Origin of the sequence: uncultured Stenotrophomonas sp., assembly GCF_963519125.1 — a bacterium.
In the GTDB taxonomy this organism is placed as follows: Bacteria; Pseudomonadota; Gammaproteobacteria; order Xanthomonadales; family Xanthomonadaceae; genus Stenotrophomonas.
In genome coordinates this window covers 1-49933 of the sequence record NZ_CAUQLJ010000026.1, presented here as the reverse complement: position 1 = coordinate 49933, position 49933 = coordinate 1, and the positions used below count along the sequence as shown (strand labels likewise).

Sequence of the window (49933 nt, the reverse complement as noted above, 5' to 3'; positions counted from 1 at the left end):
CGGGCCAGATCAAGTCGATCACCGACTTCGGCATCTTCATCGGCCTGGACGGCGGTATCGACGGCCTGGTGCACCTGTCCGACATCAGCTGGAACACCACCGGCGAAGACGTGGTCCGCAACTTCAAGAAGGGCGACAACCTGGACGCCGTCGTCCTGGCCGTCGATCCGGAGCGCGAGCGCATCAGCCTGGGCGTCAAGCAGCTGGAGCAGGATCCGTTCGGTCAGTACATGGCTGCCAACCCGAAGGGTTCGAAGGTCGAAGGCGTGGTCAAGGAAGTGGACGCCAAGGGCGCTACCATCGAACTGGCTGACGGCATCGAAGGCTACGTCTCGGCACGTGACGTCGCCAACGAGCGCGTCGACGACGCGACCCAGTTCCTGAAGGTCGGCGACAAGGTTGAAGCGAAGTTCGTGGGCATGGATCGCAAGGGTCGTACCCTGCAGCTGTCGATCAAGGCCAAGGACGACGCCGAAATGCGCGAAGTGCTGGAGGAATACCAGTCCGGCTCCGCGTCGGCTGGCACCACCCAGCTCGGTGCGCTGCTGCGCGCCCAGCTGAACGCCAACAAGTCCGAGTAATCGGCCTTAGGCAGTAGCTGTAGTTTCCTGGACGGCCCGGACGATAGTCCGGGCCGTTTCAGGGTTTGAGACCCTCGACGCGAGTCCGCAATGACCAAATCCGAGTTGATCGAAATCCTGGCGCGCCGACAGGCGCATCTGAAGTCGGACGATGTCGATCTGGCGGTAAAGTCGTTGCTGGAAATGATGGGCGGGGCGCTGGCCGGCGGGGATCGCATCGAGATCCGCGGGTTCGGCAGTTTTTCGTTGCACTACCGGCCACCCAGGCTGGGTCGCAACCCCAAGACCGGGGAATCGGTCGCACTGCCGGGCAAGCATGTCCCGCACTTCAAGCCGGGCAAGGAATTGCGTGAGCGCGTCAGCGCCGTGGTGCCGCTGGAAAGCGATCCGGCCTGAGCCAAGTCGTCCGCAACGGCGGATGCACCCTTTACATCCATTCGGCTACTCTTTGACCGAACGCATGCCTTCTTCTCCTTTCGACGGACAATAAGCGCCGATGGAATTCGTCTCCGAGTGGTTCTGGTTTTTCCTGTTCCTGCCGCTGGCAGCGGTGTCTGGCTGGGTGATCGGCCGGCGTGGCGGGCAGCGTCACGGCGACAACCAGGTCAGCCGGCTCTCCAGTACCTATTTCCGCGGCCTGAACTACCTTCTGAACGAGCAGCCGGACAAAGCCATCGAGCTGTTCCTGCATATCGCGGAGCTGGACAAGGAAACCTTTGAAACCCAGGTCGCGCTGGGGCACCTGTTCCGCCGCCGGGGCGAGGTCGACCGCGCCATCCGCCTGCACCAGGGGCTGGTCAACCGGACCGACCTGAGCGACGCCCAGCGCGTCCAGGCGCTGCTGGCGCTCGGCGAGGACTACATGAAGTCCGGCCTGCTCGACCGCGCCGAAACCGTGTTCTCCGAGCTGGCCCAGATCGACCAGCGCGCACCACAGGCGCTCAAGCACCTGATCGGCATCTACCAGGCCGAGCGCGACTGGGAAAAGGCGATCGACAACGCCACCCGCTATGAGGAAGTCACCGGCGAGCCGATGGGCAAGCTGGTAGGGCAGTTCGAGTGCGAGCTTGCCGAGCGCTTCCGCGGCGCAGGCAGGATCGACGAGGCGCGCGCGGCGATTGCCCGTGCCTACCAGGCCGACGCCATGTCGGTCCGCGCCGGCATCATCGAAGGTCGCCTGGAAACCGATGCGGGCAATGCCGAGGCGGCGGTGCGCGCCTTTGAACGTGCGGCCCGCAACGACCCGGAATACCTGCCCGAAGTGCTGCAGCCGCTGATGCAGAACTACCGCAAGGTGGGCGACCTCGGGGGCGCGCGCGCATTCCTGTCGGAAATGACCGAGCACTACCGCGGCATCGCCCCGGTACTGGCGTTGACCCAGCTGATGGAAGAGCAGGAGGGCGTTGCCCCCGCGCGTGCCTACCTGGGTCGGCAGCTCAAGGACCGTCCGTCGGTCCGCGGTGAGTCCGCGCTGATCGATCTGACACTGGCCGAGGGCGCTGATTCCACCGCGACCCTGCACGACCTGAAGCACATCACCGACCAGCTGCTGGTCCGCAATCCGGCCTACCGTTGCACCCGTTGCGGTTTCGGCGCGCGCACCCACCACTGGCAATGTCCGAGCTGCAAGGAGTGGGGAACGGTCAAGCCGCTGCTGAACTACGCGGTGCTCTGACCCATGTTGCCGTGGGGATGGATCGGGCTGCTGGCGGTGCTGGCAGTCGCGGCGGTGCTCACCGGGTGTGCCCGCTATTACGCGCTGCGGCGCAATCTGCTGGATCAGCCCGGCGAACGCCGCAGCCACGGCGTGGCGACGCCGCGCGGCGGCGGTATCGCCATCGTGGTGACCCTGCTGCTGGCGGTCGGGGCGGGCGCGGTTTACTGGCCGCAGGTGCGCATCCCCCTGCTGGTGTTCGGGCTGGGCCTGGCCCTGGTCGCCGGGATCGGCTGGTGGGATGACCATCGGCCGCTGCCGGCGGTGCGCCGGCTGCTGGTCCATGTCGTGGCCGCCACTCTGCTGGCCGGACTGGTCTGGAACGCCACCGGGAATCTGTGGCAGGCCGTGCTGGCCTTGTTGTTTACGACATCCCTGATCAACATCTGGAACTTCATGGATGGGATCAACGGGATCGCCACCACCCAGGCGATCTTGGCCGGCGCCGCCTTCGCGCTGGTGCTGCCCGGGCCGCTGGCCCTGGCGGGCGTGGTCCTTGCCCTGGCGTGCCTGGGCTTCCTGCCGTTCAACTTCCCCCGGGCCCGGATTTTCATGGGAGACGTCGGCAGCGGGGCGCTGGGTTATGCGGTGGCCGCCCTGGTCTGCCTGGCCAGCGTGGCAACGACGGTGTCCTGGCTGCTGCTGCTGGTGCCGCTGACCGCCTTCCTCGTGGACGCAGGCTTCACACTGTTGGCGCGCATGCTCTCCGGGCAGAGGTGGATGGAGCCCCACACCCAACATCTGTACCAGCGCGCCATCAAAGGTGGAGCAACGCACACTTCGGTTACAGGGATGTACTTTGTTTTTGGTTTGTTCAGTATTACAGTGTTTAATGCTTGCACGTATTTGCAGCCGAGGTGGGAGGCTGCCGTGGCCGTAACGTGGATAATCTCCGCGACCGGTCTTTGGCTACTCCTGCGCAAGGGAATGCGCTACTAGAAGGATTGCTTGGTTTATGACGCCTTGGCTGGACCGCTTTACGAGTCTGCTCCCCCGCGCCGCCATCGTGGCCCACGACCTCTTCATGGTATGGGCCTGCTGGCAGCTGCTGCATGCGGGCCGCTATTCGATGCTGGCCGACGCCCCTTCGCTTCCGCTCTGGAACATCGACACCACGCTGGTGCTCGCCATCCAGGCGGTGGTGTTCTGGCGGGTGGGCCTGTACCGGGGCCTGTGGCGGTTCGCCAGCGTGGCCGACCTGCTGCACATCTTCAAATCCAGCTTCATCGGGTTGCTGGCCATCGTCGTGGTGCTGGCCTACAAGCGCTTCAACGGCGTGCCGATGTCGGTGCTGGTGATCTATCCGTTCGCGCTGTCGGCCCTGCTGGGCGCGCCGCGCCTGCTGTATCGGGCGTGGAAGGACTACCAGGCCCTGCAGTCCGACGCGAGCGCGCGCCGGGTGCTGATCCTGGGCGCCGGCCAGGCGGCCGAAGCCCTGGTTCGCGACCTGCGTCGTTCGGGTGATTTCGAGCCGGTCGGCCTGCTCGACGACGCCCCGCACCTGCAGGGCGCCAAGCTCCAGGGCCTGCCCATACTGGGGACGCTGGACGATGCCGCCGCCGTGGCCCGCGAAACCGCGGCCAAACTGCTGGTGATCGCCATTCCTTCGCTGGATGCGGCGGGCATGCAGCGGGTGGTTGCCCTGTGCGAGAGCACCGGGGTGCCGTTCCGGATGGTGCCCAAACTCAATGACGTGCTGCTTGGCCATTCGCTTCCGGGCGAACTGAAGGAAGTGGCGATCGAGGACCTGCTCGGGCGCAAGCCGATCCTGCCCGACTGGTCGCTGATCCGTGGCTGGCTCGGCGGCCGCACCGTGCTGGTCACCGGCGCCGGTGGCTCCATCGGGTCCGAGCTCTGCCGCCAGTGCGCGCGGCACGGGGCAGGGCGGGTCGTGCTGCTGGAGATGAGCGAGCTGCTGCTGCTGACCATCGAGGCCGAGCTCAAGCGCAGCTTCCCGGACCTGGTGGTGGAAGCGGTACTGGGCGACTGCGGCGACCCGGCCGTGATCCGTCATGCGCTGTCGCTGTCCAGTGTGGACGCGGTATTCCATGCGGCAGCCTACAAACAGGTACCGGTGCTGGAGCGCCAGCTGCGCGAAGCGGTCCGCAACAACATCCTGTCCACCGAGACGGTGGCGCGCGCCTGCGTGGAAGCGCGCATCGAGCATTTCGTGTTCATCTCCACCGACAAGGCGGTCGACCCGGTCAACGCGCTCGGCGCCAGCAAGCGCTACGCGGAGATGATCTGCCAGAGCCTGGACCAGAAGACCAGCCACACCCGCTTCGTCACGGTGCGCTTTGGCAACGTGCTGGCCTCGGCCGGCAGCGTGGTGCCGGTGTTCCGCGAACAGATCCTCAAGGGCGGCCCGGTCACGGTCACCGACCCGGAAGTGACCCGTTACTTCATGACCATCCCCGAGGCCTGCCAGCTGATCCTGCAGGCGGCGGCGTCGGCCTCGCATGGTGCGATCTACACCCTGGACATGGGCGAGCCGGTGCCGATCCGCGTGCTGGCCGAGCAGATGATCCGCCTGGCCGGCAAGCAGCCGTACAAGGACATCGCGATTGTCTATACAGGCCTGCGTCCCGGTGAGAAGCTGCACGAAACCCTGTTCTATTCGGACGAGGATTACCGGCCGACCGCGCATCCGAAAATCCTGGAAGCCGGTGTGCGGACCTTCGCGCGCGACCAGGTGCTGGGCAACGTGCCGCGCCTGCGCGAGGCGATTGCCAATTACGATACCGATGCGATCAACAGCATTCTGTTCGCGACCATGCCGGAATTCTCGCCGTTGCAACAGGAATCTCACGTCGAGTCGGCTAACGTGGTTCCCTTTCCGGCACGAGAGGCCAACAGGCTGTGACGAGCAAGCGCATTCGCAAGGCGGTTTTCCCGGTGGCAGGACTGGGTACCCGGTTCCTCCCCGCCACCAAGACGGTTCCCAAGGAAATGCTGCCGATCATCGATCGGCCGCTGATCCAGTACGCCGTCGATGAAGCGATCGAAGCAGGGTGCGACACCCTGATCTTCATCACCAACCGCTACAAGCACGCGGTGGCCGACTATTTCGACAAGGCCTACGAACTGGAGCAGAAGCTCGAGCGTGCCGGCAAGACCGAGCAGCTCGAACTGGTCCGGCACGTGCTGCCCAATGGCGTGCGCGCGATCTTCGTCACCCAGGCCGAGGCACTGGGCCTGGGCCATGCGGTGCTGTGCGCCAAGGCCGTGATCGGCGATGAGCCCTTTGCGGTGCTGCTGCCGGACGATCTGATCTGGAACCGCGGCGACGGCGCGCTCAAGCAGATGGCCGACCTCAACCAGGCCACCGGTGCCAGCGTGATCGCGGTGGAAGACGTCCCGCACGAGAACACGGCCAGCTACGGCATCGTCGCCACCGAGGCGTTCGACGGTCGCAAGGGCCGCATTTCGCAGATCGTCGAGAAGCCCAAGCCGGCCGACGCACCGAGCGACCTGGCGGTGGTAGGTCGTTACGTGCTCAGCCCGAAGATCTTCGAGCTGCTGGAGTCCACCGGCACCGGTGCCGGCGGCGAGATCCAGCTGACCGATGCCATTGCCGAACTGCTCAAGACCGAGGAAGTGGATGCGTTCCGCTTCGAAGGCACCCGTTTCGACTGCGGCACCCACCTGGGCCTGGTGGAGGCGACCATCCGCTTCGCGCTGGAAAGCCACAAGCTGGGCAAGCCGGCACGCGAGAAGCTGGCGCAGATGCTGGCCGACGACGAAGGCTAAGGTGTTCCGGCCGCCGGCCGGACGCGCACAAAAAAAGGGCGACCCGAGGGTCGCCCTTTTTCATGGTTCGCTTACAGCGATTCGAAAATACCCGCAGCGCCCATGCCGGTGCCGATGCACATGGTGACCATGCCGTACTTCTGCTGGCGGCGGCGCAGGCCGTGCAGCAGGGTGGCGGTACGGATCGCGCCGGTGGCTCCCAGCGGGTGGCCCAGGGCGATGGCGCCGCCCAGCGGGTTGACCTTGGACGGGTCCAGGCCGCAGTCGCGGATCACCGCCAGCGACTGTGCGGCGAAGGCTTCATTGAGCTCGATCCAGTCCAGCTGGTCCTGGGTCAGGCCCGCCTGCTTGAGTGCCTTCGGAATGGCGGCGATCGGGCCGATGCCCATCACTTCCGGGCGCACGCCGGCGACCGAGAAGCTGACGAAGCGGGCCAGCGGCTTCAGGCCGTAGTCCTTCACTGCCTGCTCGGAGGCCAGCAGTACCGCGCCGGCACCATCGCTCATCTGCGAGGAGTTGCCGGCGGTCACGGTGCCGCCGAACTGGCCGTTGCGGAACACCGGGCGCAACTTGGCCAGGCCTTCGGCGGACGAATCCAGGCGCGGGCCTTCGTCGGTGTCGACGATGCGGTCGCGGGTGATGATGCGGCGGCCGTCGGCCAGGTCCGGCTGGCGGGTGCGCACGTCGTACGGGCTGATTTCATCCTTGAACTCGCCATTCTGGATCGCGGCGATGGCCTTCTGGTGCGAGGCCAGGGCGAAGGCGTCCTGCTCCTCGCGCGAGACCTTCCATTCCTCGGCGACCTTCTCGGCGGTGATGCCCATGCCGTAGGCAATGGCCACGTGGTCGTTGTCGAACACGCTCGGCGCCATGGCGATCTTGTTGCCCATCATCGGCACCATCGACATCGACTCGGTACCGCCGGCCAGCATCAGGTCGGCGTTGCCCAGGCGGATCTGGTCGGCGGCCATGGCCACGGCCTGCAGGCCGGAGGAGCAGAAGCGGTTGACCGTCTGCGCGGCGATGGTGTCCGGCAGGCCGGCCAGCAGCACGCCGATGCGGGCTACGTTCATGCCCTGCTCGGCTTCCGGCATGGCGCAGCCGATGATGGCGTCGTCGATGCGGTTGACGTCGATGCCCGGGGCCTGCGCGACCACGGACTTGAGCACGTGCGCGAGCATGTCGTCGGGACGGGTATTGCGGAATACGCCCTTGGGCGCCTTGCCAACCGGGGTGCGGGTGGCGGCGACGATGTAGGCGTCCTGGATCTGCTTGGTCATTGTGGCGATCTCTTGAATGTGGTTCGGGCCGATCAGTTACGCAGCGGCTTGCCGGTCTTGAGCATGTGCGCGATGCGGGCCTGGGTCTTTTCCTGCTGGGCCAGTTCGACGAAGTGCTTGCGCTCCAGGGTCAGCAGCCACTCTTCGTCCACCAGGGTGCCGCGGTCGACCTTGCCGCCGCACAGCACGGTGGCGATGCGCTCGGCGATCTCGTAGTCGTACGGGCTGATGAAGCGGCCTTCCAGCATGTTGACCAGCATCATCTTGAAGGTGGCGATACCCACGTCACCGGCCACCTGGATGCGGCGTGCCGGCAGCGGCGGACGGTAGCCCGCTTCAGCCAGGGCGCGAGCTTCGGCCTTGGCGATGTGCAGCGCTTCGTAGCTGTTGAACACCACCTTGTCGGTGCTGCGCAGCAGGCCCAGTTCCTTGGCGTTGACCGCGGAGTTGGACACCTTGGCCATCGCCACGGTCTCGAAGGTCTTCTTCAGTTCGGCGAACACGTCACCGCCCGGGCCTGCGGCCTGCGAGGCGCGCACGGCCAGTTCCTTCAGGCCACCACCGGCCGGCAGCAGGCCGACGCCGGCCTCGACCAGGCCGATGTAGCTTTCCAGGAAGGCCACGGTCTTGGCGCTGTGCATCTGGAACTCGCAGCCACCACCCAGCGCCAGGCCACGCACGGCGGCAACCACCGGCACCAGCGAGTACTTGATGCGCTGGCTGGTGCGCTGGAAGTTGGCAACCATTTCTTCGAACTGGTCGACCTTGCCGGCCTGCAGCAGGCCCAGTGCACCGGCCAGATCGGCACCGGCAGAGAAGGGCTCCTTCTGCTGCCAGATCACCAGGCCCTGGAAGTCCTTCTCGGCGCGCGTGACGCACTCCTGCAGGCCGTCCAGCACGTGGTCGGACACGGTGTTCATCTTGGTCTTGAAGCTGACCACGGCGATGCCATCACCGTCGTGCCACATGCGCAGGCCGTCGTTCTCGAACACGGTCTCGCCCGGCGCGAACGTCTCGCCCAGCAGCGGATCGGGGAAGCGCTGGCGCTGGTACACCGGCAGCGACGAGCGCGGCAGCTTGGCATTGCGCGACGGGCTGTAGCTGCCTTCGGCGGCATGCACGCCGTCGCGGCCATCGAACACCCAGTCCGGCAGCGGGGCGTTGCTCATGCTCTTGCCGGCCACGATGTCATCGGCGATCCACTGTGCCACCTGCTTCCAGCCGGCGGCCTGCCAGGTTTCGAACGGGCCCAGCGACCAGCCGTAGCCCCAGCGGATGGCCAGGTCGACGTCGCGCGCGGTTTCGGCGATGTCGGCCAGGTGGTAGGCGCTGTAGTGGAACAGGTCGCGGAAGGTCGCCCACAGGAACTGCGCCTGCGGGTGCTGGCTTTCGCGCAGCTTGGCGAACTTCTCGGCGGGGTTTTTGATCTTCAGGATCTCGACCACTTCCGGCGCGGCGGTGCGATCGGCCGGGCGGTAGTCCTGCTTTTCCAGGTCGAGAACCATGATGTCCTTGCCGACCTTGCGGAAGATGCCGGCGCCGGTCTTCTGGCCCAGCGCGCCCTTGGAAATCAGCGCATCCAGCCACTTCGGCGACTTGAAGAATTCATGCCACGGGTCGTTCGGCAGGGTATCGCCCATGGTCTTGATGACGTGGGCCATGGTGTCCAGGCCGACCACGTCGGAGGTGCGGTAGGTGGCCGACTTCGGGCGGCCGACCAGCGGGCCGGTCAGGCCGTCCACTTCATCGAAGCCCAGGCCGAACTGCTGGGTGTGGTGGATGGTGGACAGGATCGAGAACACGCCGATGCGGTTGCCGATGAAGTTCGGGGTGTCCTTGGCGTACACCACGCCCTTGCCCAGAGTGGTGACCAGGAATGCTTCCAGGCCTTCCAGCACGCTGGCGTCGGTGGTGGTGGCCGGAATCAGCTCGGCCAGGTGCATGTAGCGCGGCGGGTTGAAGAAGTGCACGCCGCAGAAGCGGTGGCGCAGCTGCTCGGGCAGCACGTCGGCCAGCTTGTTGATGCCCAGGCCCGAGGTGTTGGAGGCCAGCACGGCGTGGTCGGCCACGAACGGCGCGATCTTCTTGTACAGGTCCTGCTTCCAGTCCATGCGCTCGGCGATGGCCTCGATGATCAGGTCGCAGTCCTTCAGCTGCTCCAGGCCGGACTCGTAGTTGGCCGGGGTGATGGCTTCGGCCAGCGACTTGCTGGCCAGCGGCGCCGGGCTCAGCTTGCCCAGGTTGGCGATCGCTTTCAGCACGATGCCGTCGGCCGGACCTTCCTTGGCGGGCAGGTCGAACAGCACGGTGTCGACGCCAGCGTTGGTGAGGTGGGCGGCGATCTGGGCACCCATGACGCCGGCACCCAGCACGGCGGCGCGGCGGACTAGCAGGGAATTGGACATGTCGATAAGCCTTTTGGCGTTACGGGGTGGAAAGGGGGGCGTGAGTGGCCGCGCTGGCGCGGAAGCCAGCCTCGGCGAAATGGATCAGTTCCTGGGCTGCATGGGCACGATGCGCCGCTTCGGTGACACCGGCGGGACGCTTGATCAGGCCGAAGTCGGCCATCGCGTAGGTCAGCGCGCCGGCGAGGAAGTCCAGCCGCCAGTACAGCTCTTCCTTGCTCAGGCCCGGCACGCAGGCGGCGATGGCCTTGCCGAACTCGCGCAGGACGTGGCCGTAGTGGTCGGAGAGGAACTTGCGCAGGTTGTCGTTCTTTTCCGCGTAGGCGCGGGCGATGACCCGCACGAAGGCGCCGCCGGTCTGGCGGTCCTGGGCCATGGCCAGGGCCGGCTCGACGAAGGCGGCCAGCACCGGGCGCAGCTGGCCCGGGTGCTCGTGACGGGCAGCCTCCAGCTGGGACAGGCGCGCGGCGGTCATTTCGTCCATGCGGCGGCGGAACACCTCGTTGACCAGGTTTTCCTTGGAGCCGAAGTGGTAGTTGACCGCCGCGATGTTCACGTCGGCCTGGCTGGTGACCTGGCGCAGGGAGGTCCCGGCGAACCCGTGCAGGGCAAACAGCTCCTCGGCGGCGCCGAGAATGCGGTCCTTGGTGGAGAAGTGGGCGGGCTTGGCCATGGTCGGGACAGGGTTCAATCAAACGATTGTTTGATATTAGACCTGCCAGGCTGCGGCCGCATTGTGCAGCGCAGCAGAACGGTTGCCGGGCGGTCATCCACATGAATGCGGCACGTTGTATCCGGCTGCGTGGACGCTGTAGAATTGACGCACGTATATCAGGCTAAGCCCGCGTTTTGACGCGGGTTTTTTTCATGTTACTCTCGGGCCGATCAGTGGCCCGCCCAACGGAGAACTTCCCATGGCGCTGGAGCGCACCCTTTCCATCATCAAGCCGGACGCCGTCGCCAAGAACGTCATCGGTGAAATCTACGCCCGCTTCGAAAAGGCTGGCCTGAAGGTCGTGGCTGCCAAGTACAAGCAGCTGTCGCGCCGCGAAGCCGAAGGCTTCTACGCCGTGCACCGCGAGCGTCCGTTCTTCAACGCGCTGGTCGAGTTCATGATCTCCGGCCCGGTGATGATCCAGGCCCTGGAAGGCGAGAACGCCGTCCTGGCCCACCGCGACCTGCTGGGCGCCACCAACCCGAAGGAAGCCGCTGCGGGCACCATCCGCGCCGACTTCGCCGAATCCATCGATGCCAACGCCGCCCACGGCTCGGACTCGGTCGAGAATGCCGCGATTGAAATCGCCTACTTCTTCGCCGCCACCGAAGTCGTCTCGCGCTGAGAGTAATGCCGTGAACGAGGTCGTACAGTCCCCCGCCATCCAGCCGCTGCCGAAGTCGGCACCCACGGCTGGCAAGCAGAACCTGCTCGACCTCGATCGCGCGGGCCTGGAGAAGTTTTTCGTCGAGGTGCTTGGCGAAAAGAAGTTCCGTGCCCATCAGGTGATGAAGTGGATCCACCATCGCTACGTCACCGACTTCGATGAAATGACCGACCTCGGCAAGGTCCTGCGTGCCAAGCTGCAGGCCCATGCCGAGGTACTGGTTCCCAACATCGTGTTCGACAAGCCCTCCGCCGACGGCACCCACAAGTGGCTGCTGGCGATGGGCGTGGATGGCAAGAACGCCATCGAGACCGTGTACATCCCGGACAAGACCCGCGGCACGCTGTGCGTGTCTTCGCAGGTCGGTTGCGGCCTGAACTGCACGTTCTGCTCCACCGCCACCCAGGGCTTCAACCGCAACCTGACCACCGCCGAGATCATCGGCCAGGTGTGGGTTGCCGCACGCCACCTGGGCAACGTGCCGCACCAGATGCGCCGCCTCACCAACGTGGTGATGATGGGCATGGGCGAGCCACTGATGAATTTCGACAACGTCGTGCGCGCCATGAGCGTGATGCGCGACGACCTGGGCTACGGCCTGGCCAACAAGCGCGTGACCCTGTCGACCTCCGGCCTGGTGCCGCAGATCGACCGCCTTTCGGCCGAAAGCGATGTGTCGCTCGCGGTGTCGCTGCACGCACCCAACGATGCGCTGCGCGAAACGCTGGTACCGCTCAACAAGAAGTACCCGATCGTCGATCTGATGGCCTCGTGCGCGCGTTACCTGCGCGCCAACAAGCGCCGCGAATCGGTGACCTTCGAATACACGCTGATGAAGGGCATCAACGACCAGCCCGAACATGCCCGCCAGCTGGCGCGACTGATGCGCCAGTTCGACAACGCGGTGCAGGCGTCGCACTCGGGCAAGGTCAACCTGATCCCGTTCAATCCGTTCCCGGGTACGCGCTACGAGCGCTCCGGAGATGCTGAAATCCGTGCCTTCCAGAAGATCCTGCTCGACCAGCAGGTGCTGACCATGGTGCGGCGTACCCGTGGCGATGACATCGACGCTGCCTGTGGCCAGCTCAAGGGCCAGGTGATGGACCGCACGCGTCGCCAGGCCGAGTTCAACAAGACGCTCCAGGACGGGAAAAACCGGGATGCCGCTGCCTGACCTCCGATTGCCAGCCGTTGTTTTCGTCGCGCTGGCATTCGCCGGCTGTGGCAGCAAAGGCGTCAAACCCCCCAGTGCGCCACTGGGCATCGCGCCGGAGTACGTGGCCCGCGACAGCGCCGATACCCGTCGCCGGTTCAACTACCAGGACCAGCTGACGCTGGCCGCCGAGGCCTTCCGCGCCGGGCAGCCGGAAATGGCCGAAAAGCGCGCACGCAGCGCGCTCAAGCTCGACCCGGGTCAACCCGACGCCTACATCCTGCTCGCCGCCCTGGCCAACCAGCGCGGTGCCGTGGCCGAGGCCGGCCCGCTGTTCCAGAAGGCCGCCGAGCTGGCGCCGCAGAGCGGGGACGTGCTGAACAACTACGGCGCATGGCTGTGCGGGCAGGGGCGTGCTGCCGAGGCGCTGCCGCTGTTCGACCGCGCCGTGGTCGCGCCGGGCTACCGCACCCCGGCTGCCGCTCTGGCAAACGCGGGTGGCTGCGCGCTGGAGGCCGGGCAGCCGGAACGCGCCGTGCGTGACCTGCGCAAGGCGCTGGTGCTGGAACCCGGCAACGCCTACGCGCTGGAATCGATGGCCCGCAACGAGTATGCGCAGTCGCGTTATTTCGAGGCCCGGGCCTTCGTGCAACGGCGTCTCGCGGCTGCACCGGCCACACGTTCCGTGTTACAACTTGCCTCTCAAATCGAGGCGCAGCTTGGTGACACAGTGGCATCCGGTCGCTATCTGCAGCGAATTCGCGACGAATTTCCGCAGGATGCGGCTCCTAATTCCCGGGGTTGAAGCATTGTGATTGATGACCAGACTGTGAACGCGCTTGATACCGCTGCCGGCTGTGGGGCTCGCCTCCGCCAGGCGCGGGAAGCGGCAGGGATGACGCTTGAGGACGTAGGTCCGAAGCTGCGCATGCCGGTCCAGGTGGTGAAGTCGCTGGAAGCCGAGCAGTGGGATCGCCTCGGTGCACCGGTGTTCGTACGCGGCCAGCTCAAGAGCTACGCCCGCCTGCTGAATGTCGACCTGGGCGATGTCCTGGACCAGGCCCGGATCGGGCCGGTGGTGCCGCCGCAGCTGGTCAGCCATACGCATACCCCCCGGGCCCGGCGCATCGCCGAGAACCTCGGTCGCCGTGCCCTGTACGTGGGTATCACCGCAGTACTGGCGGTGCCGGTCTGGTTCGCCACGCGAGGCCACTTCGACAGTGCCTCCACTGCGCCGGCGACCGCGTCGCTGGACGTGATTCCAGCCGCCGTTCCGGTGGCTGGCTCAGCCACGCCGGACGCCCCGGCGCCGGCCGCTGCGACGCCTTCGTCTGCGCCGGCCACGCCTTCGGCACCGTACCTTGCCTCGCTGACGCCCGTGCCGCGACCGGCCACGGCGGCCCCGGCCCCGGCCGGCGCGCTGACCCTGCAGTTCAAGGGCGACAGCTGGGTCGACATTGCCGGTCCCGACGGCGCGACCGTCGAGAAAGCCCTGATCAAATCCGGCGAAACCCGCACCTTCAGCCCCGGCCAGGTGGCGCGCATGGTGCTGGGCAATGCCTCGGCGGTCGAGGTTCAGCAGGCCGGCACTATCGTCGACCTTTCGCCGTACCAGCGAGCCAACGTGGCGCGCTTTACGGTATCCTCTGACGGCTCCGTGGCTCCGGTTTCACACTGAGCCGCGTTTCCGCTGTTTCGACAGTCCAATTCAAACAGTCCCTCCTGACCGGCAGGGGCGAGAGTACGCATGGCGATCGACGACCTGCTCGACGAGCACGAACAAAGTGAACGCGTCCGCAGCTGGCTGCGGAACAATGGTGTGAGCATCATCGCCGGCGTGGCGATCGCCATCGGCGGCATCGCCGGCTGGCAGTGGTGGCAGAAGGAACAGGGCAACCACCTGTCCATGGCCAACGCCGAGTACCAGGTGGTGCTCAAGCAGCTGCAGGACAACAAGCTGGATGAGGCGGCCAAGGGCATCAAGGCCCTGGACGGCGGCAAGGCCAGTGTCTATGCCGACCTGGCAGCGCTGCAGCTGGCCAAGGCCCAGGTCGACGCCGGCAAGAACGAAGAGGCCCTGGCCACGTTGCGTGCGATCCAGGCCAGCCCCGAAATCAAGCCCGTGATCGACCAGCGCATCGCGCGCCTGTTGATCGCCACCGGCAAGCAGGATGAAGCCATCAAGCTGCTCGGCGATGCGACCGACAGTGCCAGCCTGGAAATCCATGGCGACGCGCTGATCGCATCGGGCAAGCGCGACGAAGCCCGCGGGCTGTATGAGAAGGCGCTCAAGACGCTTGACGTTGCAGCGCCGCAGCGGCGTGTTCTGGAAACCAAGGTGATGGATGCCGGTGGCACCGTCGCCGAGCCCGCGGAGTCGGTGTAATGAAGCAGATGGTCATGATCAAGCGCGTTGCCACCCTGGTCCTGATGGGCGTGGCGCTGTCCGGCTGCAGCACCGTCAAGGGCTGGTTTGCGGGCAAGGACGCAGAGGCCAAGAAGGCGCTGGAACCGGCCGAGCTGGTCAAGTTCGAGCCGACCGTGAGGGTCGACAAGGTCTGGAGCACCAACCTGGGCAAGGGCGAGAAGCGCATTGGCGTCCGCCAGGGTCCGGTCGTGGCCGACGGCCGCGTGTACGCGGCGGCCATCACCGGTGGCGTGCATGCGCTGGACCTGCAGACCGGCAAGACCGTGTGGACCTATGAGCCGGCCAAGGTCAAGAAGCAGCCCAAGCTGCGTCTGTCCGGTGGCCCGGGCGTGGGTGAAGGCCTGGTGGTGATCGGCACGCTGGACGGCCAGGTGATCGCGCTGGACGCCAACGACGGCACCGAAAAGTGGCGCGCCAAGGTCCCCGGCGAAGTAATTTCCGCTCCGGCTGTGGGCCAGGGCATCGTGTTCGTGCGCAGCAACGATGGCCGGGTGACCGCCTTCGATGCCGGCAATGGCACCCAGAAGTGGTTCAACCCGCGCGAACTGCCCGCGCTGACCGTGCGCGGCAACGCGCCGGTGGTGGCGGGCCCGGGCGTACTGTTCATCGGCAACGACGACGGCAGCGTTGCGGCGCTGGCCATGCAGGACGGCCGCACCGTGTGGGACCAGATGGTCGCCAACGGCGAAGGCCGTACCGAGCTGGAGCGCATGTCCGACGTGGACGGTGCTCCGGTGCTGGAAGGCAACACGCTCTTCGTGAGCAGCTTCAAGAACCAGACCATGGCGATCGAAGGCCCGACCGGCCGTCCGCTGTGGGCACGCGACCATGGTGGCGCCGGTGGCGTGGCGCTGACCTCGGGCAATGTGTTCGTCACCGACAACAAGGGTGGCGTGTTCGGTTTGGACAAGGCGAGTGGTTCGGCCATGTGGTCGCAGACCGGGCTGGCCCGGCGCTCGCTGACCGGGCCGGTGGTGCAGGGCGATTACGTTGTAGTCGGTGACTACAAGGGCTACCTGCACTGGTTGCGTACGGATAATGGCGAGTTCGCCGGGCGCGCCAAGAGTGGCGGCGATGCCCTGCTGGCGCAGCCGGTGGTCGCCGATGGGATTCTGCTGGTGCAGAACGTTGATGGAAAGCTGACCGCGTTCCGGTTGGCACAATAAGGAGTTACCGCGATGCTGCCCTTGGTCGCCCTGGTTGGACGGCCGAATGTCGGCAAGTCCACCATTTTCAATGCGCTTACCCGTACCCGTGACGCCCTGGTCCATGACCAGCCCGGCGTCACCCGGGATCGCAACTATGGTGTCTGCCGTCTGGACGAGGACAATCATTTCCTCGTCGTCGACACGGGTGGTATCGCGGAAGACGAAGAGGGCCTGGCCGGTGCCACCGCACGCCAGGCCCGCGCCGCTGCTGCCGAAGCCGACCTGATCCTGTTCGTGGTCGATGCCCGTGAAGGCACCTCCGCGCTGGATGACGAGATCCTGGCGTGGCTGCGCAAGCTGTCGCGGCCGACCCTGCTGCTGATCAACAAGATCGACGGCACCAACGAAGACAACGTCCGTTCCGAGTTCGCACGCTACGGCTTCAGCGAAATGCTGACCGTGTCGGCCGCGCACCGCCAGGGCCTGGACGACCTGCTCGAAGAAGTGATCGAGCGTCTGCCGGAAGAAGGCAGCGCCGAGGAAATGGACAACGACCCGGGTCGCATGCGCATTGCCTTCGTCGGCCGCCCCAACGTGGGCAAGTCGACCCTGGTCAACCGCATTCTCGGCGAGGAGCGGATGATCGCCTCCGAAGTGCCGGGCACTACCCGCGATTCGATCTCGGTGGATCTGGAACGTGACGGCCGCGACTACCGCTTGATCGACACCGCCGGCCTGCGTCGCAAGGGTCGCGTCGAAGAGGTGGTCGAGAAGTTCAGCGTGATCAAGACCCTGCAGGCCATCGAGCAGTGCCAGGTGGCCGTGCTGATGCTCGACGCCGGCGAAGGCGTGACCGACCAGGACGCCAGCGTGCTGGGTGCGGTGCTCGATGCCGGCCGTGCGCTGGTGGTGGCGATCAACAAGTGGGATGGCCTGACCGACTACCAGCGCGAGCAGGCCGAAACCCTGGTGTCGCGCAAGCTCGGCTTCGTGCCGTGGGCCGAGACCGTCCGCATCTCGGCCAAGCATGGTTCGGGCCTGCGCGAGCTGTTCCGTGCGATCCACCAGGCGCATGCCTCGGCCACGCACGAGTTCAGCACCAGCGAAGTGAACAAGGCGCTGGAAATCGCCTACGAGACCAACCCGCCGCCGGCGGTGCGTGGCCACGTGTCCAAGCTGCGTTACGTGCACCCGGGCGGTTCCAACCCGCCGACCTTCATCGTGCACGGCACGCGTCTGAAGGAGCTGCCGGAGTCGTACAAGCGCTACCTGGAGAACTTCTTCCGCAAGCGCTTCAAGCTGATCGGCACCCCGGTGCAGTTCATCTTCCGCGAGGGTACCAACCCGTACGAAGGCAAGAAGAACCAGCTGACCGAGCGCCAGATCGCCAAGAAGAAGCGCCTGATCCGGCACGTAAAGGGCCGCTGACGGCCTTGGCGTCCCGGAACACCGGGACGCCATCCGCGGTAGCGACACGCCACGCGTGTCCCAAGCGGTCCTAACCCGCTCATAATGCCGGCATGACCGCGGTACCCGAACTCCCCCCCGAACACGCCCACCAGCGCGCCCTCCACGGCGCGCTGCTGATCGACGTGCGCGAAGCGCACGAGCGCGCCACCGGCATGGCCGAAGGTGCGCGCGGCATCACCCAGGGCGATCTGCAGTCGGAACCCGCCACGCAGCTCCCGGCCCTCGACCGCGAGATCCTGCTGATCTGCCAGAGCGGCAAACGCTCGCTCGACACCGCCGCGTTCCTGCACGACCTCGGCTACACCCACGTCGCCTCCGTCCACGGCGGCACCACCGCCTGGCGTGCCGCCGGCCTGCCGTTGGTGCAACCGCTGCAGAGCGATGACGAACGCGACTTCAACGAGCGCTACTCGCGGCACCTGCTGCTGCCGCAGGTCGGCGTGGCCGGACAGCAGACGCTGCTCGGTGCGCGCGTGCTGCTGCTCGGCGCCGGCGGGCTCGGTTCGCCTGCCGCCTTCTATCTGGCTGCAGCCGGGGTAGGGCACCTGCGCATCGCCGACGATGACGTGGTCGACCGCAGCAACCTGCACCGGCAGATCCTGCATACCGACGCCAGCGTGGGCCAGCCCAAGGTGCTGTCGGCGCGCGAACGACTGCTGGCGCTCAATCCACGCCTGGACGTGGACGCCGTGCAGGCGCGGGTCACCTCGGACAACATCGACGCCCTGCTGGAAGGCGTGGACGTGGTGCTGGACGGCTCGGACAACTTCCCGCTGCGCTACCTGCTCAACGATGCCTGCATCAAGCACGGCATTCCGCTGGTCTACGGTGCGGTGGAACGCTTCACCGGCCAGGTCTCCGTATTCGACGCCGGTCGCCAGCGCGGTCATGCCCCGTGCTACCGCTGCCTGTTCCCGGAGCCGCCACCGCCGGAGTTCGCGCCCAACTGCGCCGAGGCCGGCGTGCTCGGCGTGCTGCCGGGCATGGTCGGCCTGCTGCAGGCCACCGAAGTGCTGAAGCTGCTGCTGGGAATCGGCGAGCCGCTTGCCGGCCGGCTGCTGACGTTCGATGCGCTGGCGATGCGCTTCCGCGAGATCCGGCTGGCGCCGGACGCGGCCTGCCCGGTCTGTGCGCCGGGGCAGGCGTTCCCCGGATACATCGACTACGCGGCGTTTTGCAGCAGCAGCTAGTGGAATGAACTGGCGCTTTTATTGCCTATCGTTCCATTCCCGGCACGATCATGCGCACCTGCGTGCTATGTCCCTGCGTCAACTTGTCCTATCGTGACGGCTGATCGGAGTTTCAGGGAAAAGCCGCATGTCGGTGGAAGCAGGTGCCAGTGAACTGGTGAAAGTAGTCGCGCTGCTGGGCGCGGCGGTGGTGATGGTGCCGTTGTTCCGCCGGCTGGGGCTGGGCTCGGTGCTGGGCTACTTCGCGGCCGGCCTGGCGATCGGACCGTTCGGGTTCGGCTGGTTCTCCGATCCGCAGGCGATCCTGCACACCGCCGAACTCGGCGTGGTGATGTTCCTGTTCGTGATCGGGCTGGAAATGCGTCCCTCGCACCTGTGGAGCCTGCGCACCGAAATCTTCGGCCTGGGCACGTTGCAGATCGTGGTGTGCGGCGCGGTGCTGACCGGAGTGTGCATGCTGTTCGGCTTCCCACTGCCGGTCGCCTTCATCGGCGCGGCCGGTTTCGTACTGACCTCCACCGCGGTGGTGATGCAGCTGCTGGCCGAGCGCGGCGACATCGCGCTGCCCTCGGGGCAGAAGATCGTCTCGATCCTGTTGTTCGAAGATCTGCTGATCGTGCCGCTGCTGGCCGTCGTGGCGTTCATGGCGCCGGTGCAGGCCGATGCCGGCGCCGGCTCGCGCTGGCTCAGCGTGGCCATTGCCGCCGGCGCGATCATCGGCCTGGTGCTGGTCGGGCGCTTCCTGCTCAACCCGCTGTTCCGGATACTGGCGGCCGCCAAGGCGCGCGAGGTGATGACCGCCGCCGCACTGCTGGTGGTGCTGGGTGCGGCGCTGCTGATGCAGCTGGGCGGCCTGTCGATGGCGATGGGTGCATTCCTGGCCGGCGTGCTGCTCAGCGAGTCGACCTTCCGCCACCAGATCGAAGCGGACATCGAGCCGTTCCGCGGCATCCTGCTCGGCCTGTTCTTCCTCAGCGTGGGCATGGCGCTGGACCTGGGCGTGGTGGCTGGCAACTGGCAGCTGATCCTTGGCCTGGTGCTGGCGTTGATGGCGGCCAAGGCGCTGTGCATCTACGTGGTCGCGCGCATCATGGGCAGCGACCACGCGCAGGCGCTGGACCGTGGCGTGCTGATGGCGCAGGGCGGCGAGTTCGCTTTCGTGCTGTTCTCCGCCGCGGCATCGGCCGGCGTGATCAACCTGGAGATCAATGCCAACTTCACTGCCGTGGTGGTGCTGTCGATGGCGCTGACGCCGCTGGTGGTGCTGCTCTACAAGCGCATCTCGCCGAAGCCGACGGTAAACATGGACGGCGTGGACGAGGCCGAGGGCCTGTCCGGCAGCGTGCTGCTGATCGGCTTCGGCCGCTTCGGCCAGGTTGCCAGCCAGTCGCTGCTGGCGCGCGACGTGGACGTGACCATCATCGACAACGATGTGGAGATGATCCAGAGCGCCGCGCGGTTCGGCTTCAAGATCTATTACGGCGACGGCACGCGGTTGGATGTGCTGCACGCTTCGGGCGCGGCCACCGCACGTGCGATTGCGGTGTGCGTGGACAAGGCCGAGGCCGCCGACCGCATCGTCGAACTGGTGTCGCACGAGTTCCCGCAGGCCAAGCTGATGGTGCGCTCGTTCGACCGCGAGCATTCGCTGCGGCTGATCCATGCCGGTGTCGATTTCCAGATCCGCGAGACGTTCGAGTCGGCGGTGCTGTTCGGCCAGGCCGCGCTGGTGGAGCTGGGTGCGGACGAAGACGATGCGGTGGAGATTGCCGAGCAGATCCGTCGCCGCGATGCCGAGCGCTTTGAGCTGGAAATTGCCGGTGGTGGTCTGAATGCCGGTGCGCGGATGATCTACGGCAACAGCCCGCAGGGCGTGCCGACGCCGACGCCGTTCACCGCGCCGAAGCGCGAGAGCAAGACGCTGAACCCGCAGGATGTGCCGGAAGAGGAAGAGTAGAGCCGAGCCGATGCTCGGCTGCTCTTCGGCCAGATTGCGATGGCCCCCCGCTGCGCGCGTGAGCCGAGCGTAGGCTCGGCTCTACAGGGGCGGGTCGGTCGGCGTCGCGGCGGTGGGCGAGGGGGCCTGAATCGGGGACAATAGCGTCCCCGCCGCCCCACGCCTGCCCCCGATGACCGATTCCGCCCCCCAGCATCCTGCCCGCATCCTTGATGGCCGCCGCATCGCCGAGGACCTGCTCGACAGCCTGAAGGTGCGCGTCGACGCCCGCGTGGCCGCCGGCGGCAGCCGCCCGGGCCTGGCCGTGGTGCTGGTCGGTGGCGACCCGGCCTCGACCGTCTACGTGCGCAACAAGCGCCGTGCCGCCGAGAAGGTCGGCATCGAGGCGCACGACTACGACCTGCCGGCCGGGACCACCGAAGCCGAGCTGCTCGACCTGATCGACCAGCTCAATGCCGATCCGAAGATCAATGGCATCCTGATCCAGCTCCCGCTGCCGGGCATCCCCGACGCGCGCCGGCTGATCCAGCGCATCGACCCGCGCAAGGACGTGGACGGCTTCCACCCGGAAAACGTCGGCCACCTGGCCCTGCGCGAGTTCGGCCTGCGGCCGTGCACCCCGCGCGGCATCACCACGCTGCTGGGCCACACCGACCAGCCGGTGCGCGGCCGCAACGCCACCATCGTCGGGGTGAGCAACCACGTGGGCCGGCCGATGGGCCTGGAGCTGCTGATCGCCGGCTGCACCGTGACCAGCTGCCACAAGTTCACCCCCAAGGACGTGCTGGAGCAGTCGGTGCGCAACGCCGACATCCTAGTGGTGGCCGTGGGCCGCCCGGGCATCGTGCCGGGCGAGTGGGTCAAGCCGGGCGCGGTGGTGATCGACGTGGGCATCAACCGCCTGGACGACGGCCGCCTGGTCGGCGACGTGGGCTTCGAAGCGGCCGCACAGCGCGCCAGCTGGATCACCCCGGTGCCGGGCGGGGTAGGGCCGATGACGGTGGCCACGCTCATGCAGAACACCATCGAAGCTGCCGAAGCGTCCTGAATGGCGACACGCGGCGCGACACAGCGTCGCATCTGGCCCCTGCCCATCGGGGCCAAATCAGGGTAAAATGTCGCGCTTCCCCACATCTCGGGTATGCCGATGCTGCGCATCCAGGCTGAAGCACTCACTTACGACGACGTCTCGCTCGTCCCCGCCCACTCGACCATCCTGCCCAAGGACGTCAACCTCGAAACGCGGTTGACCCGAGACCTGAAGCTCAAGCTTCCGATCCTGTCTGCAGCCATGGATACCGTCACCGAAGCCCGCCTGGCCATCGCCATGGCCCAGCTCGGCGGCATGGGCATCATCCACAAGAATCTCAGCCTGGAACAGCAGGCCGCGGAAGTGGCCAAGGTCAAGAAGTTCGAGGCCGGTGTCATCCGCGACCCGATCACCGTCGGCCCGGAAACCACCATCCGCGACGTGCTGGCCCTGACCCAGGCGCACAACATCTCCGGCGTGCCGGTGGTGGGCAGCGACGGCCAGCTGGCCGGCATCGTGACCCACCGCGATATGCGCTTCGAGACCGAGCTGGACGATCCGGTCCGCCACATCATGACCAAGAAGGATCGCCTGATCACGGTCAAGGAAGGCGCCGCGTCCGACGAAGTCCTGCAGCTGCTGCACCGCAACCGCATCGAAAAGATCCTGGTGGTCAACGATGATTTCGCCCTGCGTGGCCTGATCACCGTCAAGGACATCCAGAAGAACACCGATTACCCGAACGCCGCCAAGGACATCGCCACCCGCCTGCTGGTCGGTGCGGCCGTGGGCGTGGGCGGCGACACCGACCGCCGCGTCGAAGCGCTGGTCGCGGCCGGCGTGGACGTGCTGGTGGTGGACACCGCGCACGGCCACTCGCAGGGCGTGCTCGACCGCGTCAGCTGGGTCAAGAAGCACTTCCCGCAGGTGCAGGTCGTCGGCGGCAACATCTGCACCGGCGAAGCTGCGCTGGCGCTGCTGGACAGCGGCGCGGACGCGGTCAAGGTCGGCATCGGCCCGGGCTCGATCTGCACCACCCGCGTGGTCGCCGGTGTCGGCGTGCCGCAGGTCACCGCGATCGACCTGGTCGCCGAAGCGCTGCAGGACCGCATCCCGCTGATCGCCGACGGTGGCATCCGTTACTCCGGCGACATCGGCAAGGCGCTGGCCGCCGGTGCTTCGACCATCATGATCGGTGGCCTGCTGGCCGGTACCGAGGAATCGCCGGGTGAAACCGAGCTGTTCCAGGGTCGCTCGTACAAGAGCTACCGCGGCATGGGCTCGCTGGCGGCGATGGAGAAGGGGTCCAAGGACCGCTACTTCCAGGACGCGTCCAGCGCCGACAAGCTGGTTCCCGAAGGCATCGAAGGCCGCGTGCCGTATCGCGGTCCGGTCGGCGGCATCATCCACCAGCTGATGGGCGGCCTGCGCGCCACCATGGGCTACGTGGGCTGCGGCACCATCGAAGACATGCGCAGCAAGCCGAAGTTCGTCAAGATCAGCGGCGCCGGCCAGCGTGAGAGCCACGTCCACGACGTGCAGATCACCAAAGAGCCGCCGAACTACCGCGCTTGATGCCGGTGAGCAGAGAGGAACGAGGAAGCTGATTCCCGTTCCTCTTTCTCTATCTGCCTTCCGTTTCCGTCATTCCGATTTCCATCCTGCTTTGCCTGGGCGCCATGACCAACATCCATAACGATAAGATCCTCATCCTCGATTTCGGCGCGCAGTACACCCAGCTGATCGCGCGCCGCATCCGCGAGCTCGGCGTGTACTGCGAGATCTGGGCGTGGGACCACAACCCGGCCGAGATCGCCGCGTTCGGTGCCAAGGGCATCATCCTGTCCGGCGGCCCGGAATCCACCACCCTGCCGGACGCGCCCGCCGCGCCGCAGGAAGTGTTCGACAGCGGCCTGCCGATCTTCGGCATCTGCTACGGCATGCAAACCCTGGCTGCGCAGCTCGGTGGCGCCACCGAAGCGGCCGACCAGCGCGAGTTCGGCCATGCCGAAGTCAACGTGGTCAACCCGGATGCGCTGTTCAAGGGCCTCAGCGACCACGGCGGCGAGCCGCGTCTCAATGTGTGGATGAGCCATGGCGACCACGTCTCCAAGGCACCGCCGGGCTTCACCATCACCGCCACCACCGACCGCATTCCGGTGGCCGCGATGGCCAATGAAGAGAAGCGCTGGTACGGCGTGCAGTTCCACCCGGAAGTGACCCACACCCTGCAGGGCCAGGCGCTGCTGCGCCGCTTCGTGGTGGACGTGTGCGGCTGCCAGACCCTATGGACCGCCGCCAACATCATCGACGACCAGATCGCCCGTGTGCGCGAACAGGTGGGCGATGACGAAGTGATCCTGGGCCTGTCCGGTGGCGTCGATTCGTCTGTCGTGGCTGCGCTGCTGCACAAGGCCATCGGCGAGAAGCTGACCTGCGTGTTCGTGGATACCGGCCTGCTGCGCTGGCAGGAAGGCGACCAGGTGATGGCGATGTTCGCCGAGCACATGGGCGTCAAGGTGATCCGCGTCAACGCCGCCGACCGTTATTTCGCCAAGCTGGAAGGCGTGAGCGACCCGGAAGCCAAGCGCAAGATCATCGGCAACCTGTTCGTGGACATCTTCGACGAAGAGTCCAACAAGCTGAGCAACGCCAAGTGGCTGGCGCAGGGCACCATCTACCCCGACGTGATCGAGTCGGCCGGCAGCAAGACCGGCAAGGCCCACGTGATCAAGAGCCACCACAACGTGGGCGGCCTGCCCGAGCACATGAAGCTGGGCCTCGTCGAGCCGCTGCGCGAGCTGTTCAAGGACGAAGTGCGCCGCCTCGGCGTCGAACTCGGCCTGCCGCGCAGCATGGTCTACCGCCATCCGTTCCCGGGTCCGGGCCTGGGCGTGCGCATCCTCGGCGAAGTAAAGCGCGAATACGCCGAACTGCTGGCCAAGGCCGATGCGATCTTCATCGACGAACTGCGCAAGGCTGACCTGTACGACAAGACCAGCCAGGCCTTCGCGGTGTTCCTGCCGGTCAAGTCGGTGGGCGTGGTCGGCGACGCGCGGGCCTACGAGTGGGTGATCGCGCTGCGCGCGGTGGAAACCATCGACTTCATGACCGCGCACTGGGCGCACCTGCCGTACGATTTCCTCGGCACGGTGAGCAACCGCATCATCAACGAGCTGCGCGGCGTGTCGCGCGTGGTCTACGACATCTCCGGCAAGCCGCCGGCGACGATCGAGTGGGAGTGAATTGACGTCCTTCGAGGACTATCGCCAGCTATCGAAAAACTGACGTAACGTGTTGATTTAGAAGAAAATACGTCGCACCAGCTATCGGTAGCTATCGCCGGCCAGCAGAAAAAGTTGACGGTAGAGCTGACGGTAAAAATCGAGGCCGGATTAAGACACTCTCGTTCACTATTCAGACTTTTACCGTCTTTGACGGTAAAAGCCTTCTCGGGAAAGCTTGTTTTATGGGGCTTTCCGGGCATCAGCAGGTCTCCAAGTCCCTGACGGTAAAACCTGACGGTAAATCCGTCACATGCCGGAGGAAACCTCGATGCTGACCGACGCTGCACTACGCAATTTCAAACCTAAGTCCAAGATTTATAAGGCTTCTGACCGAGACGGGATGTACGTGACGGTATCGCCTGGCGGAACGATCACGTTCCGCTACGACTACCGGCTCCACGGCCGCCGCGAGACGCTGACCCTCGGACGCTATGGCCCTGGTGGCATCTCGCTGGCAATGGCGCGCGAACTGCTGCTGGACGCGCGCAAAGCCGTTCTCAAGGGTGTCTCGCCCGCGCTGGAGAAGCAGCGTGAGAAACGCCGGGTGGTCGCCATCAAGACCTTCGGCGCGGCGATGGAGACGTGGCTGGCCAACGCAAGGCTGGCCGACAGCACCCGCGCCATGCGCAAGCACATCATCGACCGGGACATCCTGCCGGTCTTCCAGAATCGCCTGCTGACCGAAATCCAGGCCGAAGACCTGCGGGCCTTGTGCAACAAGGTCAAGGATCGTGGGGCGCCGGCCACGGCGGTACAGATTCGGGACATCGTGAAGCAGGTCTACATCTACGCCATCGCCCACGGTGAGAAGGTGGACAACCCCGCCGACAGCGTGGGCGCGGCCTCGATCGCCACCTTTGTGCCGAAAGATCGCGCCTTGTCGCCGCTGGAGATTCGGCTGTTCATGCAGCAGATGGAATCGGTGGCGACCTATCCGACCATCAAGCTGGCGCTGCGCTTGATCCTGCTGACGCTGGTACGCAAGAGCGAACTGATCCACGCCACCTGGGATGAGGTCGATTTCGAGAGCAAGACCTGGACGATTCCTAAGCAGCGGATGAAGGGGCGCAACCCGCACGTGGTCTATCTATCGCGCCAGACGCTCGACATCTTCGTGACGTTGCACGCCTGCGCGGCGGGATCAAGGTTCGTTTTTCCGTCTCGCTATGACGCAGAACGGTGCATGTCCAACGCTACTTTGAATCGCGTCACAGGGCTAGTAGTGGAGGCGGCAAAGACCAAGGGGCTGCCGCTGAAACCCTTCACCGTCCATGACCTGCGCCGGACCGGCTCGACACTGTTGAACGAAATCGGCTTCAACCGCGACTGGATCGAGAAGTGCCTGGCGCACGAGGACGGGCGTTCCTCGCGCTCGGTTTACAACAAGGCCGAGTACGCCGAGCAGCGGCGCCACATGCTGCAAGAGTGGGCCAACCTAGTCGATGCCTGGGGCGGTGGGCAGACCTACGTGCCGAAGCTGTTACCGGCGAACGTGGTGGTGCCGGCGTTGAGCGCGATAGCCTGAAACAGTGGCTTGGTTGTCACTTGACAACCAAGCCAATCATCCCCATACTGGAGATCATTGATGGCTCGTTCCCCTCATCCGAAGAAAGATGTCGAGGAAGCTCTCAGGCACGCCGAAGGGCAGGGCTGGCGCGTCGAAGTCGGCGGCAGCCACGCTTGGGGGCGGATGTATTGCCCTTACAACGATGAAGAATGTCGCTGCGGCGAGTTCTGCATCACCAGTGTATGGAGCACGCCGAAAAATCCCGGCAACCACGCGCGCTCCTTGCGGCGCGTCGTGGACAACTGCACCACGCACCGGCCGCAGCGCGACGCTGATGATGGTGCCAAGGAGTAGCGCGATGGAATACACCTTCACTCTGAAATATCAGCTCACGGATGCTGACCGCGACCCGGATGCACTGGTGGAGCGCCTGGGCGAAGCCGGCTGCGACGATGCCTTGGTCGGCATCGGGCAGCCGGGTCGGTTGGCGCTGGAGTTCACCCGCGAGGCAGCGGATGCGGACGAGGCCGTGCGTAGCGCGCTGGCCGATGTGCGCTGCGCCGCGCCGACCGCGCGATTGATCGAAGTAGCGCCGGATCTGGTGGGTCTGACTGACGTGGCCGACATTGTTGGCGTGTCGCGGCAGAACATGCGCAAGCTGATGCTGGCGCATCCGGGCAGCTTTCCGGCGCCGGTGCATGAGGGCAGCGCGTCGATCTGGCATTTGGCGGACGTATTGGCGTGGTTGCAGGCCAAGGGCAGCTACTCGCTGGCCAAAGACGTGTTTGAGGTGGCACGGGTGGCCTTGCAGGTCAACGTGGCGAAGGAGGGGCGGCGATTGCCGCGCTCGACATCCAAGGCACTGGAGGCTTTGATTGGATGAGCGCCGCTGCTTGGCCTTATGCCTCGCTCGAACCCGCCCGGACAGGGCGGGCTTTTCGTAGGTAGACATCCGGTTTCGACACGCCGGCGCGCGGAGCCTGCTTTCGTTCTTCGACCCAGGCTTCCACTTCTGCCAAGTCCCATACGACGCAGCGTGGCGTCAGGTTGAAGCGACGTGGGAACTCACCGCGACGCTCCATTTCGTAGATCGTCGTTTCGGCGAGGGGAACGATCTGCCGCAGTTCCTGCCGGCGAATGGTGCGACGGAAGGGAAGGACACTGCGCTTTGGAAATTGCGGCAAAGCCTCGTAGGCATCCGTGCCTGGCAAGGGGAGGCCGACATCGGTGCCGGCAGTATTGGGGGCTTGCGATAGCTGTTCCACCTCGGACTCCATGGTTCTGCTGCATGGAGACATGGTGAAGTTCAATACCTATCGGGACAACTTGCTGCGGCGTAGTGGAGCGGGTTCGATGTGGTATTTGGATGTTGCGTCCCGGCGTACCGCCGTCGGGTTCGCGGGCTGCGCCCCGCGCTTCGTGCCGAATCGCGGCCATCCGGCTTTGATCCCTGACGCCTTCGGCCCTGTTGGGCCTGCGCGCTGCGCTTGCTCAACGGCGGGTGTGTGCAGTGGGCGGGGTGTGGGCGGTCTTGCTGTTCCCTTCACCATATCACGGCGTTCTCGCCGTCAAGGGCGGCGCGCGCTTGTGCGCGCTTGCGTCCTGGCGGCCGTCTGCGACCCCTGACTGCTTGCGCTGCGCCGTGCTGGCGACGGTTCCGGGCAATTCCGCCCGAGCAACCGGAGCACGATCATGTCGCAACTGTCCTTTTCCTCGTTCGATGCCTCGCTGATGGTGCGTGATGCACAGGGCCGCTATCTGCTGGCGACGACTGACCAGATTCTGGAGGCCGCGCGCCAGGCTATCGAGCACAAGATGCAGCGCGGTGCGTCATTCAGTTCGCCGGTGGCGGTCAAGGAGTACCTGCGCGCCAAGCTGGCTGGGTTCGAGCACGAGGTGTTCGCCGTGCTGTTCCTCGATACGCACCATTGCTTGATCGAGTATGCCGAGATGTTTCGAGGCACCATCGACAGCGCATCGGTGTATCCGCGCGAAGTGGTCAAGCAGGCGCTGCGGCTCAATGCGGCGGCGGTCATCGTTTCGCACAACCACCCGAGCGGGAATCCTGAGCCGAGCGCGGCCGACAGGGCACTGACCCAGCGGCTCAAGGAGGCGCTGGCACTGGTGGACGTTCGCATTCTGGATCACGTCATCGTCGCGGGCGGCAACACCGCGTCATTCGCCGAACGCGGCCTGATCTGACCAAGGGGGCTTCGGCCCCCTTTTTTGCTGCGTCCGGTGGCGCAACTCCGGCCCGCGCCGGCCTGCGCGGGCCTGCGCGCTTCGCTTGCCGAGAACCGGGGAACGTGAAGGTGCAAGGGAGGCGGTCTTGCTGTTCCCTTCATCGTGCCACGGCGTGCTCGCCGTCAAGGGCTGCGCGCCGATGGCGCTGGCGTCCTGGCGGCCGTCGTTGACCCCTGACTGCTTGCGCTGCGCCGTGCCCTGGAAGGGGTGGGCAATTCCGCCCGGCAACCTTTCAGGAGTTCACCATGAACTGCGCATTCATCACCGACGAGCAGCGCATCGTGCTGCTGGCCAATGGCCGCGAATCCTTGCTGAACCCGGACTTCGATCCGGCCCCCGTGGTCAAGCTGTTCACGCCGGATGCCGGCGCGACCTGGCTGCTGACCGAGATTGATCCCGATGACCACGACCACGCCTTTGGTCTTTGTGACCTGGGCCTGGGGATGCCGGAAATCGGCTGGGTCAGCCTGGGCGAACTGGCGACCGTGCGCGGCGGGCTGGGCCTGCCAATCGAACGCGACCTGTCTTTCCGGGCCGAAAAGCGGTTGAGCGCCTATGCGCGCGATGCGCGCCTGGCCGGGCGAATCGTTCAATGATTGCGCGGGGCGTCGCAAGATGCCCCGTTCAAGGTCTCAGCAGATCCGGCAGGCAGTCGGCGAATGCCGGCTGGATCTTGCTCACGGGCTTGGCCACGGTTTCATCGCCGGTGAGGACAGCCATCGTCATGCCGGTCATGGTCGTCAGACCGTTCGAGCTGCGCAGTACTTGCAGCGCAAGATCGACCGGGAAGCCGTCGGCACTACGCCGCAGCGGATGAATGCCGCCATGCACGAATGAGTTCATGCCGTGCCAGGTCACATCCTTGAAGTGCAACAGCATCTGGTGCGCGGCTGCCGGCGCGCCTTGTCCGACTCGCTTGCCGATCTGCTCAATCATTTCGCTGGCGCCAGGCAAGTTCTTGGCTGCCCGTTCGCTCTGCTGCGTCAGTGGCGCCAGCAACTTATCGATCGCTGCGTCGCTAGCTGCGTAGAGCAGCCACATTGCCCGTGTCAGGGCCTCGAACTGCAGGCGCATGAGGCCGACGGCAGACGTGGGCAGTCGCAGCGACATCAATGCTCGCATTGCCGCCGCATGTTCCATAGCGACCAAGCACATGCCGAGGGTTGATTCGCCGCGGGGCGATCCATCGAAATCGGCATCGCCCAGCAGTTCATCCAGCCGCTCGTGCAAGGTATTGGAACGGTGGAGCATGTGCTCCAACGGGTCGTTGTTGATGATGGTTTCCTCCATAGAGGGATGGTAGGACAGTCGTGCGTCCCCGGCCAAGCAGACATGGCCGGTCGCGCTGTCGTGCTTCGCATCGAGCCGCCTGCGGCGTCTCGCCCCCTTCGGGCTTCCATCGTTCCCTCGCTCCGCTCGGCTGACGCCTACGGCCCGGCTTCCAGCTTCGGGCCTGCGCGCTTCGCTTGCGTGCGGTCGGCACACAGGGATGGCCGTTGCCTTGTCCAGCCGTCTCCCCTGACTTCATCACCTTGTCCGCGACTGTAGCCCGCGGCCGTGTGCCGTCAAGGCGCGCAGGGCCGTGTCCTCGGCTGCGCCTGCGGGCCGCACCAACCCTGCGCTTGTCTCCTTGACGGCCCCCGTCCGCGCGCTCCTTTGGCCGCGGGCGATGAACTCAGGAAAGACGGTGGCAACAGGGCCAACCGGGTTCCTCGTGCCGACCGCACCGAACAGCCGAAAGGCTGGGCTCCGAATCTAGGAATCCGGTGTGCGGTTTGAACAGCAACCCTTTTCGTCAGGAGAAATGCCATGCAACTCGCATCCCGATTCGCTTCCCGTTCCCCGTCGCTGCGCAGCGATTACCCGCTGTCCGATGACCAAATCCGCCGCGTGGCCCCGTCCATCTTCGCGGACGCCCCGCATGAGAGCCGTTCCGAACGGTACGCCTATATCCCGACCGCCGCCGTGCTGGCGGAACTACGCAAGGAAGGGTTTGAACCCTTCATGGCAGCACAGACCCGCGTGCGCCACGACGACCGCCGCGACTACACCAAACACATGCTGCGCCTGCGCCACGCCAGCCAGATCAACGGCGCGGAAGCAAATGAAATCGTGCTTCTCAATTCGCACGACGGCACCAGTTCTTACCAAATGCTCGCGGGCATGTTCCGGTTCGTGTGCAGCAATGGCCTTGTGTGCGGCGACACCGTGGCCGATGTGCGCGTGCCGCACAAAGGCGACGTGGCCGGTTCCGTCATCGAAGGCGCTTACGAAGTCTTGCGCGGCTTCGACCGCGTGCAGGAATCCCGCGATTCCATGCGCGCCATCACCTTGAACGATGGCGAATCCGAAGTGTTCGCCCGCGCCGCGCTGGCCCTCAAGTACGACGACCCCGACAAGCCCGCGCCCATCACGGAATCGCAAATCCTGATGCCGCGCCGCCTTGATGACCGCCGCCCGGACTTGTGGAGCGTGTTCAACCGCACGCAAGAGAACCTGACCCAAGGCGGCCTGCGCGGGCGCAGCGCCAACGGACGCCGCCAGCAAACCCGCCCGGTGCAGGGCATCGACCAAAACATCCGCCTCAATCGTGCGCTTTGGCTGCTGGCCGATGGCATGCGCCAGTTGAAAGCCTGAATCCCCACGCGGCAGGGGCAGGCAGCAGCCCTTGCCGCTTCTCTCGCTGCTGCATCCCAACCGCTAGGAGTTATCACCATGAACGCCGTACTCAAAACCGAAGCCATCACCATCGAAGCCGCCGCCCCGCTGGAAATGGCCGACCCGTCCAAGAACCTGATTCTGGTTCCGCTCTCGCAGTTGCTGCCGCGCCGCTCCAAGCGCAACGCCCGCAAGATGCCGCGCCTGTCCATCCCCGAACTGGCCGCGAGCATTGCCCGCATCGGCCTGCTGCAAAACCTTATCGTCATCCTTGCCACCGATGGCGAGGCTTACGAAGTGGTGGCAGGCGACCGCCGCCTGACCGCCTTGAAGCTGCTGGCGAAGAAGAAGCGCATCCCCGCCGACTACGAAGTGCCGTGCCTGCTGGTGCCCGATGCGTCCGCTCGTACCGTCAGCCTCGCGGAAAACCTGATGCGCGAGCAGATGCACCCCGCCGACCAGTTCGAGGCGTTCGCCGCGCTGGTCAAGGAAGGCCGGCCCATCGAGGACATTGCCGCCGACTTCGGCGTGTCCCCGCTGGTGGTGCAGCGCCGCTTGAAGCTCGCCCACATCGCGCCGCGCCTGATGGCCGACTACCGCGCCGGAACCGTCACGCTGGAACAGTTGATGGCCTTGACCATCACCGACGACCACGCCGCGCAGGAAGCCGCGTTCTATGGTGCGCCGGAATGGCAGCGCAGCCCGCCCAAGCTGCGCGAGCGCCTGACCGAGCGCGAAATCGACGCCGCGCACGCGCTGGTGCGCTTCGTCGGGCTGGACACCTACCGGCAGGCAGGCGGCGGCATCCGCCGCGACCTGTTCGCAGAAGGCGCTGCCGGAACCTACCTCACCGATACCGCAGTGCTGGAAACGCTGGTGCGCGACAAGCTGGCAACGCTGGCCGAGGACGTGCGCGCCGAGGGCTGGGCGTGGGTGGAGGCCGTGCCGCATCTGGCCTACGAGGAACGGCAGGCGTTCCAGAACGCCCCGCGCCATCGCCGCGAGCCGACCACCCGCGAGGCCCGCCGCATCGCCTCGTTGGAAACCCGCCTCGAAAAGATCGACGCCGAACTGGAAGAAGCCTGCGACGCCGAGGACGAGGCCAAGGCCGAGAAGCTGGAACAGCGGCGCGATCAGGTGGTCGGGGAACTGCAAGACGCGGAGGACGCCTTACAAGGCTATGCGCCCGAGGTGCGCGAGGTGGCCGGTGCCATCGTCACCATCGACCGCAACGGCGAGGCCGTCATTCATCGCGGCCTGCTGCGCGAGGCCGAGGCCAAGGCGCTGCGCACGCTGGAAAAGCTGCGGCGCGGTTTCAGCAACACCGAAGGCGAAGCCGCCAACGACGAGCACGAGGACGCCGACGACGCGCCCAAGGCCGCGAGCCTGTCCGACCGGCTGGCGCAGCGGTTGAGCGCCCACCGCACGGCGGCGCTGCAAATCGAAGTCGCACGGCATCCGCACGTCGCGCTGGCCGCGCTGGTGCATGGCATGGTGCAGACCGTCTTGCAGCCCGACGCCTACGGCGATGGCCTGCCGCTCGGCGTGCGCCTCACGGCGCAAGACCGACTGGAAGGCATGGCCCCGGACTGGCCGGAATCGCCCGCTGCCGTGGCGCTGCGCGAACTGCAACAGGTGGCCGGTGAAGCCTTGCCGGAGGACAGCGCCGAACTGTTCGCCGCGCTGCTGGCGAAGCCGCAAGACGAACTGGTGCGGCTGCTGGCCGTGTGCGTGGCTTCCACGGTGGACGTGGTGACGCCTCGCGCCACGGCGCACCAGCCCGGCGGGGAACTGGCGCAGGCCGTGGGCCTCGACATGGCCGCATGGTGGAAGCCGACCGCAGAAGGCTATTTCAAGCACGTTTCCAAGGCCGTGATTCTGGATGCCGTGGGGGAGTACGCGCCCGAGCAGGTCAACCGGCTGGCGAAGTTGAAGAAGGCCGACATTGCCAGCGAGGCCGAGCGGCTGGCCGATGGCACGGGCTGGATGCCCGGCATCTTCAAGGCCGCAGGCCCGCAGGATGCCGCGCAGGAGGAAAGCCCGGAGCAGGACGCCCCGGAGGATGCCGAAGCAATGGCGGATGAACCCGCCGAGGCGCTGGCCGCTTGACCCGCGCCGAAGGCAAGCGCCCCGGCCTCGACCGGGGCGCTTCGCTGCAAGGAGAAGCCCCCATGACCCGTACCACCACCAGTCGCCCGCGCATGGCGGCCATCTACGCCGCCGGCACGGTACGCGCCCGCCGCTGGCACGGCGCAGGCGACGTGCGCGGCTACCGCCCGCCCTCGGGCTGGTCAGCCCGCGCAGACCTCACCGACATTCATCCCCTCACGGGCCGCGCCTTGCCGCGTGCCGTGTGGTGGCTTATCGAGACGAAGGAATAACCGCGTTCAGCACCGCGCCCAGGCCGTGCCGTCCTGGGCGCGGTGAAATGCAAATCCGGTCGCGGCAGTGGCCGCGCCCGGTGTTCAAGGCCAGCAGCCGATTCAGAACGCCGCCGCCTTCGCGCTGGCTCAGGCGGCGGCGTTGAAAGCATCGCTGTAGTGCGCGATGCCTTCGGGAACCGGCCCATGTAGGGCCAGCGCCATGAAGTAGCCGGGCGGCACGCCCGGCAGTTGCAGGCCCGCATGGGCCTGAAAACCAAAACCCGCGTAGTACGCGGGATCGCCCAGCAGCACGCAGCCTGCGGCCTGCATGGCCCGCAGTTCAGACAGCGCCTGTTCCATCAGGCGCGAGCCGATGCCGTGCCCTTGCCTTTGCGGCAGGACGAAGATCGGCCCCAAGCCGTACCAGCCTTCGGCCTTGTGGCCGTTGCGATCGGTGATGGTCACGGGCGACAGGGCCACATGGCCGACGACCTGGCCGTGTTCCTCGGCCACGATGGAAAGCGTCAGTTCGCCGGCGGCGCGCAGGGCGCGCATGATGAACTGCTCGGTGTGGCTGGTGTGCGGTGCATCGGCGAAGGCGGCGACCGTGACGGCCTCGATGGCGGCCATGTCGTCAGGTGTTTCGTGTCGTAGCTGGATGGTCATGGACTGCTCTTGGATTCCTTCCTGAAAATATAGAACGGCCTGGGCGTGTCGGCGCTTCGCCCCGCCGGGCTTTCGGGCTACGCCCCGTGCCGTCTTTGTCGTCACGGCCATTCGACTTCAATCCCTCACGCCTTCGCGCCTGCGGCGCTGCGCGCTTCGCTTGCCTCCAGGGGAAAGCCCTGCGGGCTATCCCCGCCGCGCAATGCTTGGCGCCCCTCGATGCGACCGAACCGGCTGCGCCGGATCGCCCCGCCGCAATGGACGGGATGCTGGCGAACACGCTGGCGCTTGCTGCGGCAGGTTGTGCAGATGCGTGCCGTCCTCAACGCTGGCGGTTCCTGCCCATCACGTTACGAAGGACGGTTCACGGACAACCCAACCGGCATCGCTGGTCTTGTTCCACGCCACGCCTCAAGACCGGCACCGCAAGGTGCGGCGGGGGCGTTCTCGCCTGTCATTGGGTGGTTGACCTTGCCCGCGTCAGTGGGCGAGCCGGAGAAGCCTTCGGGCGGGGATGCCGAGTCGGCTCCATCTCCTTTCGGAGCGGTTCGTCCCAAGGCGTCCTTGTCTCGTTGTGAATCCTGGCGGGGGCGCGGCTGCGCCTCGGGCTTCATGGCTGCAACCGTCCGGCGAAAACAATTTCCCCGCTGCTGCGCGGCTTCCTCGCGCAGCAAATTGTTTTCGCCTCCCGGCTCTCCACTGCGTTTCGACCGCAAGCGGTGCAGCCAGCCCGTCCCCCGCTGGCCGGATCACAACAAGGACGCGATGGGCGCGAACCTTGTTCCACCGAAAGGAGAAATCATCATGGCCAACATCGGCACCTTCACCGCAGACAAAGACGGCTTCACCGGCACGCTCCGCACCCTGACCCTCAACGTCAAGGTCAAGCTGGTTCCCAACGACAAGGGCAGCAGCGAGAACGCCCCCGACTTCCGCCTCCAGGCCGCCGGCCACGACATCGGCGCGGCGTGGAACAAGACCAGCGAGGCCGGGCGGGAATACAAGTCCGTGACCCTCGACGATCCTTCGTTCCCGGCTCCGGTCTATGCCCGCCTGATCGAAGGCGAGGACGGCACGCACGACCTGATCTGGTCGCGCAGCAAGCCCCAGGCGGCGTGACCGCCGCAGCGCCCCGTCCATTGCGGCGGGGCGCTGCGCTATCACTACGTCCCATACCAGACCGAGATAGGCAGTGGCCTTTTTCGGGTCGCATCTTCATGTTGGGAAGCCAGCACCAGCGGCTGCGATCAAAGCATGGCGTTTCGGCGCGTTGCGCCACCGGGCTTTGCGGGCTGCGCCCCGTGCCGTCTTTGCCGTCACGGCCATTCGACTCCAATCCCTCACGCCTTCGCGCCTGCGGCGCTGCGCGCTACGCTTGCCTCCAGGGGATCGGCGCAAGGCCCATCCCCGCCGCGCTGCACTTGGCGCCCCTTGAACACCGCCGAACCGGCCTGCGCCGGATCGACCCCGCCCAGCCTACGGCAGGGCTGCCGCTGCGAGCTGGCTTTCAGCCTCGCTCATCAGCACCGCCGTGCTGCATTCGAGCGCGCCGGCAATCTTGAAGATGATCGCCAGCGTTGGCATGTGCTCGCCGCGCTCGATCTTGCCCATGTGCGAACGTTCGACGCCAGCCAGGTGCGCCAGCGATTCTTGCGCGATACCGCGCTCTATCCGCAGCGCACGCACCGCAGCGCCGAAGGCGTGAGCCAACTCGGCGTCATGGGTGGTGGAGCCAGCCGGTCGGCCGGGCTGGACGGATCGCTTCTGCATGGACAGAAGCGTCGATTCGCCGCACAATTAAAACCACGTTATCTTTAACTCATTCATCAAAACCCCACCGTTTTACGCTTCTGCAGAAATCCGTATTTACGGACTCCGACAAAGGCGCAGACCCACGGAATCACAATCGTGTTCATGCCCAAATCCGCCGATACGGTTTTGCGCCTTCACGCTTTGGCGGATTCGTGCAGCCGACGGGAATCGCCATGAATCCGCTCATCACCGAGGACGACCGTGTGTGCCTGCTGGCCCACGGCCAGGCCCGCGCCGCTGGCCGGGCCATCGACCCGGTGCCCGTGGTCCGGTTGTTCACGCCGGACGCGCATGTGACTTGGCTGCTGGCCGCGCTCGATCCCGCCGATGGCGACACCGCCTGGGGACTTATCGACCTGGGGATCGGTATACCGGCGCAAGGCACCGTCAAGCTATCCGAGCTGGCCGGCATCGTCGGGCCGCGCCAGCAGCCCGTGATGCGTGACCTCTATTTCTGCCCAACGCGCACGCTGTCGGAATACACCCGGCTGGCCCAGCGCGACGGGGCTATCCCGGACTGAACAAGGCTGACTGTGATTTTTTCAGTCTGGTGTCATGCCGGTCAGGTCTCAATCGGCATTCTTGCGGCATACCCCGGCCAGTCTGATCGAAACAGTCATGATGCGTGGCGCGGGTTGCGGCAGGCTGGACAATGCAGCGCTCCAAGTTCGGAGTGCTGCCGCCGCCGCATTGAGACAAACACTGCTACGCATCGGAGCCATTCGGTCTTGACCCCTTCCACCTATCTTGAACCTCCAAATTTTCCAACGATGGCGATGTAGCGCGTAGTCCCTTCCGTGACGGCGAATCCTGTTCTCAGGGAGGAGGCGCCATGGTCAATCCCCATCACCTCGCGCACTGGTATCCCACTGCGGCGTACCTGTTTGTCCTGTGGCTCGATGCGCTCGCGCTGGCTTGGGAATACCTGCGCAGGAATCCCGACTACCGGCTTGACTGGCTGCGCCATCATCGCCGGCTGCAAGCTGCGCAGCAGGCGGCTCAACGCTGGGGCTTGCGCTTGCTGGAAGACCCAGCCCTGGATGCGCGCGACGCGCATCCGGCCTGGCTGCCCGGCTCCGATGCCGTGGTGCAGCTCTACCCGGATGCCGATCCACCACTGGACGCCGCCGCGTTCGCGTTCTGGCACATCCCCGGCCACAAGCACCTGCTGCATGATGGCAAGGGCCTGGCGCTGATCGCGCGCAGTCCTGGTCGCTGCCTGCGCTTCGCGCTGGCGCCCGGCCTGCAAGACGGCATGGCCGTGGTCCATGCCTATCGCGGCGGCACTACCGCGCCTGCGCGCGGCTATGCGCCGGGCGCAGCCATTGCCGATGCCAAGCCCAGGCCAACACCGGCCGCGCTGCTGGAACTGCATACCCTGCAAGCGCTCGACGCCACCCTGGCGGGCGCGTCCTTGCGCGAGGTCGGTGAAGGCTTGTTCGGCGTGGATGCCTTGGCCGATTGGTACAGCGACGGTGGCCTGCGCTCGAAGGTGCGCCGTCTGGTGCGGCGAGGCGATGCAATGATGCGCGGCGGCTATCGCCGGATAGCACAAATTTCGCCGCTTGAGAAGGGTCGTTCTGATGATGGCGCAAAACGACCCTGAGCAGAACAGCTTGGTTTTCTGAGACTGCCTCCATCCGGTTGCGCTGTGTGGCCGGAGCTTTGAAAGCTATGGAGGTTTACACCATGCGTCCCGCTCCCTTGCGGCCTGCCGCCACTGCTGTCGCTGCGTCCATGCAGCCTCAACGCTACCTGACCAACGACGAAGCTGCCGAGTACCTGCGCCTGTCGCCGCGCACCCTGGAGAAACAGCGCGTGATCGGTGGTGGCCCGCGCTTTCGCAAGTTCGGTCGCCGCGTCATGTACGCCGTGGCCGACCTCGACATATGGGCGGCCGACCGCAGCTTCGAGACGACTTCCGATCCCGAATACGCCGAGCATCATGCGGCGGACAGCCGTGCGCGCTGAACGCTGGCGCGCAGGTGGCCTTTGCCATGTCCAGCCCTGCGCTGCCGCACCGGCAGCAGCCGATGCAGGAACGCGAACAGCTCGACCTGTTCCGCGCCTTGCCCGGCGACATGGCGCCGCGCGACAGCCAGGACTTGATGGCCTATCCGTTCTTCTCGCTGGCGAAGTCGCGGCGCGTCGCGCCGATCGACTTCCGGGCGGGCAACGTGACGATCCGCGTGGAAGGCACGCAGGAGCACGGCATCGCCACGATCTGGGATGCGGACGTGCTGATCTGGGCGGCCTCGCAGATCGTGGAGGCGAAGGACGCCGGCCTGCGGCCGTCGCGGCTCATGCAGGCTACGCCCTACGAGATCCTGCGCTTCATCGGGCGCGGCAAGTCGCTGCGCGACTACCAGCGCCTCAAGGCCGCGCTCGACCGGCTGCAATCGACCACGGTGGCCACGTCCATCCGCGAGACGACGGGGCGGCGCCTGCACCGCTTCTCGTGGATCAACGAATGGAAGGAGCTGGCCGACACCAGCGGCACGCCGCTGGGCATCGAGCTGATCCTGCCGGACTGGTTCTATGCTGGCGTGCTGGACGCCGCCCTGGTGCTGACCATCGACCCGGCGTATTTCCGGCTGACAGGCGGCATCGAGCGCTGGCTGTATCGCTTGGTGCGCAAGCATGGCGGCAGGCAGGAATACGGCTGGCAGTTCGACTTCCGCTATCTGCACCAGAAATCCGGCAGCACCGCCAAGCCCTACGACTTCGCTTGCGACCTGCGCGCGCTGGTCGCGCGGCAGTCGCTGCCCGGCTACGTCCTGGGCATCGAGCGGATGCCGGACAGCGGCATGGAGCTGCTGACCTTCCGGCCCGTGCCGCCCACGGCACGGGGATAACTCCGGGACAAGCTGTGAATGGTGTCGTGCTATCAGGCGTGCGGGGTATCGTGCTATCAGGCGTGGCACTATCGTGCTATCAGGCGTGCCAATCGGCCGCAAACCCGCGCCAGCATTGGGTTTTCGCGCCCTCTAACATTCCTAACTTAAATTCTCTAACTTTTGGTAGAGCAGCGCCGTTTCGGTGGACAACTGCCGCAAGGCAAAAAGCGCCGCAGTCCCGAAGGCAAGAACAGCCCCAAAACCAACCCCGTTCGGCAAGGCAAAACCAGGCCGGCTTTCCCGATCGGAGGGCCGCGCCATGATCGTCGCCTTGCTCAACCAGAAAGGCGGCGTCGGCAAGACCACGCTCGCCACGCACATCGCGGGCGAGTTGGCGCTGCGCGGCCTGCACGTCATCCTGCTGGATGCCGACCCGCAAGGTTCCTCGCTGGACTGGACGCAGCGGCGCAGCCAGCAGGGTTTGCCCCGGCTGTTCAGCGCCGTGGGCCTCGCCCGCGAGACGCTGCACCAAGAAGCGCCGGAACTGGCCCGCCGCGCAGATCACGTCATCATCGACGGCCCGCCACGCATCGCGGCACTGGCGCGCTCCGCGCTGCTGGCGGCCGAGCGCGTGCTGATCCCCGTGCAGCCCAGCCCCTACGACCTGTGGGCCAGCGCCGAGATGGTGGCGCTGATCCGCGAGGCGCAGGTGTTTCGGCCTGCATTGCGCGCGGCCTTCGTCATCAACCGGCGCGTCAGTACCACCGTGATCGGGCGTGAAGCACGCCAGGCGCTCGCTGACCAGCCGCTTCCTGCGCTGCGCGCGGAAGTGCATCAACGCATCGTGTTCGCCGACAGCGTGGCCGCTGGTCGGCTTGCACGCGAGACAGCGCCGGACAGCGCCGCCGCGCGCGAAATCACTGCGCTGGTGGACGAACTGCTGCGGTGGACGCCATGAACGCGAAGCCGCCACCGAACGGCAAACGCACGGCCAAGCGCGTCGGCATCGGCGCGCGTCCGCCCGCGAATCCACACGCCGAGGCTTGGATTCGCCAAGGCGATGCCGATGCGCTGAGCAGGGGCGACCTCTACACGGCTCGCCTGACCCTCGACATCACGCCCGCGATGCGGGCGCGCATCAAGGTATCTGCCTTTACGCAAGGCGTGACTGTGGCCGACCTGCTGCGCGGTCTGCTGGAGCGCGAGTTTCCAGAACACCGCAGGGAGAACACCCCATGATTGCATTCGCTTCGTCTGCCGCTGTCGCGGTCACGGCTGCGCCGCTACCATCACCGGCCGCGCTTGCTGGCCAGCCTGCCAGCGCACCGCTGACGCGCGTGGCGCTGGCCTACATCGAGCCACGCTTCAAGCTCTATCTGCGCTTCGGCGAGCCGGCGCGCATCATCCGGCTCGACCGCTGGCGGCGCTGCGCCGTATTCCTGCCGAACGCGGTTCTGTGCCGTGTCCGCTGGCAGGCCAACGACTACGGCACCGTGCGCTGGCAGCTCATGATGATGCAGGCTTGCACGCCGCTCGATGCGGCGCAGCGCATTCCTGGCGTGCAGCCGGGTGCGCGCCTGCTGCTGCACGCCGAGGGCGAGAACCAGGTCCGTGCCGTGCTGGAACGCATCGACGCCATCGAGGCGCTGGGCATCGCGCTCGTCGCTGTCTCGCCCGCGTACTGGCGCACGCTCGCCAACCGGCTCGCTGCGCGCCTGCCACTGCCCGAATACACCGCAGAGCGGCACGCCGCCTGGCTCATAGGGAGGGCACTGCCATGACGCTTCCATCCGCCATTGCCGGTGCAGCGGGCATTCCGCCACGTCCTCGTTCGCGCCTGCGCGCTCGCCTCGTGCTGGCGGGCATATCCACCTGCGGCCTCGCTGCGCTGGCCTGGGCGTCCTTCGTGCATCCGCTGCCGCGCCTGATCTACAACCCGTCCGATAGCGTGGCGGTCGGCTGGTATAGCGTCGATCCGCTGGGCCACGGCACCGGCTCGCAGCCACGTTCCTTGTCCGTGGGCAGCATCGTCCTGACCGCGCTGCCGCCAGACGCCGCCGCGCTGGCCGCGCAGCGCGGCTACCTGCCGGCGAGCGTGCCGCTGCTCAAGCGCGTGGGCGCCGTTGCGCCGCAGGAGGTGTGCATCACTGGCCGCATCGTCCGCATCGACGGCGTGCCTTCGGCCGCCGTGCTGCCCGCCGACCGCTGGGGCCGGCCGCTGCTATCCTGGCAGCAATGCCGTCACCTCGAACCCGGCGAACTGTTCCTGCTCAGTGTGACCAATCCGGCGTCGTTCGATAGCAGGTATTTCGGGCCGGTCAGCGCATCCGTCGTGATCGGCGTCGCGCATCCGGTCTGGCTGGAGTCCCGCCCATGATGGCCGCCGACTCGCTGCACGTTGCCGTGCAGTTCATCGTGCCATAGGGCGTGTCGTTCTGCTGGCCGTCGCCGTGTCGTCGCGCGTGCAGTGCGGGTGCCAATACTTCGCATTGGGCACCGCACTTCGCGCTGCCTCCGGCGCAGCCGTCCAACGTGCAGGCGTCTTGCCACGAACACGGCTGGCCTACGGCCATCGCCGTGTTCGCCGGCGCGCTGGTTGCTCGCGCAACAGCGCTGCCTGGCCGCCGCTGCCCGGAGCGCCAGCGAGGGGCAAAGGCGGAAGGCAAGACAAAAGGACGCGGCACCGGGCCGCGTCGAAAGCCAGTCTGCACGTGGGGGTGGCGCGGCACGCATCGGCTTCGCCGCCGTGCCGCGTGGGGCGCGGGGCCCGCGCCGATGCAGGCATGTCCGCGTGCTTCGCACGCCCGGACACGCCATAGCTTGCAGGGAGAGCGGCCATGACCGACCGCCGCGACGACGATTTCCGGGTGCGTCCGAGCGCCCCAAAGAACCGAGGCAAGGGCCAGGGCCAGGGCTTCGTCTCCAAGGTGCTCAAGCAGGCGGGCAAGGCCAGCGGCGGCAAGTCTTCAGTGCGCCGTCCTGGCGGCAGTGGCAAGGGCTCCGGCCAGCGGCCCGGCTCGCGCCTGGGGCGCGGCCATACGGCGGCGCGCTTCGCCGGCGCGAAGCTGACGCCCATGTCGCGGCGCGTGACCATCAAGACGCTGCTGGTCAATCAGCGCAACGCCAGCCCCCAATCGCTGGCGAAACACCTGCGCTACATCGGGCGCGACGGCGCGGGCCGCGATGGTGAACCGGGCCGGGCCTACGGGCCGCAGACCGACGAAGCCGACCTTGACGCCTTCAAGGAGCGGGCCGCCGACGACCGGCACCATTTCCGCTTCATCGTCTCCCCGGAAGACGGCGCCGAGCTGGACGACCTGCGCACCTACACCCGGCATCTGGTGAACCGCATGGAAGCCGACCTGGGCACGCGGCTGGATTGGGTGGCAGTCGATCACTGGAATACCGACAACCCGCACACCCACCTGATCGTGCGTGGGCGCGACGATACCGGCAAAGACCTCATCATCGCGGGCGACTACATCGCCCACGGCTTCCGCCATCGGGCCGCCGAACTGGCGACCGAATGGTTGGGGCCGCGCACCGAGCTGGAGATCCAGCAGACCTTGACACGCGAGGTGAATCAGGAGCGATGGACGAGCCTGGATCGCACGCTGCAACGCGAGGTCGGCGAGGGTGGCCGAGTGCAGATCGAACACTTCAACGAACCCCGGCTGCAACGCCAGCGCCTGCTGCTGATCGGCCGCCTGCAACACTTGCAGTGCCTGGGCCTGGCCGACGAGACGCAGCCGGGCACTTGGGCTGTCCATGCCGATGCGGAGAAAACCTTGCGCGCCCTCGGCGAGCGTGGTGACATCATTCGCACCATGCAACGGGCCATGCGCGGCGAGCTGCGCGAGCTGGCGGTGTTCGAGCCGGGAGACGATGGCCGAACCATTCTCGGGCGCGTAGCCGCGAAAGGGCTGGCCGACGAGCTGCGCGACCGGGGCTATCTGGTCATCGACGGTGTGGACGGCAAGGCCCATTACGTCGCGCTCAACGCCCGCGACGAGCCGGCGAACTATCCGGCCGGCGCCGTGGTGGAAGTGAAGGGGGCGGCCGACGTGCGTGCGGCCGATCGCAACATCGCCGCGCTGGCAAGCGGTGGCCTATACCGCACCGACCATCACCTGGCCGTCGCGCAGGGTCAGGCCGTACCGGGCCGTGATCCGCAGGAGGTCGTGGCAGCCCACGTTCGCCGGCTGGAAGCCCTGCGCCGCGCCGGCATCGTGGAGCGTGTGGCCGAGGGGCTATGGAAGGTGCCTGGCGACCTGCCAGAACAGGGTCGCCGCTACGATGCGCAGCGCCTGGGCGGCGTGGCCGTGGAGCTGAAATCGCATCTGCCCATCGAGCGGCAGGCCCGTGTCATCGGCGCCACCTGGCTCGACCAGCAGTTGATCGGCGGCGGCTCGGGCTTGGGCGACCTGGGCTTTGGTGGCGAGGCCAAGCAGGCGATGCAGCAGCGTGCCGACTTCCTGTCCGAGCAGGGGTTGGCCGAGCGGCGAGGGCAGCGCGTGATCCTGGCGCGCAATCTGCTGGGCACGCTGCGCAATCGGGAACTGGCGCAGGCGGCCAAGGACATTGCTACCGAAACCGGCCTGGCGCATCGCCCGGTGGCTGATGGCCAGCGCGTAGCCGGCATCTATCGGCGCTCTGTCATGCTCGCCAGCGGGCGCTATGCGATGCTCAATGACGGCATGGGCTTCAGCCTCGTGCCGTGGAAACCCGTGATCGAGCAGCGGCTGGGCCAGCAGCTCGCCGCGACGGTACGTGGCGGCGGCGTGTCATGGGAGATTGGAAAACAGCGCAACCTCACTATTTGAAAAATTCTCTCGCCCTCGGATTCAGCGTGGCCCTTCTGCTTCAATCGGGCGTTTTCAGTACCTCAACGTATCCAATCAGCTCGGCCGAATAGCTGCCATCTCCATTGGCCGCGCCCTTGTGTTTCAACTCACGTTGCAACGTTGGCTCCACGGTGTGGGCAAACAACGCCAGCCGCTGCTCCGGTGTAAAACTCGGCGAGATCGCCGATGCTTGCAGATACCGTTCGCATTGCCGCTCAATAGTCGGCACCCGTGTCCCGTCCTGCTTGACTGCGATGGGCTGCACCACCACACGGCGCTCACCGTTGCCGGCAGATGCCTCCACCATCCACAAGGACAGCAGCACCGGCTCGTCAACATCCCCAGCCACCGCAAAGCCGATGTCTTCGGGCGTCACGCTGCGCCAGCGGCCCAGCTCTTCCTGTACCAAGGGGTGATCCAATCCAATCAGTTCCAGATCGTCCCTGCTGGTGGCGGTATCGCGGTTCAGTGTGAACCGTGCACGGCGCGTGCCATCCACTGTCACAAGGTCGTAGGTTTCTTCGTCCACCTTCAGCAGCTTCTGCTGGCGGTCTGCCACGGCCGCCGACAGAAAACGCACCAGCCGATCCAGGCTGGAGGACACATCCGAGAAGGGCTGGTAGTCATCGAGGCTGAAACCGTCAAGGTCTTGAAACAGGTCGAACACCACCTGCCGTGCCTCGCGGGAATTGGACAGTGCCGCTTCCAGCTCCACCTGTGTGCGTTTCAGTTCAGGGTCAGACAGCGCCTCCTGGTACAGGCGGTCGTAGTTCAACCGTTCGGAAAGCTGTCCCAGAATCTGCGCCCGAAGGTCTTCGGCCACATTGCCCTGGTCATCGACTTTGCCGACCGTGCGTGCAATTTCAGTCAACTTCTCGTCCAGCAGCAGGAAGATGCGCCCCTCGATGGTGTCCGACAGCACGAGGTTGTAGACCTGCGCCGTGTGGTTCTGTCCATAGCGGTGAATGCGCCCGATGCGCTGTTCCATGTCCATCGGGTTCCACGGCAGGTCGAAATTGAACAGAATGCGCGCAAATTGCAGATTCAAGCCCTCGCGGCCAGCCGCTGTACACACCAGCACACGTGGCCCGTCTTTCAGGCGGAACTTCCGCTCTGCTGCCAGCTTGGCACCGTGATCGCCGCCACGCAGCACCACCACGCCCTGGCCGGGATAAGCCTGTTCAATTTCGCGGGCAATCAGATCGACCGTGCCGAGGTAGGTGGCGAAGATCACGATCTTTTCATTGGCGTTCTGCCGCCACAGATGCCCCAAACCATCGAGCAGCTTTTGTGCCTTGGTCTCGCGCTGCTGCGGGAAGATGCGCAGCAATTCACCAATGCGCAGGCGCTCCTCGGGCAGATGCAAATCCACCACAGCAGACGCTGCCTCCTCGGCGTGCGTAGCCGAATACTCGCTGCCATAGGGGTCGGAGGCCATTTCCAGCGCCTCTTCATCCAGCTTCTTCACCAGCCGGTACTTTAGGTCCGCCAACACGCGATCCACCTCGCTGCGCCCAACGCTGTCGCGCGGCAAGCCAAATTCCTCGTGAATCAGCTCGCGTGCTTCCTCGGTCAGGCGTTCGCGGCCTTCGATGTCCAGCTCCTTGTCGCGCAGAAATGCCTCGTGCAGCGTCAGCATCAACAAGCGGCGCTTGAGCGTGCGGCGCACGGCAGCAAAGCTCGATGCCGCGATCTTCTGGAAGATCGCCATCAAGAAGCCCAGTGCGCGCCCCTGGTTGCCCTGGCGGCGGGCCAGATCGAACCCGTCTTCCAGGTATTCGCGCAGCTTCTCGTAAAACAGCCGCTCCTCCTGATTCATCAGGAAGGACTCGGTATGCACCCAGCGCCGGGCAAACAGCGGTGAGCCATCGGGCTGGCAGGCATCGGCCTTGGTACGGCGGAACATCACCGTGTTCAGGCGATGGCGATTTTCCAGCATGTCCTCGGGACTGCCAAACAGCGTGGGGTTCAAAAGCTGCGCCAGCATCCAGAACTGGAAGTGATTGCCTTGGTGCGGCGTAGCAGACAGAAGCAAGAGATCCCGCGCGTGATCCTTCAGCGCTTCGGCCAGCTTGTAGTTTTCCGTCTTGCGCACCTTGCCGCCCGTGCGGTGGGCAGTCAGGTGATGCGCTTCGTCAAACACCACCAGATCCCAGCGTGGCGCATCCAGCAGGCGCTTGATACGGGCAGGGCGCTTCAAGGTGTCGATGCTGGCAATCAGCCGGTCGTGTTTGGCGAAGGCATTGGTCTTGCGGTCGGTGACATCGCCTTCGGAGCCAAACACCTCGAAATCGAGGTTGAACACCTCGTTCAATTCGCGGTGCCAGTTGTTCACCAAGCCTGCGGGCACCACCATCAGCGCCCGGGTCAACTCGCCCCGGCTGGCCAGTTCACGCAGAATCAGCGCGGCCTCGATGGTTTTGCCCAAGCCCACCTCGTCGGCGATCAGGTAACGCCGTGGTGATGCAGTCGCAATGCGGTGCGTCAGCACCACCTGGTGCGGCAGCAGGTCAATGCGCGCCGAGGTGAGTGCCGAGGCGCTTTCCATCACCGGCAGTGCGTGCGCCTCGAAAGACAGCCAGGCCTTGCGTGCCCGGTCTGAGCCGCCTGCTACCGATTGCAGAATGCGCTCGGTGCGGGTGCGCTCACGGCGTACCGAACTGGCCGGCACGCGGCGCTCGCCCACCACCCCGAAGAACGCGCGCAGATAACCATCGTGCGCGGGTTCGAGCACCACGCCTGGACCGAATTCAGTGTGGGTGATGCGCTCGCCGGGCTGAAACGAATCCTGAAAATCGTCTGCTTGCACGCGCTGGCCTCAAGTAATCCGCAGGTGAAACAGGCCGGCCGCTTTCGCGCCCTCGCGCAGCAAAATTTCCTGCGGGTACTCGTTGGCCTCACCCCACAGAAGGCGCCCAAAGTCGAGTAGTTGCCCCCGATGCGGCGCTTCGCACAGCCAGGTCACTGCGTCGGTGGAAGCCTGCACGCGCAAACGGCCTTGGCCCTGCGGCAGCCAGAAAATCAAGGCGGCTTCGCCTGCGTATTCATCCTGAAATGACAGGATGGCGCGTTTGATCGTGTCGCCCAGCCAGATTTCGCCTTGATCGGGTGCCAGCAGGTCCAGGCTGCCTTCCAGCCCGGCCACCACCAACGTCTGCCCGCCGTTGCTGGGCAGATCATCCGGCCAGCCCTGCGCACCGGGGGCGGCGGCCTGCAAAAACTGCCGCAGGCTCCAAACCTCGCCCGCCGCGCACACCGTGTTGCGTGCCTCCTCATCCCACAGCCAGCTGGTGCCGCGCCGTTGCCATACCGTATCGAGCACCTGCCTCATTGCGTGTACTCCTCATCGTCATCGAACAGCGAAACCTGCTGCGGCTTGGGCGCCTGGCTGGCTTGCCAGGTGGAGAAGATCGCCACCGCGCGCGACGCCGCGTTGCGGGTGGTCTGATCCGAGCCGTTCTTTTGCAGCCATTCCAGCAGCGGCTTGAGCGCTATGTGCGGCTTGAAGTTGTCGTTCGTTAACGTGTCCGAGGCATTGATGCCGCTGCCATCGACACAGGCACCGATCAGCACCATCGCCTGATCGAGATCAGAGGTGAGCTTGCGCCTGTGCTTACCCGACCAATCGCGGGCGAAATCGAGCGGATTGGTGCGCGTAAACACCTTCTTCTCTTCGATGCACCAGCCACGCTGTACAAATTCATCCGGCGTGGTGATGGTGCCGCGCAGAAACTTCTGCAACTGGTCGCGCTTCATTTCAGTCGCAGCCCCGAAGGTGCGCAGGAACTGTCGTGACATCGGTTCGGCATTGACCGGCGGCGGTTCCTTGCCCTTGTCGGCGTCTTCGTCGATGAGTTGGTTGATACCGACCAGCGCGTCGCGGACGGAGATGGTGCGGCCTTCATCCACATAGACCTTGCCGTAGTGGCGAGAGAAGTATTCCAGAGCCTTGCCGCGCCGGATGACCTGAATGTCGGCGGCGGGCAGACCTTCCTTGGCGTGATTCTCCAGCATGGCTTGCAACTGGCGCACATCGGCCATCACCTCGCGGCGCATGCGACCCCAGCTCACCGGCTTGGGCTCCTCGGTGCGCTTGCGGCAGACGTGGATGATGTCGAATTCAATTGTTCTGGAACCGAACTCACCATCGCCCTTTGTTTCGTCGGAGCGGATGGGATAGGTTGCTTCGAGGTAGTACCCTGCGTCGAACAGCGACTCCAACACCGCCACCCAGGGCTCATCCTCGCTGTGGTGGAAGGTGAAAGCTAATATGCCACCGGGTTTAAGCGCGCGATGTGCCTCACGCCAGCACTGAGTCAACAACCGCTGATAAAAGCCATCCGGATCTTCGGGCTCGCGGGCGCGATTGGCGACGGCCTCCAGCGATTTTGGCGTGTATTCGGCGCTGAAATATTCCGGGTATTTACTCTTCAGCACCAAACGAAGCCAGACGTAGAAAAAATCAGACAGCTCCGAGTAATGGAGCAGTCCTCCGAAAGGAGGGTCAGTAATGACTAAATCAAGGCTGGATTCGGCGTACTGCTGGAGATCTGTTGAGGATCTGCACAATACATCTGCACCTGTAAGTACATCGCCAAGAGCCAGTTTTGTCGATTTCCCTGATGTTTGCGAACCAATGCTGGGAAAATTGATGTTAAGTCTCTCGTTGCTCACCAGTTCAGTCGGTGAGGCCAGCCAATTTAGTGCGTCCAGCAATGAATCGAGTGACGAATTCCAGTTACCTCGCCCGAGATGGGCGAAAACGCTGTTCTCTACAACCGTAGACTTTGGGTGGAAATTTTGATTGCTCAGGCTTGGGGCAACACAGTCTTGCTGAATGTCCCAAAAACACATCATATTCTGATGCTGGAGGTATCTGTGAAACGCACCGAGGACGAACTCCCGCACACCCCATTCGTGGTCTCCTGCTGTTGCGATAGCCTTTAACAGTAAGGCATGAACCAAACGCTGCCGTGGGCTGAACATCGTCCACCAGTGGGTGAAACCGTGGTTCGGCACACCTCCTTGCAGGTGATGGGTCATAAAACCGTAAGGAAGCTCGGATCGCGGCCAATAGTCCTTCAAATCAGCGTCCTTGCGCTCCTCCCATTCCGCTAAAACTGCGTCGTACTGTCGAGCATGTGTTCTATCGTAGGCTGCGAAAAAGCGACCACTGTAGGGCTTTCCTGCCGCATCGCGCTTCGGTGCGTAACCCTGTACTGCATAGGCCGCCATCGGCCCCGTCTTGCCAGTGGCCTTGATGGTGGTCAATACGTCCTGCACCGTGCCGCAAGCCGCGCAGGCGTAGTGCGATTTCTTAGGCACCGTGCCCCTCGACGGCGCGAAGGTGGCGCCCGTTTCCGGGTCGGTCACTTCATTAGGCAACGCGCCGCGCACTTCCAGTAGGCGAATATTCGCAGCGCGTGCCGCATCCCACCGTGTGGTCGCCGCCACGTCGTCCTGCGCCGAACCGCCGTAGGGCTGGCTATTCGCATCCTGCTTGGCTTCGCCCGCCAGCCATTGCGGATGCACCAGCAAGCTCAGTTCCACCTTCTTGTTCTTCCCCTTGCCCAGATTCGCAAGCTCAGCGTGCCCACAGTGCGGGCAGATCACACCGCGCCTTTTGTCGAGCACGGAGAAAGGGTATTCACTTGGAGCGACAACCAGCGGCGCATCCGGCGCCATCCGTGCGGCTTCCTCCTCAACGTGGAATTCACCGCCGCATTGGCCGCAGGTGTGTTCCCAGTGCTTCACACTGATGGTCTTCACCGCCATCACCGGACTGGTCATGATCGGCGTGCGGTGGCCACAACCGGTGACCTGGCAAGGGCCATGTTTGGCCCAAAAGGAGTAGATGACCTCCGGGCCTTCGTAGCGGTAGTCCTTGCGCTCGCCCTGCGGAATGGTCAGCGGGTCGAAATCGGCAGGCATTGCCTTGTTCGACGGCAGGTGCGTCCATGTGCCTTTCTCGCCTTCCGGGCCGTCGCAGTAGTAGTACGGCATGATCTGTGGCTTGACCTCAGCCTCGATGTCGGCGAGCAGCTTCTTGACTTGCTCAAGATCGACGTTGGCCAGCTCTTGCTTGACCACGAACCACGCGACCGGGTTGAGGTCGTTGCCGAACATCTGCATGCCCAGGCGCGATCCCTCCACCAAAGTGGTGCCGCCACTTTGAACCGCCCCGGGATTCCTGGAGGCTCCAACTCTTGAGAGGATGGAGTCATGAA

Annotated in this window: 46 protein-coding genes; 36 read left to right on the top strand and 10 right to left on the bottom strand. The window is 65.6% G+C overall.

Annotated features, from left to right (window positions below):
- The 6 genes from RYM47_RS17355 to galU all read left to right on the top strand — a co-directional run.
- A partial coding sequence (locus tag RYM47_RS17355; protein WP_315389532.1) for a S1 RNA-binding domain-containing protein occupies positions 1-581 on the top strand: 581 nt, incomplete at its 5' end.
- Between the two features lie 90 nt (positions 582-671).
- Positions 672-977 carry an integration host factor subunit beta gene (locus RYM47_RS17350; RefSeq protein ID WP_017355596.1) on the top strand — a complete coding sequence of 102 codons (306 nt, stop codon included), beginning with the start codon at positions 672-674 and terminating at the stop codon, positions 975-977.
- A gap of 100 nt (positions 978-1077) precedes the next feature.
- Entirely contained in the window at positions 1078-2256 is a 1179-nt protein-coding gene (lapB, locus tag RYM47_RS17345; protein WP_315389529.1) for a lipopolysaccharide assembly protein LapB, read from the top strand.
- Positions 2257-2262: 6 nt separating this feature from the next.
- On the top strand, positions 2263-3234 hold the full coding sequence (locus RYM47_RS17340; RefSeq protein WP_315389534.1) for a glycosyltransferase family 4 protein: 972 nt from the start codon (positions 2263-2265) through the stop codon (positions 3232-3234).
- Positions 3235-3250: 16 nt separating this feature from the next.
- On the top strand, positions 3251-5158 hold the full coding sequence (locus tag RYM47_RS17335; protein ID WP_172448117.1) for a nucleoside-diphosphate sugar epimerase/dehydratase: 1908 nt from the start codon (positions 3251-3253) through the stop codon (positions 5156-5158).
- Entirely contained in the window at positions 5155-6045 is an 891-nt protein-coding gene (galU, locus tag RYM47_RS17330; protein ID WP_315389528.1) for a UTP--glucose-1-phosphate uridylyltransferase GalU, read from the top strand. Before RYM47_RS17335 ends, galU begins: the two co-directional genes overlap by 4 nt.
- 71 nt (positions 6046-6116) lie before the next feature.
- Here the strand turns inward: galU and RYM47_RS17325 are convergent, their stop codons facing one another.
- From RYM47_RS17325 to RYM47_RS17315, 3 genes are read right to left on the bottom strand one after another with little or no spacing between them, the layout of a single operon-like run.
- Entirely contained in the window at positions 6117-7325 is a 1209-nt protein-coding gene (locus tag RYM47_RS17325; protein WP_214905488.1) for an acetyl-CoA C-acyltransferase, read from the bottom strand.
- 32 nt (positions 7326-7357) lie between these two features.
- The gene (locus RYM47_RS17320; RefSeq protein WP_315389526.1) at positions 7358-9730 is read right to left on the bottom strand and encodes a 3-hydroxyacyl-CoA dehydrogenase/enoyl-CoA hydratase family protein; all 2373 of its coding nucleotides are present in this window, start codon (positions 9728-9730) and stop codon (positions 7358-7360) included.
- Positions 9731-9749: 19 nt separating this feature from the next.
- Positions 9750-10403: a TetR family transcriptional regulator gene (locus tag RYM47_RS17315; RefSeq protein ID WP_315389525.1), complete on the bottom strand. Its 654-nt coding sequence runs from the start codon at positions 10401-10403 to the stop codon at positions 9750-9752.
- A gap of 241 nt (positions 10404-10644) precedes the next feature.
- On the opposite strand from RYM47_RS17315, the gene ndk reads away from it, so the two are divergent.
- From ndk to RYM47_RS17240, 15 genes are all read left to right on the top strand, one after another.
- A complete protein-coding gene (ndk, locus tag RYM47_RS17310) occupies positions 10645-11070 on the top strand; it encodes a nucleoside-diphosphate kinase (protein WP_008265389.1) in 426 nt (141 codons plus the stop codon).
- Positions 11071-11080: 10 nt separating this feature from the next.
- Entirely contained in the window at positions 11081-12286 is a 1206-nt protein-coding gene (gene rlmN / locus RYM47_RS17305; RefSeq protein ID WP_315389524.1) for a 23S rRNA (adenine(2503)-C(2))-methyltransferase RlmN, read from the top strand.
- The gene (gene pilW / locus RYM47_RS17300; RefSeq protein WP_315389523.1) at positions 12273-13070 is read left to right on the top strand and encodes a type IV pilus biogenesis/stability protein PilW; all 798 of its coding nucleotides are present in this window, start codon (positions 12273-12275) and stop codon (positions 13068-13070) included. The genes rlmN and pilW overlap by 14 nt, the downstream gene beginning before the upstream one ends.
- Positions 13071-13076: 6 nt before the next feature.
- Positions 13077-13943 (top strand): RodZ domain-containing protein, encoded by an 867-nt coding sequence (locus RYM47_RS17295; protein WP_315389521.1) that lies wholly within the window; start codon positions 13077-13079, stop codon positions 13941-13943.
- A 69-nt stretch (positions 13944-14012) separates the two neighbouring features.
- Complete coding sequence (locus RYM47_RS17290; protein ID WP_315389519.1) at positions 14013-14651, top strand: tetratricopeptide repeat protein; 639 nt, start codon at positions 14013-14015, stop codon at positions 14649-14651.
- Positions 14651-15859, top strand: a complete 1209-nt coding sequence (gene bamB, locus RYM47_RS17285) for an outer membrane protein assembly factor BamB (RefSeq protein WP_315389518.1) — start codon at positions 14651-14653, stop codon at positions 15857-15859. The genes RYM47_RS17290 and bamB overlap by 1 nt, the downstream gene beginning before the upstream one ends.
- Positions 15860-15871: 12 nt before the next feature.
- Entirely contained in the window at positions 15872-17269 is a 1398-nt protein-coding gene (gene der / locus RYM47_RS17280; protein ID WP_315389517.1) for a ribosome biogenesis GTPase Der, read from the top strand.
- A gap of 92 nt (positions 17270-17361) precedes the next feature.
- A complete protein-coding gene (moeB, locus tag RYM47_RS17275; RefSeq protein ID WP_315389515.1) occupies positions 17362-18501 on the top strand; it encodes a molybdopterin-synthase adenylyltransferase MoeB in 1140 nt (379 codons plus the stop codon).
- Between the two features lie 127 nt (positions 18502-18628).
- On the top strand, positions 18629-20458 hold the full coding sequence (locus RYM47_RS17270) for a monovalent cation:proton antiporter-2 (CPA2) family protein (protein ID WP_315389513.1): 1830 nt from the start codon (positions 18629-18631) through the stop codon (positions 20456-20458).
- Positions 20459-20630: 172 nt separating this feature from the next.
- Positions 20631-21506, top strand: a complete 876-nt coding sequence (gene folD / locus RYM47_RS17265) for a bifunctional methylenetetrahydrofolate dehydrogenase/methenyltetrahydrofolate cyclohydrolase FolD (protein ID WP_315389510.1) — start codon at positions 20631-20633, stop codon at positions 21504-21506.
- A 99-nt stretch (positions 21507-21605) separates the two neighbouring features.
- Positions 21606-23063, top strand: a complete 1458-nt coding sequence (guaB, locus tag RYM47_RS17260; protein ID WP_315389533.1) for an IMP dehydrogenase — start codon at positions 21606-21608, stop codon at positions 23061-23063.
- A 104-nt stretch (positions 23064-23167) separates the two neighbouring features.
- Positions 23168-24733: a glutamine-hydrolyzing GMP synthase gene (gene guaA, locus RYM47_RS17255; protein ID WP_315389508.1), complete on the top strand. Its 1566-nt coding sequence runs from the start codon at positions 23168-23170 to the stop codon at positions 24731-24733.
- 310 nt (positions 24734-25043) lie between these two features.
- Entirely contained in the window at positions 25044-26300 is a 1257-nt protein-coding gene (locus tag RYM47_RS17250; RefSeq protein ID WP_053505376.1) for a tyrosine-type recombinase/integrase, read from the top strand.
- A gap of 60 nt (positions 26301-26360) precedes the next feature.
- Positions 26361-26636: a hypothetical protein gene (locus RYM47_RS17245; RefSeq protein WP_080376526.1), complete on the top strand. Its 276-nt coding sequence runs from the start codon at positions 26361-26363 to the stop codon at positions 26634-26636.
- A gap of 4 nt (positions 26637-26640) precedes the next feature.
- A complete protein-coding gene (locus tag RYM47_RS17240) occupies positions 26641-27165 on the top strand; it encodes a DNA-binding protein (RefSeq protein WP_053505377.1) in 525 nt (174 codons plus the stop codon).
- Between the two features lie 16 nt (positions 27166-27181).
- On the opposite strand, the gene RYM47_RS17235 is transcribed toward RYM47_RS17240, so the two are convergent.
- A complete protein-coding gene (locus RYM47_RS17235) occupies positions 27182-27559 on the bottom strand; it encodes an AlpA family phage regulatory protein (RefSeq protein ID WP_053505378.1) in 378 nt (125 codons plus the stop codon).
- Positions 27560-27974: 415 nt separating this feature from the next.
- On the opposite strand from RYM47_RS17235, the gene radC reads away from it, so the two are divergent.
- Entirely contained in the window at positions 27975-28484 is a 510-nt protein-coding gene (gene radC / locus RYM47_RS17230) for a DNA repair protein RadC (protein WP_053505379.1), read from the top strand.
- Between the two features lie 287 nt (positions 28485-28771).
- The gene (locus tag RYM47_RS17225) at positions 28772-29122 is read left to right on the top strand and encodes a DUF2958 domain-containing protein (protein WP_053505380.1); all 351 of its coding nucleotides are present in this window, start codon (positions 28772-28774) and stop codon (positions 29120-29122) included.
- 28 nt (positions 29123-29150) lie between these two features.
- On the opposite strand, the gene RYM47_RS17220 is transcribed toward RYM47_RS17225, so the two are convergent.
- Positions 29151-29816, bottom strand: coding sequence for a hypothetical protein (locus tag RYM47_RS17220; protein WP_053505381.1), 666 nt, complete (start codon positions 29814-29816; stop codon positions 29151-29153).
- A gap of 519 nt (positions 29817-30335) precedes the next feature.
- Here RYM47_RS17220 and RYM47_RS17215 point away from each other — a divergent pair.
- The 3 genes from RYM47_RS17215 (at position 30336) to RYM47_RS17205 (ending at position 33565) form a co-directional block, all read left to right on the top strand.
- Positions 30336-31163, top strand: a complete 828-nt coding sequence (locus tag RYM47_RS17215; RefSeq protein WP_094098535.1) for a DUF932 domain-containing protein — start codon at positions 30336-30338, stop codon at positions 31161-31163.
- Between the two features lie 78 nt (positions 31164-31241).
- Positions 31242-33293 carry a ParB/RepB/Spo0J family partition protein gene (locus RYM47_RS17210; RefSeq protein ID WP_070207188.1) on the top strand — a complete coding sequence of 684 codons (2052 nt, stop codon included), beginning with the start codon at positions 31242-31244 and terminating at the stop codon, positions 33291-33293.
- A 62-nt stretch (positions 33294-33355) separates the two neighbouring features.
- A complete protein-coding gene (locus RYM47_RS17205) occupies positions 33356-33565 on the top strand; it encodes a hypothetical protein (protein ID WP_053506338.1) in 210 nt (69 codons plus the stop codon).
- Between the two features lie 129 nt (positions 33566-33694).
- On the opposite strand, the gene RYM47_RS17200 is transcribed toward RYM47_RS17205, so the two are convergent.
- On the bottom strand, positions 33695-34213 hold the full coding sequence (locus tag RYM47_RS17200; protein ID WP_053506339.1) for an N-acetyltransferase: 519 nt from the start codon (positions 34211-34213) through the stop codon (positions 33695-33697).
- 804 nt (positions 34214-35017) lie between these two features.
- Here RYM47_RS17200 and RYM47_RS17195 point away from each other — a divergent pair.
- Complete coding sequence (locus RYM47_RS17195) at positions 35018-35332, top strand: DUF736 domain-containing protein (protein WP_023103964.1); 315 nt, start codon at positions 35018-35020, stop codon at positions 35330-35332.
- Between the two features lie 357 nt (positions 35333-35689).
- Here RYM47_RS17195 and RYM47_RS17190 read toward each other — a convergent pair whose 3' ends face one another.
- The gene (locus RYM47_RS17190) at positions 35690-35983 is read right to left on the bottom strand and encodes a helix-turn-helix transcriptional regulator (protein WP_053506350.1); all 294 of its coding nucleotides are present in this window, start codon (positions 35981-35983) and stop codon (positions 35690-35692) included.
- Positions 35984-36198: 215 nt separating this feature from the next.
- Between RYM47_RS17190 and RYM47_RS17185 the strand changes: the two genes are divergently transcribed.
- From RYM47_RS17185 to RYM47_RS17145, 9 genes are all read left to right on the top strand, one after another.
- Positions 36199-36546, top strand: coding sequence for a DUF2958 domain-containing protein (locus RYM47_RS17185; RefSeq protein ID WP_053506340.1), 348 nt, complete (start codon positions 36199-36201; stop codon positions 36544-36546).
- A 311-nt stretch (positions 36547-36857) separates the two neighbouring features.
- Positions 36858-37631: a DUF2285 domain-containing protein gene (locus tag RYM47_RS17180; protein WP_047289076.1), complete on the top strand. Its 774-nt coding sequence runs from the start codon at positions 36858-36860 to the stop codon at positions 37629-37631.
- An 83-nt stretch (positions 37632-37714) separates the two neighbouring features.
- Positions 37715-37996: a helix-turn-helix domain-containing protein gene (locus tag RYM47_RS17175; protein WP_023127562.1), complete on the top strand. Its 282-nt coding sequence runs from the start codon at positions 37715-37717 to the stop codon at positions 37994-37996.
- A 26-nt stretch (positions 37997-38022) separates the two neighbouring features.
- Positions 38023-38880 carry a replication initiator protein A gene (locus tag RYM47_RS17170; RefSeq protein WP_315389491.1) on the top strand — a complete coding sequence of 286 codons (858 nt, stop codon included), beginning with the start codon at positions 38023-38025 and terminating at the stop codon, positions 38878-38880.
- Positions 38881-39181: 301 nt separating this feature from the next.
- Positions 39182-39820 (top strand): ParA family partition ATPase, encoded by a 639-nt coding sequence (gene parA / locus RYM47_RS17165; RefSeq protein WP_315389489.1) that lies wholly within the window; start codon positions 39182-39184, stop codon positions 39818-39820.
- Positions 39817-40101: a hypothetical protein gene (locus RYM47_RS17160; protein ID WP_023127560.1), complete on the top strand. Its 285-nt coding sequence runs from the start codon at positions 39817-39819 to the stop codon at positions 40099-40101. The genes parA and RYM47_RS17160 overlap by 4 nt, the downstream gene beginning before the upstream one ends.
- Positions 40098-40643, top strand: a complete 546-nt coding sequence (locus RYM47_RS17155) for a DUF2840 domain-containing protein (RefSeq protein ID WP_023127559.1) — start codon at positions 40098-40100, stop codon at positions 40641-40643. The genes RYM47_RS17160 and RYM47_RS17155 overlap by 4 nt, the downstream gene beginning before the upstream one ends.
- Positions 40640-41239 (top strand): S26 family signal peptidase, encoded by a 600-nt coding sequence (locus RYM47_RS17150; protein ID WP_023127558.1) that lies wholly within the window; start codon positions 40640-40642, stop codon positions 41237-41239. Before RYM47_RS17155 ends, RYM47_RS17150 begins: the two co-directional genes overlap by 4 nt.
- A 460-nt stretch (positions 41240-41699) precedes the next feature.
- Positions 41700-43685 (top strand): relaxase/mobilization nuclease and DUF3363 domain-containing protein, encoded by a 1986-nt coding sequence (locus RYM47_RS17145; protein ID WP_053506342.1) that lies wholly within the window; start codon positions 41700-41702, stop codon positions 43683-43685.
- A gap of 40 nt (positions 43686-43725) precedes the next feature.
- On the opposite strand, the gene RYM47_RS17140 is transcribed toward RYM47_RS17145, so the two are convergent.
- Genes RYM47_RS17140 through RYM47_RS17130 form a run of 3 tightly spaced genes read right to left on the bottom strand, consistent with a single transcriptional unit; the run spans position 43726 to position 49838 of the window.
- A complete protein-coding gene (locus RYM47_RS17140; RefSeq protein ID WP_053506343.1) occupies positions 43726-46515 on the bottom strand; it encodes an SNF2-related protein in 2790 nt (929 codons plus the stop codon).
- A gap of 9 nt (positions 46516-46524) precedes the next feature.
- Entirely contained in the window at positions 46525-47037 is a 513-nt protein-coding gene (locus tag RYM47_RS17135; RefSeq protein ID WP_053506344.1) for a hypothetical protein, read from the bottom strand.
- The gene (locus RYM47_RS17130; RefSeq protein ID WP_216666848.1) at positions 47034-49838 is read right to left on the bottom strand and encodes a DUF1156 domain-containing protein; all 2805 of its coding nucleotides are present in this window, start codon (positions 49836-49838) and stop codon (positions 47034-47036) included. The genes RYM47_RS17135 and RYM47_RS17130 overlap by 4 nt, the downstream gene beginning before the upstream one ends.
- Between the last annotated feature and the right edge of the window lie 95 nt (positions 49839-49933).

Coding starts and splice junctions, on each gene's coding strand:
- guaA (WP_315389508.1), top strand. CDS start 23,168: ATGACCAACATCCATAACGATAAGATCCTCATCCTCGATTTCGGCGCG.
- RYM47_RS17130 (WP_216666848.1), bottom strand. CDS start 49,838: ATGCAGATGTTCGGCAACGACCTCAACCCGGTCGCGTGGTTCGTGGTC.
- RYM47_RS17175 (WP_023127562.1), top strand. CDS start 37,715: ATGCGTCCCGCTCCCTTGCGGCCTGCCGCCACTGCTGTCGCTGCGTCC.
- RYM47_RS17250 (WP_053505376.1), top strand. CDS start 25,044: ATGCTGACCGACGCTGCACTACGCAATTTCAAACCTAAGTCCAAGATT.
- pilW (WP_315389523.1), top strand. CDS start 12,273: ATGCCGCTGCCTGACCTCCGATTGCCAGCCGTTGTTTTCGTCGCGCTG.
- RYM47_RS17350 (WP_017355596.1), top strand. CDS start 672: ATGACCAAATCCGAGTTGATCGAAATCCTGGCGCGCCGACAGGCGCAT.
- RYM47_RS17150 (WP_023127558.1), top strand. CDS start 40,640: ATGACGCTTCCATCCGCCATTGCCGGTGCAGCGGGCATTCCGCCACGT.
- RYM47_RS17145 (WP_053506342.1), top strand. CDS start 41,700: ATGACCGACCGCCGCGACGACGATTTCCGGGTGCGTCCGAGCGCCCCA.
- RYM47_RS17210 (WP_070207188.1), top strand. CDS start 31,242: ATGAACGCCGTACTCAAAACCGAAGCCATCACCATCGAAGCCGCCGCC.
- RYM47_RS17325 (WP_214905488.1), bottom strand. CDS start 7,325: ATGACCAAGCAGATCCAGGACGCCTACATCGTCGCCGCCACCCGCACC.
- RYM47_RS17290 (WP_315389519.1), top strand. CDS start 14,013: ATGGCGATCGACGACCTGCTCGACGAGCACGAACAAAGTGAACGCGTC.
- RYM47_RS17195 (WP_023103964.1), top strand. CDS start 35,018: ATGGCCAACATCGGCACCTTCACCGCAGACAAAGACGGCTTCACCGGC.
- RYM47_RS17215 (WP_094098535.1), top strand. CDS start 30,336: ATGCAACTCGCATCCCGATTCGCTTCCCGTTCCCCGTCGCTGCGCAGC.
- RYM47_RS17270 (WP_315389513.1), top strand. CDS start 18,629: ATGTCGGTGGAAGCAGGTGCCAGTGAACTGGTGAAAGTAGTCGCGCTG.
- ndk (WP_008265389.1), top strand. CDS start 10,645: ATGGCGCTGGAGCGCACCCTTTCCATCATCAAGCCGGACGCCGTCGCC.
- RYM47_RS17170 (WP_315389491.1), top strand. CDS start 38,023: ATGTCCAGCCCTGCGCTGCCGCACCGGCAGCAGCCGATGCAGGAACGC.
- RYM47_RS17245 (WP_080376526.1), top strand. CDS start 26,361: ATGGCTCGTTCCCCTCATCCGAAGAAAGATGTCGAGGAAGCTCTCAGG.
- RYM47_RS17205 (WP_053506338.1), top strand. CDS start 33,356: ATGACCCGTACCACCACCAGTCGCCCGCGCATGGCGGCCATCTACGCC.
- RYM47_RS17235 (WP_053505378.1), bottom strand. CDS start 27,559: ATGGAGTCCGAGGTGGAACAGCTATCGCAAGCCCCCAATACTGCCGGC.
- RYM47_RS17180 (WP_047289076.1), top strand. CDS start 36,858: ATGGTCAATCCCCATCACCTCGCGCACTGGTATCCCACTGCGGCGTAC.
- RYM47_RS17190 (WP_053506350.1), bottom strand. CDS start 35,983: ATGCAGAAGCGATCCGTCCAGCCCGGCCGACCGGCTGGCTCCACCACC.
- bamB (WP_315389518.1), top strand. CDS start 14,651: ATGAAGCAGATGGTCATGATCAAGCGCGTTGCCACCCTGGTCCTGATG.
- RYM47_RS17160 (WP_023127560.1), top strand. CDS start 39,817: ATGAACGCGAAGCCGCCACCGAACGGCAAACGCACGGCCAAGCGCGTC.
- moeB (WP_315389515.1), top strand. CDS start 17,362: ATGACCGCGGTACCCGAACTCCCCCCCGAACACGCCCACCAGCGCGCC.
- lapB (WP_315389529.1), top strand. CDS start 1,078: ATGGAATTCGTCTCCGAGTGGTTCTGGTTTTTCCTGTTCCTGCCGCTG.
- RYM47_RS17220 (WP_053505381.1), bottom strand. CDS start 29,816: ATGGAGGAAACCATCATCAACAACGACCCGTTGGAGCACATGCTCCAC.
- radC (WP_053505379.1), top strand. CDS start 27,975: ATGTCGCAACTGTCCTTTTCCTCGTTCGATGCCTCGCTGATGGTGCGT.
- guaB (WP_315389533.1), top strand. CDS start 21,606: ATGCTGCGCATCCAGGCTGAAGCACTCACTTACGACGACGTCTCGCTC.
- RYM47_RS17155 (WP_023127559.1), top strand. CDS start 40,098: ATGATTGCATTCGCTTCGTCTGCCGCTGTCGCGGTCACGGCTGCGCCG.
- der (WP_315389517.1), top strand. CDS start 15,872: ATGCTGCCCTTGGTCGCCCTGGTTGGACGGCCGAATGTCGGCAAGTCC.
- RYM47_RS17225 (WP_053505380.1), top strand. CDS start 28,772: ATGAACTGCGCATTCATCACCGACGAGCAGCGCATCGTGCTGCTGGCC.
- RYM47_RS17200 (WP_053506339.1), bottom strand. CDS start 34,213: ATGACCATCCAGCTACGACACGAAACACCTGACGACATGGCCGCCATC.
- RYM47_RS17185 (WP_053506340.1), top strand. CDS start 36,199: ATGAATCCGCTCATCACCGAGGACGACCGTGTGTGCCTGCTGGCCCAC.
- RYM47_RS17315 (WP_315389525.1), bottom strand. CDS start 10,403: ATGGCCAAGCCCGCCCACTTCTCCACCAAGGACCGCATTCTCGGCGCC.
- RYM47_RS17240 (WP_053505377.1), top strand. CDS start 26,641: ATGGAATACACCTTCACTCTGAAATATCAGCTCACGGATGCTGACCGC.
- RYM47_RS17135 (WP_053506344.1), bottom strand. CDS start 47,037: ATGAGGCAGGTGCTCGATACGGTATGGCAACGGCGCGGCACCAGCTGG.
- RYM47_RS17320 (WP_315389526.1), bottom strand. CDS start 9,730: ATGTCCAATTCCCTGCTAGTCCGCCGCGCCGCCGTGCTGGGTGCCGGC.
- folD (WP_315389510.1), top strand. CDS start 20,631: ATGACCGATTCCGCCCCCCAGCATCCTGCCCGCATCCTTGATGGCCGC.
- RYM47_RS17335 (WP_172448117.1), top strand. CDS start 3,251: ATGACGCCTTGGCTGGACCGCTTTACGAGTCTGCTCCCCCGCGCCGCC.
- parA (WP_315389489.1), top strand. CDS start 39,182: ATGATCGTCGCCTTGCTCAACCAGAAAGGCGGCGTCGGCAAGACCACG.